Source organism: Paraburkholderia sp. FW306-2-2C-D06C (assembly GCF_058781505.1).
Genome location: NZ_JBYSWU010000005.1, coordinates 1 through 57671 on the forward strand (window position 1 = coordinate 1; position 57671 = coordinate 57671).

At 64.3% G+C, this 57671-nt stretch carries 46 protein-coding genes, 1 tRNA gene and 2 pseudogenes; 24 read left to right on the plus strand and 25 right to left on the minus strand.

Annotated features, from left to right (window positions below; all coding sequences use genetic code 11):
• Nucleotides 1-183 precede the first annotated feature (183 nt).
• From AC3WLT_RS05090 to AC3WLT_RS05105, 4 genes are all read left to right on the plus strand, one after another.
• The gene (locus AC3WLT_RS05090; RefSeq protein WP_492590827.1) at nucleotides 184-909 is read left to right on the plus strand and encodes a TetR/AcrR family transcriptional regulator; all 726 of its coding nucleotides are present in this window, start codon (nucleotides 184-186) and stop codon (nucleotides 907-909) included.
• 2 nt (nucleotides 910-911) lie between these two features.
• Nucleotides 912-1496, plus strand: coding sequence for an LOG family protein (locus AC3WLT_RS05095; protein WP_492590828.1), 585 nt, complete (start codon nucleotides 912-914; stop codon nucleotides 1494-1496).
• 75 nt (nucleotides 1497-1571) lie between these two features.
• The gene (locus tag AC3WLT_RS05100) at nucleotides 1572-2318 is read left to right on the plus strand and encodes an SDR family oxidoreductase (protein ID WP_492590829.1); all 747 of its coding nucleotides are present in this window, start codon (nucleotides 1572-1574) and stop codon (nucleotides 2316-2318) included.
• Between the two features lie 271 nt (nucleotides 2319-2589).
• Nucleotides 2590-4596 (plus strand): ArnT family glycosyltransferase, encoded by a 2007-nt coding sequence (locus tag AC3WLT_RS05105; protein WP_492590830.1) that lies wholly within the window; start codon nucleotides 2590-2592, stop codon nucleotides 4594-4596.
• Nucleotides 4597-4614: 18 nt separating this feature from the next.
• On the opposite strand, the gene AC3WLT_RS05110 is transcribed toward AC3WLT_RS05105, so the two are convergent.
• Both AC3WLT_RS05110 and AC3WLT_RS05115 read right to left on the minus strand, forming a co-directional pair.
• On the minus strand, nucleotides 4615-5235 hold the full coding sequence (locus tag AC3WLT_RS05110; RefSeq protein ID WP_492590831.1) for a DUF924 family protein: 621 nt from the start codon (nucleotides 5233-5235) through the stop codon (nucleotides 4615-4617).
• A gap of 18 nt (nucleotides 5236-5253) precedes the next feature.
• On the minus strand, nucleotides 5254-6930 hold the full coding sequence (locus tag AC3WLT_RS05115) for a methyl-accepting chemotaxis protein (RefSeq protein ID WP_492590832.1): 1677 nt from the start codon (nucleotides 6928-6930) through the stop codon (nucleotides 5254-5256).
• A 491-nt stretch (nucleotides 6931-7421) separates the two neighbouring features.
• On the opposite strand from AC3WLT_RS05115, the gene AC3WLT_RS05120 reads away from it, so the two are divergent.
• Both AC3WLT_RS05120 and AC3WLT_RS05125 read left to right on the plus strand, forming a co-directional pair.
• A complete protein-coding gene (locus AC3WLT_RS05120) occupies nucleotides 7422-8690 on the plus strand; it encodes an MFS transporter (protein WP_492590833.1) in 1269 nt (422 codons plus the stop codon).
• A gap of 89 nt (nucleotides 8691-8779) precedes the next feature.
• Nucleotides 8780-8869: pseudogene (locus AC3WLT_RS05125) on the plus strand (acetyl-coenzyme A synthetase N-terminal domain-containing protein); the annotation flags it as partial.
• 60 nt (nucleotides 8870-8929) lie between these two features.
• On the opposite strand, the gene AC3WLT_RS05130 reads toward AC3WLT_RS05125, so the two are convergent.
• Together AC3WLT_RS05130 and AC3WLT_RS05135 are read right to left on the minus strand one after the other, a co-directional pair.
• A complete protein-coding gene (locus tag AC3WLT_RS05130; protein WP_492590834.1) occupies nucleotides 8930-9760 on the minus strand; it encodes a 5'-methylthioadenosine/adenosylhomocysteine nucleosidase in 831 nt (276 codons plus the stop codon).
• A complete protein-coding gene (locus AC3WLT_RS05135) occupies nucleotides 9757-12123 on the minus strand; it encodes a UvrD-helicase domain-containing protein (protein ID WP_492590835.1) in 2367 nt (788 codons plus the stop codon). Before AC3WLT_RS05135 ends, AC3WLT_RS05130 begins: the two co-directional genes overlap by 4 nt.
• Before the next feature lie 291 nt (nucleotides 12124-12414).
• On the opposite strand from AC3WLT_RS05135, the gene AC3WLT_RS05140 reads away from it, so the two are divergent.
• Both AC3WLT_RS05140 and galU read left to right on the plus strand, forming a co-directional pair.
• Nucleotides 12415-15294: a valine--tRNA ligase gene (locus AC3WLT_RS05140; RefSeq protein WP_492590836.1), complete on the plus strand. Its 2880-nt coding sequence runs from the start codon at nucleotides 12415-12417 to the stop codon at nucleotides 15292-15294.
• Between the two features lie 73 nt (nucleotides 15295-15367).
• Entirely contained in the window at nucleotides 15368-16249 is an 882-nt protein-coding gene (galU, locus tag AC3WLT_RS05145; RefSeq protein ID WP_492590837.1) for a UTP--glucose-1-phosphate uridylyltransferase GalU, read from the plus strand.
• A 146-nt stretch (nucleotides 16250-16395) separates the two neighbouring features.
• On the opposite strand, the gene AC3WLT_RS05150 is transcribed toward galU, so the two are convergent.
• From AC3WLT_RS05150 to AC3WLT_RS05165, 4 genes are all read right to left on the minus strand, one after another.
• Nucleotides 16396-16623: a sulfurtransferase TusA family protein gene (locus AC3WLT_RS05150; protein WP_115102597.1), complete on the minus strand. Its 228-nt coding sequence runs from the start codon at nucleotides 16621-16623 to the stop codon at nucleotides 16396-16398.
• 151 nt (nucleotides 16624-16774) lie between these two features.
• Nucleotides 16775-17803, minus strand: coding sequence for a Gfo/Idh/MocA family oxidoreductase (locus tag AC3WLT_RS05155; RefSeq protein ID WP_492590838.1), 1029 nt, complete (start codon nucleotides 17801-17803; stop codon nucleotides 16775-16777).
• Complete coding sequence (gene iolG / locus AC3WLT_RS05160; protein ID WP_492590839.1) at nucleotides 17803-18825, minus strand: inositol 2-dehydrogenase; 1023 nt, start codon at nucleotides 18823-18825, stop codon at nucleotides 17803-17805. The genes AC3WLT_RS05155 and iolG overlap by 1 nt, the downstream gene beginning before the upstream one ends.
• A complete protein-coding gene (locus tag AC3WLT_RS05165; protein ID WP_492590840.1) occupies nucleotides 18818-19699 on the minus strand; it encodes a MurR/RpiR family transcriptional regulator in 882 nt (293 codons plus the stop codon). The genes iolG and AC3WLT_RS05165 overlap by 8 nt, the downstream gene beginning before the upstream one ends.
• 273 nt (nucleotides 19700-19972) lie before the next feature.
• Between AC3WLT_RS05165 and AC3WLT_RS05170 the strand changes: the two genes are divergently transcribed.
• From AC3WLT_RS05170 to iolB, 7 genes are all read left to right on the plus strand, one after another.
• Nucleotides 19973-21019: a sugar ABC transporter substrate-binding protein gene (locus AC3WLT_RS05170; protein WP_492590841.1), complete on the plus strand. Its 1047-nt coding sequence runs from the start codon at nucleotides 19973-19975 to the stop codon at nucleotides 21017-21019.
• Nucleotides 21020-21196: 177 nt separating this feature from the next.
• Nucleotides 21197-22366, plus strand: coding sequence for an ABC transporter permease (locus AC3WLT_RS05175; protein WP_492590842.1), 1170 nt, complete (start codon nucleotides 21197-21199; stop codon nucleotides 22364-22366).
• Nucleotides 22367-22379: 13 nt separating this feature from the next.
• Complete coding sequence (locus AC3WLT_RS05180) at nucleotides 22380-23222, plus strand: ATP-binding cassette domain-containing protein (protein WP_492590843.1); 843 nt, start codon at nucleotides 22380-22382, stop codon at nucleotides 23220-23222.
• A gap of 65 nt (nucleotides 23223-23287) precedes the next feature.
• Nucleotides 23288-25327: a bifunctional 5-dehydro-2-deoxygluconokinase/5-dehydro-2-deoxyphosphogluconate aldolase gene (locus AC3WLT_RS05185; RefSeq protein ID WP_492590844.1), complete on the plus strand. Its 2040-nt coding sequence runs from the start codon at nucleotides 23288-23290 to the stop codon at nucleotides 25325-25327.
• Nucleotides 25324-27279, plus strand: a complete 1956-nt coding sequence (gene iolD, locus AC3WLT_RS05190) for a 3D-(3,5/4)-trihydroxycyclohexane-1,2-dione acylhydrolase (decyclizing) (RefSeq protein ID WP_492590845.1) — start codon at nucleotides 25324-25326, stop codon at nucleotides 27277-27279. The genes AC3WLT_RS05185 and iolD overlap by 4 nt, the downstream gene beginning before the upstream one ends.
• Before the next feature lie 10 nt (nucleotides 27280-27289).
• A complete protein-coding gene (gene iolE, locus AC3WLT_RS05195; RefSeq protein ID WP_492590846.1) occupies nucleotides 27290-28228 on the plus strand; it encodes a myo-inosose-2 dehydratase in 939 nt (312 codons plus the stop codon).
• Nucleotides 28225-29025, plus strand: a complete 801-nt coding sequence (gene iolB, locus AC3WLT_RS05200) for a 5-deoxy-glucuronate isomerase (protein WP_492590847.1) — start codon at nucleotides 28225-28227, stop codon at nucleotides 29023-29025. Before iolE ends, iolB begins: the two co-directional genes overlap by 4 nt.
• A gap of 11 nt (nucleotides 29026-29036) precedes the next feature.
• Here the strand turns inward: iolB and AC3WLT_RS05205 are convergent, their stop codons facing one another.
• From AC3WLT_RS05205 to AC3WLT_RS05245, 9 genes and pseudogenes are all read right to left on the minus strand, one after another.
• Nucleotides 29037-29750 (minus strand): ABC transporter ATP-binding protein, encoded by a 714-nt coding sequence (locus AC3WLT_RS05205; RefSeq protein ID WP_492590848.1) that lies wholly within the window; start codon nucleotides 29748-29750, stop codon nucleotides 29037-29039.
• Nucleotides 29747-30499: an ABC transporter ATP-binding protein gene (locus AC3WLT_RS05210; RefSeq protein ID WP_492590849.1), complete on the minus strand. Its 753-nt coding sequence runs from the start codon at nucleotides 30497-30499 to the stop codon at nucleotides 29747-29749. Before AC3WLT_RS05210 ends, AC3WLT_RS05205 begins: the two co-directional genes overlap by 4 nt.
• The gene (locus AC3WLT_RS05215; RefSeq protein WP_492590850.1) at nucleotides 30496-31803 is read right to left on the minus strand and encodes a branched-chain amino acid ABC transporter permease; all 1308 of its coding nucleotides are present in this window, start codon (nucleotides 31801-31803) and stop codon (nucleotides 30496-30498) included. Before AC3WLT_RS05215 ends, AC3WLT_RS05210 begins: the two co-directional genes overlap by 4 nt.
• Complete coding sequence (locus AC3WLT_RS05220) at nucleotides 31796-32734, minus strand: branched-chain amino acid ABC transporter permease (protein WP_492590851.1); 939 nt, start codon at nucleotides 32732-32734, stop codon at nucleotides 31796-31798. The genes AC3WLT_RS05215 and AC3WLT_RS05220 overlap by 8 nt, the downstream gene beginning before the upstream one ends.
• Nucleotides 32735-32738: 4 nt before the next feature.
• On the minus strand, nucleotides 32739-33188 hold the full coding sequence (locus AC3WLT_RS05225) for an acyl-CoA thioesterase (RefSeq protein WP_492590852.1): 450 nt from the start codon (nucleotides 33186-33188) through the stop codon (nucleotides 32739-32741).
• Nucleotides 33189-33263: 75 nt separating this feature from the next.
• Nucleotides 33264-34412 (minus strand): 4-hydroxybutyrate dehydrogenase, encoded by a 1149-nt coding sequence (gbd, locus tag AC3WLT_RS05230; protein WP_492590853.1) that lies wholly within the window; start codon nucleotides 34410-34412, stop codon nucleotides 33264-33266.
• Nucleotides 34413-34442: 30 nt separating this feature from the next.
• Nucleotides 34443-34973: an NUDIX domain-containing protein gene (locus tag AC3WLT_RS05235; protein WP_492590854.1), complete on the minus strand. Its 531-nt coding sequence runs from the start codon at nucleotides 34971-34973 to the stop codon at nucleotides 34443-34445.
• 72 nt (nucleotides 34974-35045) lie between these two features.
• Nucleotides 35046-35375 (minus strand): annotated as a pseudogene (locus AC3WLT_RS05240) (threonine aldolase); the annotation flags it as partial.
• Between the two features lie 614 nt (nucleotides 35376-35989).
• On the minus strand, nucleotides 35990-37264 hold the full coding sequence (locus AC3WLT_RS05245) for a YbfB/YjiJ family MFS transporter (protein ID WP_492590855.1): 1275 nt from the start codon (nucleotides 37262-37264) through the stop codon (nucleotides 35990-35992).
• Nucleotides 37265-37378: 114 nt separating this feature from the next.
• Here AC3WLT_RS05245 and AC3WLT_RS05250 point away from each other — a divergent pair, with 114 nt between their 5' ends.
• Nucleotides 37379-38284, plus strand: coding sequence for a LysR family transcriptional regulator (locus AC3WLT_RS05250; RefSeq protein WP_492590856.1), 906 nt, complete (start codon nucleotides 37379-37381; stop codon nucleotides 38282-38284).
• A 125-nt stretch (nucleotides 38285-38409) separates the two neighbouring features.
• Here the strand turns inward: AC3WLT_RS05250 and alaS are convergent, their stop codons facing one another.
• Nucleotides 38410-41034 carry an alanine--tRNA ligase gene (alaS, locus tag AC3WLT_RS05255; protein ID WP_492590857.1) on the minus strand — a complete coding sequence of 875 codons (2625 nt, stop codon included), beginning with the start codon at nucleotides 41032-41034 and terminating at the stop codon, nucleotides 38410-38412.
• Nucleotides 41035-41319: 285 nt separating this feature from the next.
• Between alaS and AC3WLT_RS05260 the strand changes: the two genes are divergently transcribed.
• Nucleotides 41320-42540: a CaiB/BaiF CoA transferase family protein gene (locus AC3WLT_RS05260; protein WP_492590858.1), complete on the plus strand. Its 1221-nt coding sequence runs from the start codon at nucleotides 41320-41322 to the stop codon at nucleotides 42538-42540.
• A 61-nt stretch (nucleotides 42541-42601) separates the two neighbouring features.
• Here the strand turns inward: AC3WLT_RS05260 and AC3WLT_RS05265 are convergent, their stop codons facing one another.
• Together AC3WLT_RS05265 and ggt are read right to left on the minus strand one after the other, a co-directional pair.
• A complete protein-coding gene (locus tag AC3WLT_RS05265) occupies nucleotides 42602-43162 on the minus strand; it encodes an RBBP9/YdeN family alpha/beta hydrolase (RefSeq protein ID WP_492591014.1) in 561 nt (186 codons plus the stop codon).
• Nucleotides 43163-43211: 49 nt separating this feature from the next.
• Nucleotides 43212-44966 (minus strand): gamma-glutamyltransferase, encoded by a 1755-nt coding sequence (gene ggt, locus AC3WLT_RS05270; RefSeq protein WP_492590859.1) that lies wholly within the window; start codon nucleotides 44964-44966, stop codon nucleotides 43212-43214.
• A 376-nt stretch (nucleotides 44967-45342) separates the two neighbouring features.
• Here ggt and AC3WLT_RS05275 point away from each other — a divergent pair, with 376 nt between their 5' ends.
• Together AC3WLT_RS05275 and AC3WLT_RS05280 are read left to right on the plus strand one after the other, a co-directional pair.
• On the plus strand, nucleotides 45343-47052 hold the full coding sequence (locus tag AC3WLT_RS05275) for a glutamine--tRNA ligase/YqeY domain fusion protein (RefSeq protein ID WP_492590860.1): 1710 nt from the start codon (nucleotides 45343-45345) through the stop codon (nucleotides 47050-47052).
• Nucleotides 47053-47311: 259 nt separating this feature from the next.
• Nucleotides 47312-48178, plus strand: coding sequence for a transporter substrate-binding domain-containing protein (locus AC3WLT_RS05280; protein ID WP_492591015.1), 867 nt, complete (start codon nucleotides 47312-47314; stop codon nucleotides 48176-48178).
• 61 nt (nucleotides 48179-48239) lie between these two features.
• Here the strand turns inward: AC3WLT_RS05280 and AC3WLT_RS05285 are convergent, their stop codons facing one another.
• The 3 genes from AC3WLT_RS05285 to AC3WLT_RS05295 all read right to left on the minus strand — a co-directional run bounded on the left by AC3WLT_RS05285 (nucleotide 48240) and on the right by AC3WLT_RS05295 (nucleotide 50709).
• Nucleotides 48240-48689 (minus strand): NUDIX hydrolase, encoded by a 450-nt coding sequence (locus AC3WLT_RS05285; RefSeq protein WP_492590861.1) that lies wholly within the window; start codon nucleotides 48687-48689, stop codon nucleotides 48240-48242.
• 85 nt (nucleotides 48690-48774) lie between these two features.
• Nucleotides 48775-49164, minus strand: coding sequence for a hypothetical protein (locus AC3WLT_RS05290; protein ID WP_492590862.1), 390 nt, complete (start codon nucleotides 49162-49164; stop codon nucleotides 48775-48777).
• A gap of 132 nt (nucleotides 49165-49296) precedes the next feature.
• On the minus strand, nucleotides 49297-50709 hold the full coding sequence (locus tag AC3WLT_RS05295; RefSeq protein ID WP_492590863.1) for a cytochrome-c peroxidase: 1413 nt from the start codon (nucleotides 50707-50709) through the stop codon (nucleotides 49297-49299).
• Between the two features lie 221 nt (nucleotides 50710-50930).
• Here AC3WLT_RS05295 and AC3WLT_RS05300 point away from each other — a divergent pair, with 221 nt between their 5' ends.
• On the plus strand, nucleotides 50931-52508 hold the full coding sequence (locus AC3WLT_RS05300) for an acid phosphatase (RefSeq protein ID WP_492590864.1): 1578 nt from the start codon (nucleotides 50931-50933) through the stop codon (nucleotides 52506-52508).
• A gap of 209 nt (nucleotides 52509-52717) precedes the next feature.
• Here AC3WLT_RS05300 and AC3WLT_RS05305 read toward each other — a convergent pair.
• Nucleotides 52718-52791: transfer RNA gene (locus tag AC3WLT_RS05305), tRNA-Arg, on the minus strand.
• A 299-nt stretch (nucleotides 52792-53090) separates the two neighbouring features.
• On the minus strand, nucleotides 53091-53921 hold the full coding sequence (locus tag AC3WLT_RS05310; protein WP_492590865.1) for an undecaprenyl-diphosphate phosphatase: 831 nt from the start codon (nucleotides 53919-53921) through the stop codon (nucleotides 53091-53093).
• Between the two features lie 614 nt (nucleotides 53922-54535).
• On the opposite strand from AC3WLT_RS05310, the gene AC3WLT_RS05315 reads away from it, so the two are divergent.
• From AC3WLT_RS05315 to AC3WLT_RS05330, 4 genes are all read left to right on the plus strand, one after another.
• Nucleotides 54536-55444 (plus strand): aldose epimerase family protein, encoded by a 909-nt coding sequence (locus tag AC3WLT_RS05315; RefSeq protein WP_492590866.1) that lies wholly within the window; start codon nucleotides 54536-54538, stop codon nucleotides 55442-55444.
• A 208-nt stretch (nucleotides 55445-55652) separates the two neighbouring features.
• Nucleotides 55653-56372, plus strand: a complete 720-nt coding sequence (locus AC3WLT_RS05320) for a peptidoglycan DD-metalloendopeptidase family protein (RefSeq protein WP_492590867.1) — start codon at nucleotides 55653-55655, stop codon at nucleotides 56370-56372.
• A 199-nt stretch (nucleotides 56373-56571) separates the two neighbouring features.
• Nucleotides 56572-56898 carry a hypothetical protein gene (locus AC3WLT_RS05325; RefSeq protein ID WP_492590868.1) on the plus strand — a complete coding sequence of 109 codons (327 nt, stop codon included), beginning with the start codon at nucleotides 56572-56574 and terminating at the stop codon, nucleotides 56896-56898.
• 424 nt (nucleotides 56899-57322) lie between these two features.
• Nucleotides 57323-57463 carry a hypothetical protein gene (locus tag AC3WLT_RS05330; protein ID WP_492590869.1) on the plus strand — a complete coding sequence of 47 codons (141 nt, stop codon included), beginning with the start codon at nucleotides 57323-57325 and terminating at the stop codon, nucleotides 57461-57463.
• The last annotated feature ends 208 nt before the right edge of the window (nucleotides 57464-57671 follow it).

Consider the following 57671-nt stretch of genomic DNA (forward strand, 5'->3'; position numbering starts at 1 on the left):
CCCGCAGGAAGTCCCCCGCCCCGAAGGAAGTCCCCTTGGCGGATTGTGGGATTGCCCTCTCGGGGGGCCTGTCGCGCAGCGACAGGTTTGGGGGCGCTCAACTATACCAACCGCGTCCGGATGGATCACGCTAGAGCGGCACGCCGCCACGCATCCAGGCCGGCGTAACCAGGGCCGGACGACATGGAAGCCAAACCTCCCCGCCGCACCCGCGAACGGATACTCGAACTGTCGTTGAAACTGTTCAACGAAATCGGCGAGCCGAACGTCACCACGACGACGATCGCCGAGGAAATGGAAATCAGTCCAGGCAACCTGTACTACCACTTCCGCAACAAAGACGACATCATCAACAGCATCTTCAGTCAGTTCGAGCAGGAGATCGAAAAGCGTCTGCGTTTCCCCGACGACCACCGCGCGACCATCGACGAAATGTGGTCGTACCTGCAGTACATGGTCGATTTCACCTGGCGCTATCGCTTCCTGTATCGTGATCTGAACGACCTGCTGGCGCGCAACCGCACGCTCGAAACACACTTCAAGCAGATCATCAGCCACAAGGTGCGCTTTGCGAGCCAGTTCTGCGAGCAGCTCGTGGCCGACGGCGAAATGGTCGCCACACCCGAAGAACTGCACGTGATCGCGACCAACATCGGTGTGATCGCAACTTACTGGCTGTCGTATCAGTTCGTGATGAACCCGCGCAAGTACAACGAGCAGGAAGCGATTCGCGCGGAACTGCATCAGGTGAGCGTGCAGATCGTTTCGCTGATGGCGCCTTATCTGCGCGGCCGCTCGCGGCAGATTTTCGACGACCTCGTGTCGGGCAAGCTGCCCAAGCGCGAGTTCTACGATTACCTGCCGCCCAAGGAAGGCGCCGCGCCCCGTAACGAACCGAAGGACGTTTGAGCATGAAGTCGGTGTGTGTATATTGCGGCTCCTCCGACGGAGTCAAACCGCTGTATGCCGAAGCCGCGCGCGCGTTCGGCCGGGCGCTGGTCGAAGCCGATCTCGCGCTGGTGTACGGCGGCGGCAAGGTGGGCCTGATGGGCGTGATTGCCGATACGGTGATGGCCGAAGGCGGCCGCGCGATCGGCGTGATTCCCGAGCTGCTGGTCAACAAGGAAGTCGGCCATAACGGCCTGACCGAACTGCATGTGGTGCCCGACATGCATCAGCGCAAGAAGATGATGGCCGACCTGTCCGACGCGTTCGTCGCGCTGCCGGGCGGCGCGGGCACGCTCGAAGAGCTGTTCGAGGTCTACACGTGGGCGCAGCTGGGCTATCACCAGAAGCCGGTGGCACTGCTGAATATCGACGGCTTCTACGATCCGCTGATCAATCTGCTCCAGCACACGGTGGACGAAGGCTTCATGCGGCAGACCTACTTCGACATCCTGCAAATCGATGCCGATCATGTCGCGCTGATCGGCAAGCTGCAGCGCTATCAGCCGCCGGCCCGCGACAAATGGGCCATCAAACGCGAAGCGGTTTGATGGCCACGGCCCGCGTTGCGGGCGCCGAATAGTCCGCGCGTTCTGCACGGGCTGCGTTCACACGATGAGGTTGCGATGACGAAAGCCGTTCTGATCACCGGTGGCAGCCGCGGCATTGGCCGCGCAACCGCGCGCTTGCTGGGCGCGCGCGGCTGGTCGGTCGGCGTGAACTATGCGCATAACCTCGCGGCCGCGCAGGAAACCGCCGCGGAAGTGGAGCGCGCAGGCGGCCGCGCACTGCCGATCGCCGGCGACGTCGCCGGCGAAGCCGATGTGATCGCGATGTTCGATGCCGTCGAGCGGACCTTCGGCCGGCTCGATGCGCTCGTCAACAATGCCGGCATCGTCGCGCCGTCGATGCAGCTCGCCGATATGGAGCTGGCGCGTCTGAAGCGCCTGTTCGACGTCAATGTGCTCGGCGCCTATCTGTGCGCGCGCGAAGCCGCGCGCCGGATGTCGAAAGACCGCGGCGGCGCGGGCGGCGTGATCGTGAATATCTCGTCGGCGGCGGCGCGTTTGGGCTCGCCGAACGAATACGTCGATTACGCGGGCTCGAAAGGCGCCGTCGACACGATGACGATCGGCCTCGCCAAAGAACTCGGCCCGCAGGGCGTACGCGTGAATGCCGTGCGTCCCGGCCTGATCGACACCGAAATCCACGCGAGCGGCGGCAAGCCTGATCGCGCCGCCCAACTCGGCGCGCAAACGCCGCTCGGCCGTGCCGGCAGTGCCGATGAAGTCGCCGAGACGATCGTCTGGTTGCTGAGCGATGCCGCCTCGTACGTAACGGGCGCGCTGCTCGACGTCACCGGCGGACGCTGAGCGCCCTCTTCCTCACCACGTCTCCTCTGAGCCACGGGCCCGGGCCATTTCCGCGGCCGCGCCTCCCTTCTCAAGTACGAATTCCCGTCGATCCGACGCGGAATCGGCTCCATTTGTTCGAAAACGCCCCATACCTTCACTTTTTCCGTAATCGACCGTAATAAACTGGGACTACAATCGCGGCGGAACCTATTCCGCCGCATGCGGCGCACCACAGTCAAAGCGTAAGTTCGCGGCCCACGCCGCCGCGTTCGGTGACCAGAGATTCTTCATGCACGAAAACCCATCCGCGCGCTGGCGCACGGGGCACGCCTCAGCCGCGCCGTCGGCGCCGGCAGGGGCTGCCGACACTGCGCCGGAGCGCACGCACGCTGCTTCTGCGTCCATCGCCGACAGCGACGCGGGCTCGTTGGACCGCGCCGCTGCGGCAACGGCGACTGCGACCGCCGCGCCCGCGGCCCCCGCGAGCCCCGCCGAGCGCATCTCGCGCGGCGCCCAGCGCCTGCGCGCGCTCACCGCGACCCGGCCGTTGATGTGGCTCGCCGCGCTCGCGATCCTGTGCGCATGGCTCCTGCCCGGCATCTTGGGCCATGAGCCGTGGAAACAGGACGAGACTTACACGTTCGGGATCATCCAGCACATGCTCGACACCGGCGATCTGATCGTGCCGACCAACGCGGGCCAGCCTTTCGTCGAAAAGCCGCCGATCTACGACTGGGTCGCCGCGGGACTCGCCTGGCTGTTCGGCCGCTACCTGCCGTTGCACGATGCGGCGCGCCTCGCGAGCGCGCTGTTCGCCGGATTGACCGTCTACTACACCGCGCGCGTCGCCCGCCGCGCGGTCGCCGCGTCGCGCTGGCTCGATGTGCGCGTGATCGGCACGCTCGCGTTGTTCGCGAGCACGCTCGTCGTCATCAAACACGTGCATGACATGATGACCGACGTCGCGCTGATGGCCGGCGCCGCGCTCGGGTTCTGCGGCCTGTTCGAGCTGGTGCTGCTGCATCTGCGCGATGAAGCCCGGTTGCTGCCGGTCGACGAACGCCGCCGGCGCCACGCCATGCTGAGTGCCGCAGCGATGTTCGGCGCCGGCGTCGGCGTGTCGCTGCTGGCCAAGGGCTTGTTCGTGCCGCTGGTGTTCGGCGCGACCACCTTTGCGGTGCTGGTGCTCTATCCCGCCTGCCGCAACCGCAGCTTCGCAGGCGCGCTCGGCATAGCCGCCCTCGTCTGCGCGCCGTTCGCGCTGATCTGGCCGATCTGCCTCTATCTGCGCTCCGAAGCGCTCTTCAGGATCTGGCTGTGGGACAACAACATCGGCCGCTTCTTCGGCTTTTCGGTAGCGGAACTCGGCTCTGAAAACGAGAGCCATCTGTTCGTGCTGCGCACTGTGCTGAGCGTCGGCTTTCCAGTCGTGCCGCTTGCATTGACTGCGCTTGCCGGTGGTGCGTGGCGCCGCTGGCGCGATCCGCGCGTCGCGCTGCCCGTGATCTTCGCGGGCACCGGCTTTGCGGTGCTGCAAAATTCGGCGACGATTCGTGAACTGTACATCCTGCCGTTCATCGCGCCGCTTGCGCTGCTGGCGATGCAGGGTATCGAAAAGCTTCCGCAGCGTCTGCACACAGGCTGGGACATGGTAAGCCGCGTGCTGTTCGGCAGTGTGGCGGCGCTTGCGTGGATCGTCTGGTCGATCATGAGCCGCCCTGTCGATGCCCACGGATCGCTGCACCGGCTTGGCCGCTGGTTGCCGCTCGACTGGGTGATGCCGGTCAAACCCGGCCTGATCGCGGCCGGCCTGCTGCTGACCCTCGGTTGGCTGTGGCTGCTGCCGGTGTTCAAGTACACCGGCAAATGGCGCGGCGCGCTGAGCTGGTGCGCGGGCGCGATCGTCGCATGGGGGCTGGTGAGCACGCTGCTGCTGCCGTGGCTCGACTATGGGAAGAGTTATCGTTCGGTGTTCGAAAGCCTTGGCGCCCGCATGAATATCAAATGGAACGACGGCGATTGCATGGCCAGTCACGGCCTGGGCGAATCGGAAGCGCCGATGCTGTACTACTACACCGGCATCGAGCATCTGCCGACGACGAATACCGAAACGACGGCATGCACCTGGCTGATCGAGCAGAGCCGCCGCAACGATGCCCGCACGCCGCCGGGCGATTGGCGCCTGTTCTGGTCAGGCGCGCGTCCGGGCGACAACGACGAACTGCTGCGTGTGTTCGTGCGGACGCCGGCGCCGGTCGCACGGGGCAACTCAGGCGCTTCGCCGGCGCAGCGATAAGCCATGGGCCAAATCGGCTCAGAACGAGGAACCGGGTTCTTGCAGGAAGGCGATTTCTTCGGCGGTCGAAGGCCGTGCAAGTATCGCGTTGCGATGTGGAAAACGTCCGAAGCGTTCGATGACTTGCGCGTGTCTGAGCGCGGATGAGTAGTAGGACTCGCCGCCTGGTTCGGTGGCGAGCTGCTTGAACAGACGCAGCGATTCGTGCTGGCTGGCGAGGGTTTCGTCGTGTTCGAACGGCAGATAGGCGAATGCGCGGTGATGCACGGTCGGCAGTAAGCGGTCGGCGCCGGTTGCGATCATGTGTTGCGCGGCGCGCAGCGCCTTTTGATCGGCGGCGAAAGCGCGAGGCGTGTTGCGGTGGCAGTTGCGGGAGAATTGATCGAGGATGATGATCAGCGCCACTGCACCGAGGGGAGTTTCTTTCCAGCTGTCGAGGACGTCCTGATCGCGGGCTGCGTCGATCAGTTTGCCGAAGCGTTCCAGCAGCACCGCGTCGAACGCTTTATCGCGGGAAAACCACCGCTTGTGCGCCTCGCCGAAGGTAGGCGAGTTCGGCGCGCCGAACCAGCAGTCCAATGCTGCGCGGGCTTGCGGATCGAGCGCGGCGTAGTCCGCCGCGGTTGCGTAGGTTTTCATTTGCAGGGGCCCCGGTTTTTATAACCTGAACTTCCCCACCATCAACTTCAAGCCTCGCGCCTGATCGTCCAGCGACCGGGCAGCCGCAGTAGCCTGCTCCACCAGCGCCGCATTCTGCTGCGTACCAGAATCCATCTGCGTAACCGCAAGGTTGATCTCTTCGATCCCGGCGCTCTGCTCGGCAGAAGCGGCCGAAATCTCCCCCATGATATCGGTGACGCGCTTCACGGCTTTGACGACTTCGTCCATCGTCTGCCCGGCGTCCTGGGCCAAAGTCGATCCGTTACTCACCCGCTCGACCGAGGTATTGATCAGCCCCTTGATCTCCTTGGCAGCCGCCGCGCTGCGCTGCGCCAGATTCCGCACTTCGGCGGCGACCACGGAAAACCCGCGTCCCTCTTCACCCGCCCGCGCAGCCTCGACCGCCGCGTTCAACGCCAGAATATTGGTCTGAAACGCAATCCCCTCGATCACGCCAATGATGTCGCCAATACTCCGCGCGCTATCGTTGATCTCATTCATCGTGACGACCACGCGGCTCACCACCGCGCCGCCCTTCTCCGCAATCTCGGAAGCGTTATCGGCGAGCGTGCTCGCCTGCTTCGCATTGTCGGCGTTCTGCCGCACCGTCGACGTCAACTGCTCCATGCTGCTCGCGGTCCGTTCGAGCGCCATCGCCTGTTGCTCGGTGCGCTGCGACAAGTCGAGGTTGCCCATCGAAATCTCACCCGACGCAGTCGCAATCGCATCGGCGCTCGCGGCAATATCGGAGACGGTGGTCGAGAGGCCGCTCTGCATGTCGTGCAGCGCATACAGCATGCTCGACTTGTCCTTGCGGCCCAGCACGATCTGATTTGACAGATCGCCCGCCGCGATCCGGCTGGCAATCTCCTTCGCGTATCCGGGCTCGCCGCCGAGCTGCGCGCCAAGGCGCCGCACCACCCATTCGCTGATGCCGAACGCCAGCACGATCAGCGCAATCGTCATGACCGCGATCATCACGAACGACGAGTGGTAGATAAAGCCGGACGCCTCGATGGTGGCCTTCGCCGCCGTGCCGCGCTGCGCGACGAGTTCGTCGACGAGTTTTTCGAGCTTGCCGGTTTCGACCAGCAACGACACGTCCTGCGTGCCGACCTGCCAGTTCATCTGCGACAGATCGAGCGGCTGCGCTTTCACCAGCGTCACGAAATCGCGCAGATGGGCGCTCCACGTCGCGACGGCCGCGGCGAATTTCTTCTGCTGATCGACGGCCGCGGCGTCGGAAGCTTCGACGTACTGCTGCAGCGTGCCGAGTTGCGCGGCAAGACCGCTCAGGCCCTTGTCGATGTCGGCGCCGAGTTCGTCGCGCTCTTTCGCGGTGGTCGCGGTCAGCAGCATTTTTTGCGCGCGGCTCGCGCGCAGCATGTAGCCGCGCGCCTCTTCGGCGGCGCGGCTGGCGACGTGCCCCTGCTCGTAGATCGACTGCGCGGAACCGTTCAGCCGGCTGATCTGGGCCAGCGAGAACACGCCGATCGCGAGCGTGCCGATCAGCAACACGGCAAACGCGAGGCGCAACGTCGCCTTCACCGACAGGCCCTTGAGCCGTACGGCACGCGCCCGGCCACCCTGCCCACGCGATTGCGGCTTGCCCGCCGCTTCTCCCTCCGGTACGAACCCCGCGCCCGTCTGGCCACTCAGCGAAACTGCTTTCATATTCCTCGTCCCCACGTGTCGAACTGCCGGAAAGGTCGGTTCCGGCATTGCTTCTTATCTCTCCGGGTCTACGGCATGAACGTCTGCGATCTTTAGCGCCGCTCGCCTTCATGCCAACTGCGTGTCACCCGGTCCTCGACGCGCCGCCTCGTAAGCCACGCGCCCGCGACCGTTTTATACATGGCCAAAAATACCCAGGCCGTATTTTCAGGACGACTTGCCAGCCGCGCCGACGCGTGGCAGGACAGTCGCCCACAAGCACCGCTGTGGTGCCGCTCACTCCCAATTCCGGCGAATTGACGACACCCAAAGTGTCTGATTCACGACAAAACTTGTCCTTACAATTCGCGCGAGCCACATTAAACTTGGACGAATAGCTGTTTACGCCGGACGCCGCGTCGAAATGCCGCGGCCTCAAAACCAGCAATGACGACGCACCGGCAGCCTTGATTCGCTACCCGCCATCCCTTTTCATCTCTCTCATCTAGCGCATGGAAACAAGCCTCGAAAAAAGAAGCGCCCTCGCCGGCGCGTCAGCCGGCGCCGCCAGTTCCGGCCACACCGCCGCCGCGCAGCCAGCCGCCAAGGTCCAGCGCACGGTCTATTCCGTGCTCGGTGCGATCAGCTTTTCGCACCTGCTCAACGACATGATCCAGTCGCTGATTCTGGCCATCTACCCGATGCTGAAAGACAACTTTGCTTTGTCCTTCGGCCAGATCGGCCTGATTACGCTGACTTACCAGATCACCGCGTCTTTGCTGCAACCGCTCGTCGGCATCTATACCGACAAGCATCCGAAGCCGTATTCGCTGCCGGTCGGCATGGGTTTCACGCTCGCCGGCCTGCTGCTGATGTCGGTCGCGCCGAACTTCGGCGTGCTGCTGGTCGCGGCGGCGCTGGTGGGCTGCGGCTCGTCGGTGTTCCATCCGGAGTCGTCGCGGGTGGCGCGGATGGCCTCGGGCGGCCGTCACGGTCTCGCGCAATCCCTGTTCCAGGTGGGCGGCAATGCGGGCTCGTCGCTCGGGCCGCTACTCGCCGCATTGATCGTGATTCCGCACGGCCAGCGCAGCATTGCGTGGTTTTCGGTGGCGGCGCTGGTCGCGATCGTCGTGCTCACGCAGATCGGCCGTTGGTACAAGCAGCATCCGTCGGTCAGGAAGGCGCGCAGCCAGGCCGGCCACGCGACGCTGTCGCGCAACAAGGTCATGTTCGCGATGGGCATTCTGATCCTGCTGGTGTTCTCGAAGTACTTCTACCTCGCCAGCATTAACAGCTACTTCACCTTCTATCTGATCGACAGGTTCCATCTGCCGGTGCAGGCCGCGCAGGTCCATCTGTTCGTATTCCTCGCGGCGGTGGCGGCGGGCACGGTGATCGGCGGTCCGGTCGGCGACAAGATCGGCCGCAAGTATGTGATCTGGGTGTCGATTCTCGGCATCGCGCCGTTCACGCTGCTGCTGCCGTACGCCAACCTGTTCTGGACCGGCGTGCTGACCGTGATCATCGGCGTGGTGCTGGCCTCGGCGTTCTCGGCAATTCTGGTCTACGCGCAGGAACTGATCCCCGGCAAGGTGGGGATGGTGGCGGGCCTGTTCTTCGGTTTCGCGTTCGGCCTGGGCGGAATCGGCGCAGCCGTGCTCGGCCAGTTGGCCGACGTCACCAGCATCGCTTATGTGTACAAGGTCTGTTCGTTCCTGCCGCTGATCGGCGTGTTGACGGTGTTTCTGCCGGATCTCGAAGGCAAGCGCGCGAAAGCATGACGGCCGCTTCATCTGCGCCGCATCACCCGGGCGTATGACCCGCCCGCCGCTCTCCGCTGTCCGCTCTCGCAGCGGAAGGATCGCCGCCGATGCCAAGCTACCGCGACTTCCAGCGCCGTACGATCGAGAACCCCGAAGACTTCTGGCGCGACCAGGCGCAGCGGATTCATTGGGAGACGCGCGCGCCGGCATCGTGCCGCGTGATGCCGCATGATGGCGCGAAAGGCGCACGCCGACGCTCAATCCGCGCGACGCGCCTCCAGAAAGCGCCGCAGGATCGCATTCGAATACGTCCCGGCGATCTCCGTCAGAAACGACACGAACGACTGCGGCGCATGATCGTCCGCGGTATCGGAAATGGTCCGCACGATCGCGCACGGCACGCCGTATTCGTGGCAGACCTGCGCGATCGCCGCGCCTTCCATCTCAACGGCCAGCGCATCGGGCAACGCATCGCGCAAGGCCTTGAGGGCCACCGCGCTGGCGACGAACTGATCGCCGCTGATGATCAGCCCGCGATGCACCCGCGGTTCGCGCGTGCCAAAGCGCGCCGCCGACGCCGCGCCTTCTTCGGCGACAAAGCGCTCGCACGCGGCAGCGAGTTGCGCGGCGAGCGCCGCATCGGCGGCAAAACGGGACATGCCGAGCAGAGGCACTTCAAAGCGCGGAAACAGCGGTGTTGCGTCGAGATCGTGCTGCAGCAGCGCATTCGCGACGACGATATCGCCGATCCGCACTTCGGTCCCTACGCCGCCTGCGACGCCCGTGAACACGACCGCCTCGACATCGAACTCATGTATCAGCGCGCTGACGGTTGCCGCCGCCGCAACCTTGCCGACCCGCGCGAGCGTCACGACGCACGGCGCGCCGTGCACGGTGCCGAGGTGATAGTCGCGCTGGCCGTGCGTGATGGTGCGCACCCCGGATTCGCCGCGCATCGCTTCGATCAGATCGCCCAACTCCTGCGGCAGAGCCGCGAGAATGCCGAGCGGACGGTGCGTAACAGGAGCGCCGCTATGGGCGGTATTGACGTCGGTATTGACGTCGGTATTCACACCAGCTGAACTCATTCCACCGCCTGCAGTTTGGCGACCGCGAGCGCCAGCCACTTCTCGCCGTGCCGCTTGAATTTGACTTGCGCCTTGGCGTCGGTGCCGCCGCCTTCGAGCGCGGTGATCGTGCCTTCGCCGAACTTCGTGTGAAACACCTGCTGGCCGACGCGGAAACCGGTTTCCGCGGCGCGCTGTTCGTTGGCAAAGGCCGGCAGCGGCGCCGAGGTCGACGTCGACGACCCGCCCGTATAGCCCTGCTGACGATCCGGCCGCGCGAACCAGTCGCGCCCATAACCGGCGTTATCCGACCGGCCGCCCCAACGCGCGCCCGCCTCGACCTTCGGCGTGAGCCACTTGAGGGTTTCCTGCGGCAGTTCGTCGAAGAAGCGCGAGCGGATGTTGTAGCGCGTCTGGCCGTGCAGCATCCGGCTCTGCGCGAACGACAGATACAAACGCTCCTTGGCCCGCGTGATCGCCACGTACATCAGACGGCGCTCTTCCTCCAGACCGTCCGATTCCATCGCGCTGTTCTCGTGCGGGAACAGCCCCTCTTCGAGACCGGTGATGAACACCGCGGTGAATTCCAGGCCCTTGGCCGCGTGCACCGTCATCAGCTGCACGGCTTCCTGACCGGCTTGCGCCTGGTTGTCGCCCGCTTCGAGCGAGGCGTGCGACAAAAATCCGGCGAGCGGCGTCATCGTGTCCGGGTTTTGCGCCGGATCGGCCATGCCGGGCGCATCCAGCACGACGGTATTCGGATCGTCGGTGGCGACCGCCAGTTCCGGCGCCGCGGTGGCGCCCGGGCGCAACGGGATCGAACGCGCCGGCGTATCGATGCCGTAGCCTTCTTCGCTGACGAACGCAGCGGCCGCGTTGACCAGTTCCTGCAAGTTCTCCAGCCGGTCCTGGCCTTCGCGCTCGTTCTGATAGAACTCCGCGAGCCCGCTCGTGCGGACCACGTATTCGACCGTTTCCGGCAGGCTCATCTGCTGCGTTTCCGCGCGCATCTTGCCGATCAGGTTCGCGAAACCGGCGAGGCTCGAACCCGCCTTGCCCGCGACATACGGGATCGCCGCGGCCATCGAGCAGTTGTAGGGACGCGCCGCGTCCGCGAGTTGCTCGATCGACCGCGCGCCAATGCCGCGCGTGGGGAAATTGACGACGCGCGCGAACGCGGTGTCGTCGTTCGGATTGTCGATCAGGCGCAGATACGCGAGCGCGTGCTTGACTTCCTGACGCTCGAAAAAGCGCAGACCGCCGTACACGCGATACGCGATGCCCGCATTCACCAGCGTGTGTTCGATCGTGCGCGACTGCGCGTTGCTGCGGTACAGAATCGCGATTTCGCTGCGCGACGTGCCCGTGCTGATCAGCGCCTTGATTTCCTCGACGATCCAGCCGGCTTCCTGCGAATCGGTGGCGGATTCATAGACGCGCACCGGTTCGCCGTGACCGGCATCGGTACGCAGATTCTTGCCCAGACGGCGCGAGTTGTTGGCGATCAGCTGATTGGCCGCATCGAGAATATGGCCATGCGAGCGGTAGTTCTGCTCGAGCTTGATCAGATGCCGGACCTTGAACTCGTGTTCGAAGTCGCGCATGTTGCCGACGTTCGCGCCGCGGAATGCGTAGATCGACTGATCGTCGTCGCCGACCGCGAAGATCGAATTCGTCTGCCCCGCAAGCAGCTTGAGCCACGCGTATTGCAGCTTGTTGGTGTCCTGGAACTCGTCGACCAGAATGTGGCGGAAGCGCGCCTGATAGTGGGCGCGCAGCGGCGGGTTGTGCGCGAGCAGCTCATAGCAGCGCAGCAGCAGCTCCGGAAAATCGACGACGCCTTCGCGCTGGCATTGCTGGTCGTAGGCTTCGTAGAGTTCGACGAATTTGCGGTTGAAGTTGTCGGTGGCGTCGACGTCTTTCGGACGCAGGCCTTGTTCCTTGGCGTTGTTGATGAAGTACTGGAGATTTTTCGCCGGGTACTTTTCATCGTCGATGTTGAGGCCTTTCATCAAACGCTTGATCGCGGAGAGCTGGTCCGCGGTATCGAGAATCTGGAAGGTGGCCGGCAAGCCGGCGTCGCGATGATGTGCGCGCAGCATGCGGTTGCACAGACCGTGGAAGGTGCCGATCCACATGCCTCGTGTGTCGATCGGCAGGAGCGCCGAGAGGCGCGACATCATTTCGCGGGCGGCTTTGTTCGTGAAAGTCACCGCCAGGATGGTCGCGGGCGATGCCAGCCCATGCTGGATGAGCCACGCGATGCGCGTGATCAGGACACGGGTTTTGCCGCTGCCCGCGCCGGCGAGGATGAGCGCCGGCTCGTTTGGGAGCGTGACCGCGGCGTGTTGTTCGGGGTTTAGATTGGCTAGCAGATCGGGCATTTTTCTGGAGGGACGGCAAGTGCGTTCGACATTATATGCCCCTGGGCGGCTGGGGTTTTTTTGGTTCTTCTGCCGGTTCTTCCGCCTTGCGCGGCGGCATGGCGGTTCGCTCGCGAAGCCGGGTTTTTTGCTCATTTTCCTTGCGCGGCGGCCTTCTTCCCGTGCGCCGCAGGCAAAACCGCATTGCCGCCGCCCAACGCAAAAAATCCAGCCAAAACCCGGCGCCGCGGTCGCCTGCCTACCCCGCCGCTTATAATCGAGCATTCTTTGCATCTTTCAGCAGATCGACAAATGAGCGAGACCCCGAGCGACACCACCTCCATGCTTGCCAAAAGCTTCGAGCCCCACACCATCGAAGCCCACTGGGGCCCCGAATGGGAAAAGCGCGCCTACGCGGCGCCCTCCTTCAACGAGAACAAGAAAAACTTCTCGATTCAACTACCGCCGCCGAACGTCACGGGCACCCTTCACATGGGCCATGCGTTCAATCAGACGATCATGGACGGCCTCACCCGCTATCACCGCATGCTCGGCGAAAACACCCTGTGGGTGCCGGGCACGGACCACGCGGGCATCGCCACGCAAATCGTGGTCGAGCGCCAACTTGACGCCCTGGGCATTTCGCGCCACGACCTCGGCCGCGAAAAATTCACCGAACGCGTCTGGGACTGGAAGCAGCAATCCGGCTCGACCATCACGAATCAGGTGCGCCGCCTCGGTGCGTCGATCGACTGGTCGCGCGAATACTTCACGATGGACGACAAAATGTCGGCCGCCGTGCGCGACGTCTTCGTACGGCTGTATGAGCAGGGTCTGATCTATCGCGGCAAACGCCTCGTGAACTGGGACCCGGTGCTGCTCACCGCCGTCTCGGACCTCGAAGTGGTCAGCGAAGAAGAAAACGGCCACCTCTGGCATATCCACTACCCGCTCGCGGACGGCTCCGGCCATCTGACGGTCGCCACCACGCGGCCGGAAACCATGCTCGGCGACACCGCCGCCATGGTCCATCCGGAAGACGAACGCTACGCGCACCTGATCGGCAAAACGATCAGGCTGCCGCTCACCGGCCGCGAAATCCCGATCATCGCCGACGACTACGTCGACCGCGAATTCGGCACCGGCGTCGTGAAAGTCACGCCCGCGCACGACTTCAACGACTATCAGGTCGGCCTGCGCCACAAGCTGCCGCAAATCGAAATCCTCACGCTCGACGCGAAGATCAACGACAACGCGCCGGAAAAATACCGCGGTCTGGACCGTTTCGAAGCGCGCAAGCAAGTCGTGGCCGACCTCGAAGCGCTCGGCCTGCTCGAGTCGGTCAAGCCGCACAAGCTGATGGTGCCGCGCGGCGACCGCACCAGCGTCGTGATCGAGCCGATGCTCACGGACCAATGGTTCGTCGCGATGAGCAAGCCGGCGCCGGAACGCACCTTCAATCCGGGCAAGTCGATCGCGGAAACGGCATTGGACGTGGTCCGCAGCGGCGAAATCAAATTCGTGCCGGAAAACTGGACCACGACCTACTATCAATGGCTCGAAAACATCCAGGACTGGTGCATCTCGCGCCAGCTCTGGTGGGGCCATCAGATCCCGGCGTGGTACGGCGAAAACGGTGAAATCTTCGTTGCCAAAACGGCAGAGGAAGTCCGCGCCAAGGCCGCCGCGGCCGGCTACACGGGCGCCTTGAAGCGCGACGAAGACGTGCTCGACACGTGGTTCTCCTCGGCGCTGGTGCCGTTCTCGTCGCTCGGCTGGCCGAACGAGACGAAGGAGCTGAAGCACTTCCTGCCGTCGTCGGTGCTGGTCACGGGCTTCGACATCATCTTTTTCTGGGTCGCGCGCATGGTCATGATGACCACGCACTTCACCGGCAAGGTGCCGTTCGACACGGTCTACGTGCACGGCCTCGTGCGCGACGCCGAAGGCCAGAAGATGTCGAAGAGCAAGGGCAATACGCTCGACCCGATCGATATCGTCGACGGCATCGATCTCGACTCGCTGGTCGCCAAGCGCACCACCGGTCTGATGAATCCGAAGCAGGCCGCGTCGATCGAAAAGAAAACCCGCAAGGAATTCCCGGACGGCATTCCGGCCTTCGGCACCGACGCGCTGCGCTTCACGATGGCGTCGATGGCCACGCTCGGCCGCAACGTCAACTTCGATCTGGCGCGCTGCGAAGGCTATCGCAACTTTTGCAACAAGCTGTGGAATGCCACGCGCTTCGTGCTGATGAACTGCGAAGGCCACGACTGCGGTTTCGGCAAGCCGGAGCAATGCGGCGAATGCGGCCCGGACGGCCACCTGAATTTCTCGTCGGCCGACCGCTGGATCGTCTCGCACCTGCAACGCGTGGAAGCGGAAGTCGCCAAGGGTTTCGCCGACTATCGCTTCGACAATGTGGCCAACGCCCTATACAAGTTCGTGTGGGACGAATACTGTGACTGGTACCTCGAACTCGCCAAGGTGCAGATCCAGACGGGTCAGCCGAACCAGCAGCGCGCCACGCGCCGCACGCTGCTGCGCGTGCTCGAAGCCGTATTGCGCCTCGCGCATCCGGTGATTCCGTTCATCACCGAGGCGTTGTGGCAAAAAGTAGCGCCGCTGGCCGATCGTTATCCGCAGGGCAAGGCGGAGGGCGAAGCGTCCATCATGGTTCAGCCCTACCCCGTTGCGGAGCCGTCGAAGCTCGACGAGAACGCGGAGCAATGGGTGGCGGACCTGAAGGCAGTCATCGATGCGTGCCGGAATCTGCGCGGCGAGATGAATCTGTCGCCGGCGACCAAGGTGCCGCTGCTCGCGACCGGCAACGCCGAGCGCTTGCGCACCTTCGCGCCGTACGCTCAGGCGCTGGCCCGTTTGTCGGAAGTGCAGATCATTGCCGACGAGGCGACGCTGGATGCGCAGGCGGATGGCGCGCCAATTGCTATCGTAGGGAGCGACAAGCTGGTGTTGAAGGTGGAGATCGACGTGGCCGTCGAGCGCGAGCGTCTGTCGAAGGAGATCGCGCGGCTTGCCACGGAAGTCACCAAATGCAATGCCAAATTGCAAAATGAAAGCTTTGTAGCAAAGGCGCCGCCCGCAGTCGTTGAGCAGGAGCAGAAAAGGCTGGCAGAATATGCAACCACTATCGGCAAGCTGAAAGCTCAACTGGCGCGCCTGCCGGCTTGATCGAAGGCTTCGTGTCCGCCCCTCGCGGGTGGGCGCGAACCCGAAGCTAAACCAGAGGACTCAGGGTACTCACATGCTAAAAGTTACAAAGGCGGTATTTCCGGTAGCAGGTCTCGGCACCCGGTTTCTCCCTGCCACGAAGGCAAGCCCGAAGGAGATGCTGCCGATCGTCGACAAGCCGCTGATCCAGTATGCAGTGGAAGAGGCGATGGCAGCCGGCATTACCGAAATGATCTTCGTCACGGGCCGCAGCAAGCGCGCGATCGAAGACCACTTCGATAAGTCATACGAAATCGAGGCGGAACTGGAAGCGCGCGGCAAGGACAAGCTGCTGGAACTGGTGCGCAGCATCAAGCCGAGCCATGTGGATTGCTTCTACGTGCGCCAGCCGGAAGCGCTCGGCCTCGGCCATGCGGTGATGTGCGCCGAAAAACTGGTGGGCGACAACCCGTTCGCCGTGATCCTCGCGGACGACCTGCTGTACGGCACGCCGCCCGTGATGACGCAGATGATCGAGGTGTTCGACCACTATCACAGCTCGGTGATCGGTGTCGAAGAGATCCCGGCCGCGGAAACGAAGTCGTACGGCATCGTCGACGGCAAGGAGTGGGAAGACTCGATCATCAAGATGTCAGGCATCGTCGAAAAGCCGGAGCCGGAGGTGGCGCCGTCGAATCTCGGCGTGGTGGGCCGCTATGTGCTGAAGCCGCGGATCTTCGAACATCTGCGCGCGTTGAAGCCGGGCGCGGGCGGCGAATTGCAGCTGACGGACGCGATCCAGTCGCTGCTCGCCGACGAACAGGTGCTCGCGTACAAGTACCACGGCACGCGTTTCGACTGCGGCAGCAAGCTCGGTTACCTGAAGGCGACGGTGGAATTCGCGCTGCGCCACCCGGAAGTGGCAGCGGATTTCGAAGAGTATCTGCGTACGCGTTCGCCGGTGCTGGAAGGCTGAACGGCGACTCGCCGGGATGCGTGTCTGACCCCGGCACGAAGTAAAAAAGGCGCTGTGCCTCGCATTCGCGGGCACAGCGCCTTTTGATTTGGGCGCCAGACGGTTTGGGTTTTGCGCAACTCAGTGCTGTTGAGTCAGCGGCCGCATTAACGCCGGCGCATCAAGAACGTAAAAATCTTGTCTTGCGCCGAGCTTTCGACGATTTCATTGCCGGTTTGCTTCGCGAACGCGGCGAAATCGCGTTGCGAGCCTGGATCGGTGGCCAGCACCTTGAGAATCTGGCCGCTTTCCATGTCGGCGAGCGCCTTCTTGGCGCGCAAAATGGGCAGCGGGCACATCAGCCCGCGCGCATCGACTTCCTTGTGAATCTGAATTTGCATCGACGATGACCCTCGGGATGAGGCGTCGCGCACGACGCCGGACAGAGGGTCAAATTCTACCGCAGGGATTGGTTGGCCGCTGGGCGTGACAGCAGGATGACGGTTTTCGTTTTTGTGGTGCCGCGGTGGTGCCACGCGGCAAACATCACAGCACCACCGCCTCACCGCTTTGCAGCGACGCCCGCAGCGCCATCCCGATCCGCGTAGCCTCGAGCGCATCGGCGAGCGTCGCGCCGCTCTGTCCTCCGCCCTGCACCGCCGCGACGAACGCACGCGCCTCATGCAGAAACGCATCCTCGAATCGATCGAAGAAACTCGGCGTGCACTCGTTGCGAATCCCGCTCGCGTCATAAATCTCGATGCGATTTGCACGCGGGTTGTGCCCGATCGCCAACGCACCGGCCGTGCCGATCACTTCGCTATGCGTATCGTTGCCGTGCGCTTGCGTGCGCGACGCGTAGAACATCGCGAGCTTGCCGTCCTCGAACTCGCAGATCGCCACGCCGTTATCCACGTCGCCGAATTCGCGCAAGCCTTCGTGCAACGCGACCGTGCCCGTCGCGAACACGCGTTTGGCGCGCGGTTTGCCGAGCAGCCAGCGGGCCACGTCGATATCGTGCACGGTGCAGTCGAGAAAGATGCCGCCGGAGGTCGCCGCGAAACGCACGAAGAAACCATCGGTGTCGTTCTTGTCGGTGGTCTGCGAGCGGACCAGGAAAGGCCGGCCAATCGCCCCCGCCTCGATCTTGTCGAACGCGTCCCTGTAGCTCGGATCGAAACGGCGCATGAAGCCGATGGTCGCCTGCAGATGCGGATAGCGCGCGGCTTCGGCCAGCACGCATTCGCACTCGGCAAGATCCAGCGACAACGGTTTCTCGCAGAACACGTGTTTGCCGGCGCGCAGCGCATCGACGATCTGTTGCGCGTGCAACGACGAAGGCGTGACGAGCCACACCGCATCCACCTCGCGATCGGCGAGCAGGTCCGCGTAATCGGCGTAGAGACGCGGCTCGGGCAACGTTTCGCGCGCCCAGGCCCGTTCCTCTTCAACCGGACTGCACGCGGCCACGAGCGCCGCGCCCGGTACGCGATACGCCAGATTCTCCGCGTGGCGCTTGCCCAGACGCCCCAAACCGACCACGCCCAACCGAAGCCGTCCGCTAGCCGCCGTCATCACGACACCTCGCCGAGTTTCACCGCACGTCCTTCGCGCCACGAGCGCGTGGCGGCGTCGGCAAGTTCGAGCGCTTTCAGGCCGTCGGCGACGGTCGTGCGAACCGGCTTGCCGTGCGTAATCGCATCGAAGAAATGGGCGATTTCCAGTGCATACGCCGCGCGATAGCGTTCGAGGAAAAATGCTTCGGGCACGTCGCTCGACACCTCGGTTTTCGAATACGCGACGACTTCGGTGGGCCGCACATTGCCTGCCTGCAACATGCCCGCGCTGCCGAGCACTTCGAAGCGCTGATCGTAACCATACGCCGCGCGGCGCGCCGTATTGATCTGGCACAGGCGGCCACGCTTCGTGCGGATCGTCACCGCGGTCGAATCGATATCGCCCGCCCCGGCAATCGCCGGGTCGCTCAAACAACTGCCGGTGGCGTGCAGCGTGTCGGCTTCGTCGTCGAGAATCCAGCGGAAGATGTCGAAGTCGTGAATCAGCATGTCCTTGAAGATGCCGCCCGAATGCCTGATGTATTCGACCGGCGGCGCGCCCGGATCGCGGCTCGTCACCACCAGCATTTCCGGCGTGCCGATCTCGCCTGCGTCGACGCGCGCTTTCAATGCGGAGAACGTCGGATCGAAACGGCGCTGGAAACCGATCATGCACGCCACGCCCGCGCGCTCGACTGCTTCGGCGCACGCACGCGCGCGCTCCAACGTCAGGTCCACCGGTTTCTCGCAGAACACATGCTTCTTCTGCGCGGCGGATTGCATGATCAGATCCGCGTGCGTGTCCGTGCTCGAACAGATCACCGTTGCACCGATCGACGCATCGCCCATCGCGCCGTCGATATCCGCAACCTGCGCGCCATGTTCGGCGGCGAGCGCCGCAGCCGCCTCCCGATTCACGTCGACCACATACTTGAGCCGCACGCCCGGTTGCCGCGCAAGATTCGCCGCGTGAATCCTGCCGATGCGCCCCGCGCCGAACACCGCCACATCGATCGTCTTGCCGCCTGCCGTTTCAGTCATCGTATCCTCCAGTGTCTTTGGATTCTTCTACGTTCAATTCGAGCTTGTACGCGAGCGCAATGAACAACGCCTGGCACAAACAGATCGTGCTGGTCAGCGAGCGGAACGCAAACGCGCTGCCCTCTTTCACATACAGTTGGGTGGTTGCATAGCGCGCGAGCGGCGACAGCTGGCTATCGGTAATCACCAGCGTCTTCGCCTGATGATGGTGCGCCACGCGCAAGCAGTACTGTGTTTCCTTGCCATAAGGCGCGAAGCTGATCGCGATCACCACGTCGCCCTTCTTGACGCTGCGGATCTGCTCGCGATACATGCCGCCGAAACCCGACACCAGATGCACGCGCTTGGGCGTGTGCTGCAACGCGTAGACGATGTAGCTCGCCACCGGAAAAGAGCGCCGCACGCCGATCACGTAGATGTTCTCGGCCTGTTGCAGCATCTTCACCGCGGCGTCGAACTGCGTGTCGTCGAGACCGGCCTCGAGTTCTTCGAGACCGCCACGCGAAGCCGCGATGAATTCGCGCGCCACCGAGCCGCCGGACAACGCGCCGGGCTTCTCGTCGATCAGCTTGCGAATTCTCTGCTGATAACTCGGCGACGACGTGCCCTGCCCCGTATACGCCTGACGAAACACCGCCTGCAAATCGGAGAACCCGGAGAAACCGAAGCGTTGCGCGAAGCGCACCACCGCCGAAGGATGCACGCCGCAGCTCGCGGCGATATCGCTGGTGCGATCCACCATCACGCTCGCGCGATGCTGCTCGATATACGTTGCGACGCTCTTCAACTGACGCGGCAACGCTTGGTAGTTTTCCGCGATGCGCTGCATCAATTCCTCGACGCTCGGCAATTCTTCGGTGCTCTCTTGCGCCATGGCTCTCTCTTCGTGGCTCTATTGCGGTGCCGCAGAGCCGTTGCAGGCCCGCCGCACGGCGTGTTGACGCTGCCGATTATAGGCAGGCGCCGCATCAAATGGAATGTATTTTCCATTTTTATTTGTCATGAAATTTTCATTGCAACACCTCGAAAGATGACCTAATCTTGGTCGTGAGCGATGGTGCTTCGGCGAACATGTGCCGGTACATGTGCAGATGGAAAGCCCGCCAGACGCTCCTTCAATAACGACAGACCGAGAAAGGTGGAGACAATGAGACTTTGCAATGGCAAGGCTACGCTCAGGATTCTGGTAACGGCATTGACGTTGGCGGCGGGATTCGGTGCGGCGTCGGCCGCCCGCGCGGCTGACGGCCACTTCGTGCTGGTCAGCCACGCGCCGGATTCGGATTCGTGGTGGAACACCATCAAGAACGCCATCAAACAGGCCGACGAAGACTTCAACGTCGAGACCGACTACCGCAATCCGCCGAACGGCGACATCGCCGACATGGCGCGCCTCGTCGAACAGGCCGCCGCGCGCAACTACGACGGCGTGGTCGTCTCGATCGCCGACTACGACGTGCTCAAGAGCTCGATCGCCAAGGTCACTCAGAAACACATCCCGGTCGTCACGATCAACTCCGGCACGGAAGAGCAAAGCGCGCAGCTCGGCGCGATCATGCACGTCGGCCAGCCTGAATACGCCGCGGGCAAAGCCGCCGGCGAAAAGGCGAAGGCCGCGGGCATCAAGTCGTTCCTGTGCGTCAACCATTACGCGACCAACCCGGCTTCGTTCGAACGCTGCCGCGGCTTTGCCGAAGCGATCGGCGTCGACTTCAAGGCCTCCACGCTTGACGCCGGCCAGGATCCGACCGGCGTGCAATCCAAGGTGAGCGCGTACCTGCGCAATCACCCGAACACCCAGGCGGTACTCACCCTCGGCCCGCTGTCGGCGGCACCGACGATCAAGGCGCTGCAGCAGATGGGCCTCGCCGGCAAGGTCTGGTTCGCGACTTTCGACTTCGACAATGACATCGCCAAGGGCATCCAGGACGGCACGATCCAGTTCGCAATCGACCAGCAACCCTACCTGCAAGGCTATATCCCGGTCGCCGTGCTCGCCGTCGTGAAGAAGGAACACACCACGGATCCAGCGAAGATCCGCCAGATCCTGCAGGCGAATCCGAAGTTCCAGCAACGTCTTGCCACTTACGGCCTGGCGCCCGCTTATGGGCCGCGCAATATCGGCTCCGGCCCGGGCTTCATCACCAAGGCCAACATCGACAAGGTCGTGAAATACGCCGGGCAGTACCGCTGACGTATTGCGCAGGGAGGACGGACACGGGAGAACCGTTCCGGCAAGTATGAAGAAAGTGGATGCGGCCGGCCGCGCCGCTCCACGCCTGCATTCGCCATGTTTTACGTGCTTTTATAGGCATCAAGCGCCACGGTCCGTCATAGACAGCCACTCACCGGCGCATCAAGGAGAGCTTCAATGGGCGTAGCCAACCCCTTCCACATCCATTCGCGCAAGCAGCCCCCTTCCGAAACAGCTTCGACGTCGAGCGGTGCAGCCGCGGCGCCCGACGAGCGTGTCCGTGAGGAATCCTGGTTCAGGCATCTGCTGAACCGCCCGGAATTCGCAGCGCTCGCGGGGACGGTGATGGTGTTCCTCGTGTTCGGGTTTGCGGCCGGCAACTCCGGCATGTTCAACCTCGACGGCGTGATGAACTGGTCACAGGTGGCCGCGTATCTCGGCCTGATTTCGGTGGGCGCGTGCCTGCTGATGATCGCCGGCGAATTCGATCTGTCGATCGGCTCGATGATCGGCTTTGCGGGCATGATGGTTGCGCTGCCCACGATGTACTTCCATTGGCCGATCGCGTTGTCGATCGTCTTTGCGTTCGCAGGTTCGATGCTGCTCGGCGCGCTCAACGGCTACCTCGTAATGCGCACGCGGCTGCCGTCGTTCATCGTCACGCTGGCGTTTCTGTTCATTTTGCGCGGGCTCACGCTGGCGCTCTCGGTGATGTTCGCCGACCGCACGATCATCTCCGGCGTGGGCGACGTTGCCGCTCACGACTGGTTCGCTCATACGCTCTTCCAGGGCGTCGCGTTCAAGGGCCTGTTCGTCTGGCTCGGCCACATCGGTATCGTCAAGCTGCTCGACAACGGCAACCCGCTCGTGCCGGGCATTCCGAAAGTCCTGCTCTGGTGGTTCGCGCTGGCCGCGGTCTGCGCGTTCACGCTCGCCAAAACCCGCTTCGGCAACTGGATTTTCGCGGTCGGCGGCGACGCCAATGCGGCGAAGAACGTCGGCGTGCCGGTGCGGCGCGTGAAGATCTCGCTGTTCGTGCTGACCGCGTTCTGCGCGTGCCTGTTCGCCGTGCTGCAAGTGTGCGATATCGGCTCGGCCGCGGCCGACCGGGGGCTGCAAGCCGAATTCGAGGCCATCATTGCGGCGGTGATCGGCGGCACGCTGCTGACCGGCGGCTACGGCTCGGTGATCGGCGCCTGCTTCGGCGCGCTGATCTTCGGCGTCGTACAGATCGGCATTACCTACACGAACGTCGACTCCGACTGGTTCCGCGTGTTCCTCGGCGTGATGCTCCTGATCGCCGTGCTGTTCAATCACTATGTGCGCCGCCGCGTCGCGCAATCGTAACGAGGAGACGAACATGTCCGATACGAATACCGTGAGCACGGCGAGCACCGTGAACACCGCTAGCGCGCCGCAGGAGGACGTGATCCTCGCGCTCGAAAACGTCAGCAAGTACTTCGGCAAGGTGATCGCCCTGAGCGGCGTGACCTTGCGCCTGAAACGCGGCGAAGTGCATTGCCTGCTCGGCGACAACGGCGCAGGTAAATCGACGCTGATCAAGACGCTCGCCGGCGTGCATCAGCCCTCTTCCGGTCAATATCTGGTCGACGGCAAGCCCGTGTCGTTCGAGTCGCCGAAAGACGCGCTCGATCTCGGCATCGCCACCGTCTACCAGGATCTTGCGCTGGTGCCGTTGCTATCCGTGGCGCGCAATTTCTTCATGGGACGCGAGCCGCAGAAAAAGCTGTTCGGTTTCCTGAGCGTGATGGACCTCGAAACCAGCGCCACCACCGCACGCGACAAGCTCGCCGAAATGGGCATCAACGTGCGCGACCCGCATCAGCCGATCGGCACGATGTCCGGCGGCGAGAAACAATGTCTCGCGATCGCGCGGGCGATTCACTTCGGCGCGCGCGTGCTGATTCTCGACGAGCCGACCGCCGCGCTCGGCGTCAAGCAGAGCTTCAACGTGCTGAAGCTGATCCATACGGCGCGTGCGAAAGGCATCTCGGTGATTTTCATCACGCACAACGTGCACCACGCGTATCCGATCGGCGATTCGTTCACGCTGCTCAATCGCGGCAAATCGCTCGGCACCTTCACGAAGGACACCATCAGCAAGGACGAAGTGCTCGACATGATGGCCGGCGGCGCCGAGATGCAGAAGATGATCGGCGAACTCGACGGCGCAACGATCTGATTCATTTGCGCGTGTTGCGGGCGCTTGCCGCGCCTGCTGCCGCGCCCAGCTATTCAGGAACATTCATGGCTCATTCCAGCACCTCCAGCACGGCCGGTTCAGGCGCGGCCGGCGCCAGCCGCTTCGCGCCGGGCCGCAGCCGCGACATCGTCTGCCTCGGCCGGCTCGCCGTCGATCTGTACGCGCAGCAAGTGGGCGCACGTCTCGAAGACGTGTCGAGCTTCGCGAAGTACCTCGGCGGTTCGTCGGCGAATATCGCGTTCGGCTGCGCGCGGCTCGGCCTCGCGTCGGCGATGCTGACGCGCGTCGGCAACGATCACATGGGCCGCTTTCTCACCGAGACGCTCACCAGGGAAGGTTGCGACGTCAGTCACGTGCGCATCGATCAGGAGCGTCTGACCGCTTTGGTGCTGCTCGGCCTGAAAGACCGCGATACGTTCCCGCTGATTTTCTATCGCGAGAACTGTGCGGACATGGCCGTCGATGAAGCGGATTTCGACGAGACGTTCATCGCGTCGTCGAAAGCGCTGTTGATCACCGGCACGCATTTCTCCACTGAACGGGTGAACCGCACGAGTCGTCGCGCGCTGGACTACGCGCGACGCAACCAGGTGCGCACCGTGCTCGATATCGATTACCGTCCGGTGTTGTGGGGCCTCACGGGCAAAGCGGACGGCGAAACCCGCTTTGTCGCCGACGAAGGCGTGACCGCGCATTTGCAGCGCATTCTGCCGCTCTTCGATCTGGTGATCGGCACCGAGGAGGAATTCCGCATCGCCGGCGGCAAGACCGAGCTGATCGAAGCGCTCGCGATGGTGCGCGCCGTGACGCCGGCCACGCTGGTCGTGAAGCGCGGACCGTTGGGCTGCCAGATCATCGACGGCAGCGTGCCCGCAACGCTCGACGACGCGCCGATTCACGGCGGCGTGGAAGTGGAAGTGCTGAACGTGCTCGGAGCCGGCGATGCGTTTGCGTCAGGCTTTCTCTCCGGATGGTTGCGCGATCAACCGCTCGACGCATGCGCGCGTGCAGCGAACGCGAGCGGCGCGCTGGTCGTGTCGCGTCACGGCTGCGCCCCGGCGATGCCGACGCCCGCCGAGCTCGATTACTTCCTGCGCGAAGCGAAAGCCGATCCGCAGCGCATGCGCCGTCCGGATCGCGACGCGACGCTCGCGCGCCTGCATCGCGTCTCCCCTGCCCGCAAGCAATGGGACGAAGTGCTCGGCTTCGCGTTCGATCACCGCAACCAGTTCTTCGAACTCGCGCAGCAGACCGGCGCTGACGAAGCGCGTATCGCGCAACTGAAGGGACTGTTCGTCGAAGCCGTCGCGCAAACCGAAAGCGCACTAGGTTTGCAAGGCCGCATCGGCGTGTTGATCGATGACCGCTACGGCCAGGATGCCTTGAACGCTGCGACAGGCCGCGGCTGGTGGATCGGCCGCCCGGTCGAATTGCCCGGCTCCGTGCCGCTGGTGTTCGATCACGGCCGCTCGATCGGCACCTCGTTGATCGCCTGGCCGCAAGAGCACATCGCCAAGTGCCTCGTGCAATACCATCCGGACGAACCCGTCGAACAGCGTCTCGAGCAGGAAGCGCAACTGCGCGCACTCTACGACGCCACGCAAGCGAGCGGCCATGAATTGCTGCTCGAAGTGATTCCGCCGAAGCACGCGCATCTGCCGCAAACGCCGGACATCGTCTATCGCGCGTTGAAGCGGCTCTACAACATCGGGATCTATCCGGAGTGGTGGAAGCTCGAACCGATGGACGCCGTGCAATGGCAAGCTGTCGATGCGCTGATCGCCGAACGCGATCCGTATTGCCGGGGCGTGGTGCTGCTTGGTCTGTCGGCGGCCGTCGAGCAGCTGAACGAGGGCTTCCGCGCGGCAGCGCAATCGGCGACGTGCCGCGGCTTTACGGTCGGCCGCACGATCTTCCACGAACCGAGCCATGCGTGGCTGGCCGGCGAGATCGGCGACGACGAATTGATCGCGCGCGTGCGCCGCACGTTCGAAACGCTGATCGCGTCGTGGCGCGCGACCCGCGGCACGGCGGCCACACCGCATAGCGCATCGAGCCACCTTCATCAGGAGCAGGCGGCATGAACCAACGCGTGTTGCATCACGATGCGGCGTCCGCCAACGACGCCGTCCAGACGCGCACGCCGTTGGGCGGGACGGTCCGTCTGACGACCGCGCAGGCGCTCGTTCGCTATCTCGCCGCGCTTCGCGTCGCGACCGAAGACGGCAGCGGCACCGAGCCGCTCTTTGGCGGCGTATTCGCGATCTTCGGCCACGGCAATGTAGCCGGTATCGGCGAAGCCTTGTATCAGCATCGCGACGAACTGCCCACGCTGCGCGCCCACAACGAACAGGCGATGGCGCATAGCGCGATCGCCTATGCGAAAGCGCATTTCAGGCGCCGCATGATGGCGGTCACGACGTCGATCGGACCGGGCGCGACGAATCTGGTGACGGCAGCGGCGCTCGCGCATGTGAATCGTCTGCCCGTATTGCTGTTGCCCGGCGACGTGTTCATTTCGCGCGCACCCGATCCGGTGTTGCAGCAAGTCGAGGATTTCCACGACGGCGGCATCTCCGCCAACGATGCGTTCAAACCGGTGTCGCGCTACTTCGACCGCATCGTGCATCCCGCGCAGTTGCTCAACGCGTTACCGCGCGCCGTGCGTGTATTGACCGACGCCGCGTTATGCGGCCCCGTCACACTCGCGTTGCCGCAAGACGTGCAGGCGCAGGCATGGGACTTCCCGGCGGATTTCTTTGCGCCGCGCGTCGTCACGTTTCATGCCCCCGCGCCGCGCGCCGAAGCTATCGAAGCGGCTCTCACGCGTCTGCAGCGCGCCAGGCGGCCGTTGATCGTCGCGGGCGGCGGCGTTCTGTATGGCCACGCGACCGATGCGCTGCACCGCTTCGCCGGCGCGCACGGCATTCCGGTAGCGGAGACGCAGGCCGGCAAAGGCTCGCTCGCGTGGAACGATCCGCTGAACGCCGGCGCGTTGGGCGTGACCGGCTCGCCCGCCGCGAACGCGCTCGCGCACGACGCCGATTGTGTGCTCGCGATCGGCACACGTTTGCAGGACTTCACCACCGGCTCGAACACGCTGTTCACGCAGGCCGACGTGATCGGCATCAACGCCAATCCGTTCGACGGCCTCAAGCATCGCGCGCTGGCGGTCGAAGCCGACGCGCGTCTCGCGCTGGATGCGCTCGCCGCGCATCTGCAAGGCTGGCACGCGGATCGCGCATGGACCGCGCGCGCGCACAAACTCGCGGCCGGCTGGCGCGACACGGTGAGCACGCTCACGCATGCGCCGCAACGCGACACCGTGCTGCCCTACGAAGGCGATGTAATCGGCGCGGTGCAGCGTTCGAGCGCGCAGTCCGCCGTCAACGACATCGTCGTGTGCGCCGCGGGAACCTTGCCCGCCGAGTTGCACAAGCTGTGGCGGGCCGGCAAGCCCGGCGCGTATCACGTCGAGTATGGCTACTCGTGCATGGGCTACGAGATCGCCGGCGGCCTCGGCGTGAAGCTCGCCCGGCCCGCGCGTGAAGTGATCGTGATGCTCGGCGACGGCAGCTATCTGATGATGAACAGCGAGATCGCGACCTCGGTGATGCTCGGCGCGAAGCTGATCGTCGTGGTGCTCGACAATCGCGGCTACGGCTGTATCAACCGCTTGCAGCAGGCGTGCGGCGGTGCGCCGTTCAACAACCTGCTCGACGATTGCATGCAAGGCCCGCTTGGCGCACCCAGCATCGACTTCGCCGCACATGCGCGTTCGCTCGGTGCGCACGCCGAGCACGTCGCGAATGTCGCCGAACTCGAAAGCGCGCTGCAACGCGCGCGCGCCGCTGATCGCACGTACGTCATCAGCATCGACACCGACCCCGCCCGGACCACCGACGACGGCGGCTGGTGGTGGGAAGTCGCCGTACCCGAAGTGTCGCCGCGCGACGCCGTGCGCGCCGCGCGTGCGAAATACGACGCGCAACTCGCCGCGCGCGCCGAGCCGGCCGGCTCCGCCGACCACGAATGAGGACGCCCGCATGACTGCTTTCGACGTACGTATCGGCATCAACCCGCTGTCGTGGATGAACGACGATCTGCCGTCGCTCGGCGGAGAAACGCCGCTCGAAGTCGCGCTCACCGAAGGACGCACGATCGGCTATCAGGGCTTCGAACTCGGCAACAAGTTTCCGCGTGAACCGCGGGCATTGAAGATGCTGCTTGCGCAATACGACCTGGCTCTGGTGTCCGGGTGGTACTCGGGACGACTCGCGGGACGGCTCGCGCGACGCAGCGTCGCAGAGGAAATCGCCGCGGTCGGCCCGCATCTCGAACTGCTCGCGCAGAATGGCGCGACGGTGATGGTATACGGCGAAGTCGCCGATTCGATCCAGGGCGCGCCGCAACCGCTGTATCAACGGCCGCGTTTTTTCAGCGACGCACAGTGGGACGCCTACGCCGCCCGCGTCGATGAATTCGCGCGCTATACGCTGAGCCGCGGCGTGCGGCTCGCCTATCATCATCACATGGGCGCGTACGTCGAGACGCCGGCCGACGTCGATCAACTGATGTCGCGCACGAGCGACGCAGTCGGCCTGCTGTTCGACGCCGGGCACATCACGTTTGCCGGAGGCGATCCGTTGACGGTACTCGACAAGCACATCGCGCGCGTGTGTCACGTGCACTGCAAGGACGTGCGTCCGGCGGTGATGAAGCTGGCGCGCAATCGCAACTGGAGCTTTCTCGATGCGGTGATCAACGGTGCGTTCACCGTCCCGGGCGATGGCGCAGTGAATTTTCCGGCGATCATCGACCGGTTGAAGCGGCATGGTTACCGTGGCTGGCTGGTGGTCGAGGCCGAACAGGATCCGGTGGTCGCGCCGTCGTTTGACTATGCGCAGAAGGGATATCGGACCTTGCGAGCGTTGCTCGATGCACCGCTCGACACCGGTGGCGCGACTGAGCAGGAGGCAGCATGAGTTTATTGGTGAAGGCGCAGCGCGAGGGCCAGACGATCGCGCGGGTGACACCCGAGTCGGCGTGTTGGCGGTACGTGGGGTTTGCCGCGTATCGACTGGGTACGAATGAGGTGGTGCACGTGCTCGAGCCGTCGCGGGAGGTTTGTATCGTGGTGCTGACGGGCGCCGTGGATGTCGAGACCGCTGACGCCACCTGGAGTTCGCTGGGCTCACGCGACAGCGTATTCGAGGATGCCGCGCCATATGCCTTGTATTTGCCGCCGGGCGTGCGGGCGACGGTGCGGGCTTGCCGCGATGCCGAGATTGGCGTGGCCAGCGCGCCGGCTAAAGGCGTCTATCCGGCGAGGCTGATTGAGCCTGCTTCGATGAAGCGCTCGACACGCGGGAAGGGATTCAATACGCGATACGTATGCGATATTCTTCCGCAGACCGAGCCTGCGGAGTCTTTGCTGGTTGTCGAGGTTCGGACGCCTGGCGGGCATGCTTCGAGCTATCCGCCGCATAAGCACGATACCGATAATGTGCCGCATGAGAGTTCGCTCGAGGAGACTTATTATCATCGGCTCGATCCGCCGCAAGGATTTGCCTTTCAGCGTGTTTATACCGATTTGAGGGACATCGACGAGTCCATGGCTGTTGAGGATCACGACGTCGTGATGGTGCCGCGTGGATATCATCCGGTGGTTGTACCGTACGGGTATGAATCTTATTACTTGAACGTCATGGCCGGCGGGCAGAGGGTTTGGCATTTCCGGAACGATCCGGCGCATGAGTGGATTATCAATAAGGATAGTTGACCGTTCAGCGGTCAACCCACGCCGAGCCATTCCTGCATCACATCGGGCCGCTTCAGAAACGACGCGAGCGCGCCGTCGAAGACGATCTCGCCATGCCCCATCACCGCGACCCGGCTTGCGATGTCTTGCGCGATCACAAGGCGCTGTTCGATCAGCAGCATCGCCACGCCACGATCGCGCAGCATCCGCAGACATTGCGCGACCTGCCCCATCACCAGGCTCGCGAGGCCCTCGCCGGGTTCGTCGATCACCAGCAGATCGGGGTCTCCGAGCAGCGCGCGGGCGAGCGTCAGCATCTGCTGCTCGCCGCCCGACAACGTGCCGGCCCGCGTGCGTTTTCGTTCGCGCAGGACGGGGAATAGCTCGTACGCGTCGTCGAAGGCGAAACGCGGCGTGCGGCCCCGGTCACGCGGCGCGACACCGAGTTGCAGATTCTCGTGGACGTTCAGCGCCGGAAACACATCGCGATGCTCGGGGACATAGCCGAGCCCCAGACGGGCGATTTCGAACGTGCGCAGCCCGCCGAGCGAATGGCCGGCAAAGCGCAACTCGCCCTCGCTGCGCACGAGGCCCATGATGGCGCGCGCCAGCGTCGAACGGCCGGAGCCGTTGCGCCCGACCAGCGCGAGCACTTCGCCCGCGTCGAGCCGCAGCGTGACGCCATGCAACGCCTGGCTCGCGCCGTACCAGGCATTCAGTCCCGCTATGTCGAGCAAGGCCGTCATGCGCTGAAACCGTCGCCGAGGTAAGCAGCCCGCACCGCCGCATCCGCGCGAATCGCCGCCGGCGTGCCGGTCGCGATCACGCGGCCCCGCACCAGCACGGAGATGCGATCGGCGAGACCGAACACGGCGTCCATATCGTGCTCGACCATCAGCAGCGTCCGGCCGGCGGTCGTCTCGCGAATCAGTTCGATCGCGCGCGCCGCTTCGGCGCGGTTCATGCCGGCGGTCGGTTCGTCGAGCAGCAAGGTGTGCGCGCCGCCCGCGAGCGCAAGGCCTAAGTCGAGCGCGCGTTGCTCCGCATAGCTGAGCGTGCCGGCTTGCATGTGCCGGCGCCCGCTCAGCCCTACCGACTCGAGCACCTGTTCGGCGCGCGCGTCGACCGTGCGCGAACCGCTGACGCGCTGCCACCAGCGCGTGCGATCGCGCTCGGCAAGCTGCGCGGCACAGCGCAAATTGTCGAACACGCTCAGCCGCGCGAACACACTGCTGGTCTGGAAGCTGCGCGCGAGGCCACGGCGCGTGATCGCGGCCGGCGCGAGCCGCGTGATCTCCGCGCCGAACAGATCGATGCGCCCGGCGTTCGGCCGCGCGCCGCCGGCAATCAGGTTGAAGAGGGTCGACTTGCCGGCGCCGTTCGGGCCGATCAACGCGTGACGCTCGCCGGGTTCGATGAAGAGATCGACGCCGCGCAGAATCTGCGTTGCGCCGAAGCGTTTTTCGATGCCGTAGAGCGCGAGGGCCGGGATCATCGCGCGCCTCCGCTTGCCGGCGTACGACGCAAGATAACGGCAAGGCGTGCTCGCGCGCGAGCCGCGTAATGCGCCGCAAGCGCGCCGAACGCGGTCAGCATGCAAACCGCTGCCCCCAGCCACAGATGCGATGAAGCCGTTAGTATCGGCATACCGATAACGTTGAACGACGCGCCGTCGTCCGCGCCGAATTGAGCGGCGTAGGCCCACTGCACCGCGAGTACGACGGCCAGCGTCCACAGCAGCGCGGCGGCGGTGCCCAATAGATAAGCCTTGCTGCACACGCGCCAGCCGTATTCCGCGACGCGGGCCGTGTGCCGCTGCACAAAACCCGCGAGACCAGCGGGCGCGGCCACCACGACCACGATGAAGAACAGCCCCAGATAGAACAGCCACGCCCGCGTGACGCTCGCCACCGCGACGCTGAAAAAGGTCAGCACGACAGCGCCCGCTACCGGTCCGAAAAACGCCGCCGTGCCGCCGATCACCGTTGCGATCAGCACCGCGCCCGAGCGCATCATGCCGACGCTTTCGGTCGACACCAGTTCGACGTTGATCAACCCCAAGGTCCCCGCCATGCCGGCAAAAAACGCCGACGCCACCACCACGCCATAGCGGATGCGGCGCGGATAACAGCCGATCGCCGCGGCGCGCGCCGGGTTGTCGCGCACGGCGTTGGCGAGGCGCATGAAAGGCGTGCGCGACAGCGCAAACATTGCAGCGGTCGCCAGCACACACCACAGCGCGATCAGCGCATAGGCCTGCGATGCCGGGCCGAAGCTCCAGCTGCCGAGCAGCGGCCCGCTCGCGCGATCGATCGGCACGCCGGCCACGCCGCCGAACCAGTCGGGCAAGGTCCACGCGGCCGCCGCGACGAGTTCGCCGATGCCGAGCGTAATCATCGCGAACGCGGTGCCGGCGCGCCGCGTCGACACGAAACCGAGCAGCGCTCCGCACAGCGCGCCGCCGATGCCGCCTATCAACGGCAACAGCACCAGCGGCACGCCGATGCCGTTGAACACCTGCGCGGCAATCAACGCGCCCAATCCGGCATAGGCGGCATGCCCGAACGACAGCAGTCCCGTTTCGCCGAGCAGCAAGTTGTACGACAGCGCGAAGACGATCATCGTCGCGGTCTGCGCGAGATAGGCGAGCAGCCAGCTTTGCGGCCATATGCATGGCGGCACCGCGAGGAACGCGCCGAGCGCGAGCCACGGCGCGAACAGGCGCCACCTCGAACGCGGCCGGGCCACGGGCGATTCAGCCGGATCATGCAGTTCAGGCGGTTCGTGTAGTTCACGCATGGTCGTCACGCCGGCCGAAGAGTCCGCGCGGGCGCAGCGCCAGCATCGCGATGAGCAGCAGATAGGGAATCAGCGGCGCGAGTTGCGCGAGCGTCAGCGCGTCCCATTCGGACGGCAGCGATTCCCCGAACACGGACACGACGTCGCCCAGCGAGACGTCGCTCGCCACCGCGAGGGTCTGCACGCAGCCGACCATCAACGAGGCCGCCAGCGCCCCGCTCAACGAGCCGAGCCCGCCGATCACGACCACCACGAAGACGATCGACCCGACCGACTCCGCCATCGCCGGTTCGATCACGAAGAGCGGCGCGCCGATCACGCCGGCCAACGCGGCGAGCGCCGTGCCCGCCGCGAACACGCCGGTGAATACGCGCGGCACGTTGTGGCCGAGCGCTTCGACGGCGCTCGCGTGCGTGAGCGCCGCGCGCACGATCAAACCGGCTTTCGACACGCGCAGCACCGCGTACAGCACCGCGAGCATCGCCAGCGACACCGCCATCATGAACGCCCGATAGCGCGCGAAGGCCGCGCCGTAGACGGTGAACAACGGACCTTCGAGCGCGGCCGGGACCGTCGCGCTCAGGGCGCTCAAGCCCCAGCCGAGCTTGACCGCTTCGCCGAGCAGATAGGCCGCGCCGAACGTGAGCAGCAACTCGGCAAGATGACCGTGCGGACGCACGCGGCGCAGCAATCCGCGCTCCAGCGCCGCGCCGATCGCCCCGACGATCAGCGGCGCGATCACCAGCGCCGCCCAGAATCCCGCATGCGCCGCCACCGAAAACCCGACGTACGCCCCGAGCATATAGAAGCTCGCGTGCGCGAAGTTCAGCACGCCGAGCATGCTGAAAATCAGCGTCAGGCCCGCCGACAGCATGAACAGCAGCAGCCCGTAACTGACGCCGTTCAGCAGATTGATAACGAACGACTGCACGCGCCTATTCCGCTTGCGCCGCAACCGTCAGCGGTTCGAGCGCGGCGCGCAACGGCGCCGGCAGCGTCACCGGACGACGCGTCACGCGATCCACGTAGACGTGCACGAAATGACCTTGTGCGGCGGGCTGATCGTCGTCTTCCCTGAAAAGCCCCACTTCGTAACGCACGCTCGAGGTGCCGAGCCGCGCCATCCGCAAGCCCGCGTCGACCCGGTCGGGAAACACCAGCGGCGCGAAGTAGTTGCAATGCGTCTCGACCACCAGGCCGATCGTCGCGCCGTGCTCGAAGTCGAGCACGCCCGCGCGGATCAGATACTCGTTCACCACCGTATCGAAGTAGCTGTAGTAGACGACGTTGTTCACGTGGCCGTAGACGTCGTTGTCCATCCAGCGCGTCGTGATCGGCAGAAAGTGCGGGTACGCCGCGCGCGCGGCCGGTGCGGGTTTATTCATCGTGACGGTTCTTGGTCGCTGTGTTGGGCGCTGTGTTGAGCGTTATCTCATCGGCGGTTGTTCTGCCTGGCCGGTTCAAAGCGACTCGGTCAGCATGCGGCGGTAGTCGTCTGCGGTCGCTTCGCGCGGATTCGTGCGGTGGCAGTGATCGGCAAGCGCGCCCTTGATGACCTTGTCGAACATGCTTTCCTCGACGCCCATCTGCTTCAGGCCGGTCGGCAAACCGAGCCGTGCGGTCATGTCGAACAGCGCCTGCGCGAGATCCGCGTTCTCCGGCAAACCCATCACGCGACGCATCCGTGCATAGCGCTTATCGGTGACCACGGTGTCGGCGGTTTCGTTGAAACGCAGCACCGCCGGCAGCACGACGGCGTTCAGCGTGCCGTGATGCAGCGACGTGCGCCCGTTCACCTCCAGGCCGCCCAACGGATGGGACAGCGAATGCACGCAGCCGAGGCCTTTCTGAAACGCCATTGCGCCTTGCATCGATGCGCTCATCATATTCAGGCGTGCTGCGCGATCTCTACCGTCCGCCGTCGCGCGTTCGATGTTGGCCCACGCGCGCTCGAGGCCATCCAGCGCGATGCCGTCGGCGGGCGGATTGAAGGCCGGCGCGAGGAAGGTTTCGATGCAGTGCGCGATCGCGTCCATGCCGGTCGCGGCAGTCAAACCGGGCGGCAAGCCAAGGGTGAGCGCCGGGTCGCACAACGCCGATTTCGGCAGCAGATGCCACGAGTGAAAACCGAGCTTGCGGCCATCGTTCAGAATCACGATCGCGCCGCGCGCGACTTCGCTGCCGGTGCCCGCGGTGGTAGGCACGGCGATCAGCGGCGCAGCGGCGGCGGTGATTTTCGGGCTGCCGCCTTCGATGGTCGCGTACTGGGTCAGCGCGCCTGGATGCGTGGCCGCGATCGCCACACCTTTGGCCAGATCGATCGACGATCCGCCGCCCACTGCGATCAGCCCATCGCAGCCTTCGTCGCGATACCGCCCGGCGGCGGCCAGCACCATCGCTTCCGTCGGATTCGACGGCGTGTCGTCGAATACCGGCACGTCGCCGAACTTCAACACGTCGAGCGCGCGCTGCACGATGCCGGCTGCGGCCACGCCCTTGTCGGTAATCAGAAGCGGCCGCTTGATACCGATCCGCGCGCACTCCGACGCCAGTTGCGACAGCGCGTCGTAGCCAAGATGGATATGGGTCAGATAGTAGATATAGGCCATGCCGACCTCCCTCCTTTATTTCGCGCCCGCCTATTGTCCGGGCTTCTCCACGAACTCGAACGGCAGGTCGCGCCGGCGCATCCATTCGCCGAGCGCCTGACCGGTGCCCGCGCGCCACGGCCGCAGCCTGGCGGGTTCGACTAACCGGTATTCGAGCAATTCCGGCGACAGCGCGATCGTCCCGTAAGCCTTCACGTGATACGCGATGATCAGCTCGTTCTTGCGGATGAATTCGTACACGCCGACCAGCTCGACTGTCTCGGCGCGCAGCGAGGTTTCTTCGAGCACTTCGCGGGCGATGCCCTCTTCCGGCGTCTCGCCGTTCTCCAGAAAGCCGGTGATCAGCGCGAACGTGCCTTCCGGCCACGCGGCGTTGCGCGCGAGCAGAATCTTGCCCTCGTACTCGACGATCGCGGCCACCACCGGCAGCGGATTGTTCCAGTGGACGTAGCCGCATTCCGGATCGGGACAGGCCTGGCGCACGCGGCCGCCTTCGTGCTCGGCGTCGACGCGCTCGGCCAGCGGTGTGGCGCAGCGCGGACAGAATTGGTATTGAGTCATGGCGAGAGGGAGGTGTCTTATGTCTTGTGTCTGATTATGTCTTGCGTGCCGCGCGGTATGGCGAGCGCGGTTTCAGGCCGCGCACAGTTCGCGCACTTCGGCGGCAAAACGCTCGACGGTTTCCGCTTGCGTGTCCCATGCGCACATCAAGCGGCAACCACCCGCGCCGATGAATTCATAGAACTTCCAGCCCCGCGCGCGCATCACCTTGGCGGCCTGCGCCGGCAACTGCGCAAACACCGCATTCGATTCGCTGGGAAACATGATGCTCAGCCCGGGAATTTCCTGCAACCGCGATTGCAGCAATTGCGCCATTGCATTCGCGTTGCGCAGCCATACGTCGTTGTCGAGCAGACCGAGCCAGGGCGCCGGGATGAACCGCATCTTCGAGGCCAGTTGGCTGGACGCGTCGTCGCCATAGGCCGGTTCGTGGCCGCTATGGTTGGCGGCGAGCGCCTCGGGACAGATGCCGGCGTAGTTGTCGGACGCGAAATGTTGCATGGTTGGCGGCGCGCCCGGCGACAGGCGCTGAGATGGCGGGAAAGCGGTCATTTTAGTGCGCCAATGGGTTATTTGTTTTCGATTGATCAGATTTGGCGGGCGCCGCCTCGACACACGCATGTTTCGCCGAAGCACGGCCAGAGGAACTTGCCGTGCGCACAGTTGCGGACCCGGTTGACGCGAAGATTTGAAGGACGGCCGGCTCAACGCTTGCTTCTTTTCGCGGACGCGCGCGTTTCACTGAAGCGCGAGCCGACGAATCGACGTGCGCGTACTGGCGGAATGGGTTTAGCGCAGGAATTTTTGCAGAGCGGCTGAGAGAGGGCGTCCCGAATACGTGCCTCGCATCGCTGTTTGGCGTGCCGTCGTTTGGCTCGACGTCGTTTGGCTCGACGTCGTTTGGCTCGACGTCGTTTGGCTCGACGTCGTTTGGCTCGACGTCGTTTGGCTCGTCGCTGTGTGGCACGTCGCTGTATGGCACGTCGCCGTTTGGTGCGTCGCTGTTTGACGTGCAGTCAGGAGCAGCCGCAATCGGGCATGCGGCCACGGCCGCGCGGCATGCGCGCCACGATGATCAGGCCGGCCGCGCCCAGCAGCAACGCGCCCGCCGCCAGCCACAACGCCGGCGAAAACGATCCGCTGTGTTCGGCGATCGGCGCCGCCACCAGCGGGCCGACGATCTGACCGATGCCGTACGCCGCGGTCGCATAGCCCATCAGACCGGCCGCATCGTCGCCGCGCAAACGGCGCGCCTCGCGCATCGCGAACAGGGTGATCGCGGTGAACGGCAGGCCGATCAGCATGGTGCCGAGCGAGAAGCCGCCCGCTGTCGGCCAGACGATGCCGAGCGCGATGCCGCAGGCTTGCAGCACGTAGCATCCCGCGAGCAGCGTGCGGTTGTCCCAATGCACCGGCAGCCGCGCCGCCAGCAATGCGCCGGCGATCAGCGCCGCGCCGAACATCGGCCAGAACAGATCGGGCCATGCCGAGCCCGGCAGCGCGTGGCGTGCGATCACCGGCAGGAAGGTCGCGGTAATGATGTAGCCGAAGCCGGGCACGCCGTAGAGCAGGACCAGCCAGAAGACGTCGGCGCGGCGTGCGGTGCGGCTCGGGGCATGCTGGCGCGCATGGGCGCTGGCGGTTGATCCGGCCGTACCGGGGCCGGTGCTTCTCGCAGTGGACCCGTGCGCAGCGCCGAATATCGGCCACACCCCGATCGACAGCACGACCGCGATGAGCCCGAAACCGATCCAACCCGCCGTCGCGCCATAGCCGCCCGCAACGCTGACCAGCAATCCCGTGCCGACGATCCCGACGCCGGGGCCCGTGTAAATCACCCCGCCCCACCCGTGCGCACCGAGTTCGGCCAGCCGCCGCAGGCCCCACTGCGATGCGAATACGAAGGTCCAGGCACTGACCGCGCCGGCGACGAAGCGCACGACGGCCCAAATCCAGAACTGACTCGTGCCCCCCATCGCCAGTGTCAGCAAGACCGTGACGACGAGGCCGGCGCGGACCATCCGCGCCGGCTCGACCCGCAGCGCCGCGCACATGACAGCGCCGATGAAATAGCCCGCGTAATTGAACGATGCGAGCCAGCCGCCGTGCTGGATGTCGATTTGCGGCTGTCCGAAGACGCTGCCGTGAAGCATCAGCGGCAACAGCGGCGTGAACGCGAAGCGTCCGATGCCAAGCGCCACCGCCAGCGTGACCATGCAGGCAAGCGCCGCGCGGCGGGCAGCGTGGCGTTCGGCGGATGTTTCTTGCACGTTCGAGGCGAGATCGTTCATGGGCGGAAGATGTAAGCGGCGCCGGCGGTCGCCTGCGCATTGATCCATATTAGCTTGACCTTTCGATCACGAAAAATGAATAATTTGGATGCAACCTATCGCCTGGAGAGAATCATGGATCTGGCCGCCTTGACCATTTTCCGCGCAGTCGTGCGGGAAAACGGCGTGACGCGCGCCGCTGCCAAGCTCAATCGCGTGCAATCGAACGTGACGACGCGCATCAAGCAGCTTGAACAACAACTGGGCACCGATCTGTTCATCCGCGACGGCCGGCGCCTCGTTTTGACGCCGGCCGGCGAGACGCTATTGCCCTACGCGGAGCGGCTGCTCGCGCTCGCCGACGAAGCGCGCCATGCCGTGCGCGAGGATCGTCCGAGTGGTCGATTGCGGCTGGGCACGATGGAGAGCGTGGCGGCAACGCGCCTGCCTGGACTGCTCGCGCAATATCACCAGAATTGGCCCGACGTCGCGCTCGAACTCGAAACCGGCACCACGGGCAAGCTGATCGAGCGGGTACGTGAATTCGAAGTGGACGCCGCCCTGGTGGCGACGCCGCCAGACCCTGCCGTGCTTGGCGAGTTGTTCGAAACAGTACCGGTGTTCCGCGAAGAACTGGTGATGCTGACGCCGCGGGGGCATCGGCCGATTCGCGAAGTGCGGGATATTGCTTTATCGACGTTGATCGCGTTTGAACGCGGCTGTGCTTATCGGGCTTATATCGAGAAGTGGTATCTGGAGCATGGGGTGAGGCCGGCTCGAGTGCTGGAGCTTGGCTCTTATCATGCGATTGTGGCTTGCGTCGCCGCTGGGGCCGGGGTGGCTGTGGCGCCGCGCTCGGTGCTGGATCTGAAAGCCGATACCAGCAATGTGGCCGTGCATGAGCTTGCTGATATTGGGGTGATCGATACGCTGCTCGTCTGGCGACGGGGGCATTTTTCTTCTGCTTTGAATGCACTGAAGCAGACGCTTATGGCGCATGAAGATGCGGCTGGGGCACCTGCGGTGGCGGCTCGTTCCTGATTTGTCTTTCTTGCGCAGCAGTTTTTACGAATGAGCGCCGCCAGGCCAAAAAACCACTGCTGCGCGAGCGAATTGCAACGACAACAACCACATCCCCCAGCTCGCGCAGCAGAACACCTGCGGCCTTAAAGCTGCCCTTCGACCCAACTCCGCACACCGGCAAGCGCCGCAGGCAAATTCGCCGGCTCGGTACCACCGGCCTGTGCCATATCGGGGCGTCCACCACCCTTCCCACCAACTTGCTGCGCTACGAAATTGACCAGCTCGCCGGCCTTGACCTTCTTGCTGGCATCCGCCGTCACGCCGGCAATCAGACTAACCTTGCCGCCCTCGACCGAAGCCAGCACGATCGCCGCGCTCTTCAACCTGTCCTTCAGCTTGTCGACCGTTTCACGCAGCGTCTTCACGTCCGCGCCCTCGAGCGTGGCAGCCAACACATGCACGCCGGCAACTTCGATCGCCTGTCCGGCAAGCTCATCACCCTGGCTCGCCGCGAGCTTCGACTTCAACGCGCCAAGCTCTTTCTCCAGCGACTTCACCTGATCCTGCACCTGCACGATCCGCTGCGCCAGCTCCGACGGCGGCGCCTTCAAAACAGCCGCCGCCGCATTGATCCGCGCATCGAGGTCCTGCACGAAACGCACCGCGTTGTCGCCAGTAATCGCCTCCACGCGACGAATGCCGGCGGCAACGCCGCCTTCCATCACGATCTTGAACATGCCGATGTCGCCCGTGCGGTGCACGTGCGTACCGCCGCACAACTCACGCGAGAAACCGAGGTCGAGCACGCGCACTTCGTCGCCGTACTTTTCGCCGAACAGCGCCATCGCGCCGCCCTTCACCGCTTCGTCGAACGGCATGACCCGCACGATGCCCGGCGCGTTCGCCAGCACTTCGGCGTTGACGATCTGTTCGACGCGACGGATCTGCTCGTCGGTCATCGGCGCGTTGTGCGCGAAGTCGAAACGGGTCTTGTCCGGATCGACGAGCGAGCCCTTCTGCTGCACGTGCGAGCCGAGCACTTCGCGCAGCGCCTTGTGCATCAAATGGGTAGCCGAGTGATTGCGGGCCGTGCGCGCGCGGCGCACCGCGTCGATTTCCGCCTTCACGACGTCGCCGACCTTAAGCGTGCCCTGCTCCAGCGTGCCGTGATGGCCGACCACGTCAGCCTGCACCTTCAGCGTGTCGGCAACCGCAAAGCGCACGCTCGCGTTAGCCAGCACGCCCTGGTCGCCGATCTGGCCGCCCGACTCCGCATAGAACGGCGTGTGGTCGAGCACGACGACGGCCTGCTGGCCGTGGGCCACCTGCTTCACCGAAGCGCCGTCCACATACAGCGCGATCACCCTGGCATCGTCGAAGACGATTTCTTCGTAGCCGTGGAACGTGGTCTTCGCGCCCGAGTATTCGAGGCCCTGCGCCATCTTGAACTTGCCGGCCGCACGAGCCTGTTCGCGCTGACGCGCCATGGCTTCGTCGAAGGCGGCTTCGTCGACCGTCACTTCGCGCTCGCGGCACACGTCCGCCGTCAGATCGAGCGGGAAACCGTAGGTGTCGTGCAGCTTGAATGCGAGTTCGCCGTCGAGCGTCTTGCCGCCCTTGGCCTCGAGATCGGCCAGCGCGCTTTCGAGGATCGACATGCCGTGCTCGATGGTTTCGAAGAAGCGCTCCTCTTCCTGACGCAGCACGTCGGTCACGCGTTGTTCGGCATCCTTCAGTTCCGGATAGGCGCCGCCCATTTGCGCGACGAGGTCCGCGACCATGCGATGGAAGAACGACCCCTTCTTGCCCAGTTTGTAGCCGTGGCGAATCGCGCGGCGCACGATCCGGCGCAGCACGTAGCCGCGGCCTTCGTTGCCCGGAATCACGCCGTCGACGATCAGGAACGAGCAGGCGCGGATGTGATCGGCAATCACCTTCAGTGAGTTGTTCGTCAGATCGGCCACGCCGGTTTCGCGGCCGGCCGCCTTGATGAGCGCCTGGAACAGGTCGATCTCATAGTTGCTGTGCACGTGCTGAAGCACCGCTGCAATCCGCTCCAGACCCATGCCGGTGTCCACGCACTGCTTGGGCAGCGGCGTCATGTTGCCCTGCGCGTCGCGGTTGAACTGCATGAACACGAGATTCCAGATCTCGATGTAACGGTCGCCGTCTTCTTCAGGCGATCCCGGCGGGCCGCCCCACACGTCCGGGCCGTGGTCGTAGAAGATTTCCGAGCACGGCCCGCACGGACCGGTGTCGGCCATCTGCCAGAAGTTGTCCGATGCGTAGCGCGCGCCCTTGTTGTCGCCGATGCGGATGATCCGCTCGACCGGCACGCCCACTTCTTTCGCCCAGATGTCGTGCGCTTCGTCGTCTTCCTGATAGACGGTGACCCACAGCTTGTCTTTCGGCAGCTTGTAGACCCCGGTCAGCAGCTCCCACGCGTAGTGGATCGCGTCGCGCTTGAAATAGTCGCCGAACGAGAAGTTGCCCAGCATTTCGAAGAACGTGTGGTGACGCGCGGTGTAGCCGACGTTTTCCAGATCGTTGTGCTTGCCGCCGGCGCGCACGCTGCGCTGCGCGGTCGTGGCGCGCGAGTACGGACGCGATTCCGCGCCGAGGAACACATCTTTGAACTGCACCATTCCCGAATTGGTGAAGAGCAGTGTCGGGTCGTTGCCGGGCACAAGGCTCGACGAGCGAACGATCGTATGGCCCTTCGATTCGAAGAACTTGAGGAATTTCTCGCGGATTTCGGCGGCTTTCATAGCGTGCGGGGGACGGTCCTGGCTGTTACCGGCTGCATCGTGGGATGCGCCAACTGATTGTTTCTTAAACGACTGATTATACGGGATCGGCGCCGGTGCGCGGCGGCGCGCGCGGCACCGTTAGCCGTTCGGCCAGGTTTCGCCGGGTAGCGTGAGACACGGCGGCGCACGCCACGCGTCCTATGCCGTCCGGCTGACTGCGCCGCCGCGCGGGAATCGCTTAAGATTGCCCCCATCCGCGGCGCCATGCGCGCCTCTTGGGCTACATAGGAGACATCGAAGAATATGGGCGCTCTCAGTCATATCCGCGTGCTGGATCTCACACGCGTGCTCGCCGGGCCCTGGTGCTCGCAAACGCTTGCCGATTTCGGCGCCGACGTCATCAAGATCGAACGCCCCGAGGTCGGCGACGACACCCGTCACTGGGGGCCGCCGTACCTGAAAACGCCACAAGGCGCCGATACGCGCGAGGCCGCCTACTATCTCGCGGCCAACCGCAACAAGCGCTCGGTCACCGTGGATATCGCGTCGCCCGAAGGCCAGCGGATCGTCCGCGAACTGGCCGCGCAAAGCGACGTCGTGCTGGAGAACTACAAGGTCGGCCAGTTGAAGAAGTACGGGCTCGATTACGCGTCGCTGAAAGAAGTGAAGCCCGATCTGATCTACTGCTCGGTAACCGGCTTCGGGCAGACCGGGCCGTATGCGCAGCGGGCGGGCTACGACTTCATCGTGCAAGGCATCGGCGGCTTCATGAGCATTACCGGCGAGCGCGACGGCCAGCCGGGCGGCGGCCCGCAGAAAGCGGGCGTCGCAATCGCCGACCTGATGACCGGCATGTATTCGACTATCGCCGTGCTGACCGCGCTCACGCATCGCGACCGCACGGGCGAAGGCCAGTACATCGACATGGCGCTGCTCGACGTGCAGGTGGCGATGCTCGCCAACATGAATTCAAACTACCTGGCGAGCGGTCAGCCGCCGGTGCGCTGGGGCAATGCGCATCCGAACATCGTGCCCTACCAGACCTTCCAGACCAGCGACGGCTGGATCATCGTCGCGGTCGGCAATGACGGTCAGTTCCGCAAATTCGTCGAAGCGGGCGGCCGTCCGGAATTGGCCGACGACGAACGCTTCTCCGCCAACCCGGCGCGTGTGCGCCACCGCGACATTCTCGTGCCGATCCTCGCCGACATGGTCCGTCTGCAGGGCAAGCAGCAATGGATCGCCGCGCTGGAAGCCGCCGGCGTGCCGTGCGGGCCGATCAACGATCTCGCCGAAGTGTTCGAGAACGAGCAGGTGGTGGCGCGCGGAATGCAGGTCGACCTGCCGCATCCGTCGGGCGGCACGGTCAAGCTGGTGCGCAATCCGATCAATATGAGCGGCACGCCGCCCGAGGCGCTTGCTCATCCGCCCACGCTCGGCGAGCACACCGACAGCGTCCTGCGCGACGTGCTCGGTTACGACGAGACGCGGATCGCGGCGTTGCGGGAGCAGTCGGTGATTTGAGCGTGGCCTGGGAGGCTCGTGCGCGGAGGCCACGCGTGGGAAGTTCACGCCAAGGGAAGGCTCACGCCGGCTTGCCGAACGAAGCCAGCCAGCGCCGCCCTTCGTCCCAATCGCCGAGTCCGCTGTCGGCGTTGATATGGCCGCGCGAGCCGATGCCGATCCAGCGGCTGCCCCACGCGTTCGCACAGGTCCGCGAGAACGGCACGCCGCCGTACGGATCGTCGCTGCTGGCCGCGACAATGCTCGCAAACGGCAAGCGCGTGAGCGGCACGGGTCCAAAACCGCTGGCGTCCTGCGGGAAATGCGCCTCAACCGGATCGGGCACGGCCACCAGCAACGCCCCCGCTACCTTCGCAAGCTGGGCGGCGCTGGCGTACTGTGCCGCCCAGAAAACCGTGGTGAGGCAGCCGAGGCTATGCGCGGCGAACACCACCTGGGTGTCGGCGGCGGCCACTTCGGCGTCGAGCGTCCGGCACCATGCATCGCGCCCGGGACGATCCCAGTCCGGCATCCGCACGCGCACGAACGCCGGGTCGAGCGCCTCCCAGCGCGTCTGCCAATGGCCTTCGCCGGAGTTCTGGTAGCCAGGCAGCACGAGTACTCGTGGTTTTTGCGTGCTCATCGCGTTTTCTTTTTCCATCGCTGTTCGTTTTTCGGTCGGCTCGAGCGGTTCAATGAATCACCCGCCCCACGCCCACGCCGCGCGGGTCGGCGGCCGGCTCCGGATGCGTGCCGTCGACGCGAATCAGTTGCACGTCGCCGTTGAACTGCTGTCCCTGCAACGTATAGCCCCTGGCTTGCAGCTGCTCGGCCAACTCGCCCGTGATCGGCTGGTACGGTTCCCAGTAGATCGTCTTCTGCGGCAGCAACTGGTGATGAAAACGCATCGCGGCCAGTGCGTCGGCGGGCGCCATATTGAAGTCATACAGGTTCGTGATCACCTGGAAGATCGAGGTGAAAATGCGCGAACCGCCCGGCGTGCCGATCACGAGCGAGACCTTGTCGTCCTTCAACAGAATGGTCGGCGCCATCGACGACAGCGGCCGGCGTCCCGGCGCCACCGTGTTGACTTCGTTGCCGGTCACGCCGGACTGATTCGGCTCGCCCGGTTTGGTGACGAAATCGTCCATTTCGTCGTTCAGCAGGAAGCCGCCGCCGTCCACCACCACGCCCGCGCCGAACGGCCCGTTCAGCGTGTAGGTGTTGGACACGGCGTTGCCCCACCTGTCGACCACCGAGAAATGCGTGGTTTGCGCTTTTTCCGGCATCGCGTCGCCAAGGCCCGGCTTGACCGGCGTCGCGCCTGGCACTTCGTCGGGTTTGACCTCGTCGGCGCGTTGCGCGAGGTAGGTGTCGTCGATCAGTTTGCCGACCGGCACCTTGTACGAATCCGGGTCGCCCATGTACTGCTGGCGATCGGCGAACACGCGGTCTTCGATCTGCGCAATCAGATGGATATACGGCACCGAATTCAGCTCGAGGCCGTCGAAGGCCGGCTTCAGATCGGCCTTCATTTTCAGCATCTGGATCAGTCCGACGCCGCCCGAACTCGGCGGCGGCGCGGAGACGATCCGATAGCCGTTCCACTCGGCGGTGACCGGTTGGCGCCAGACCGCTTTGTATTGAATCAGGTCCTGTCTGGTCACGAGCCCGTGGCCGTACATCTGCCGGGCAATCAGATCGGCGGTGCGGCCCTCGTAGAATTCACGCCCGCCGTCGCTCGCGATGCGCGAAAGGGTTTGCGCGAGTTCGGGCTGACGGAACGTGGCGCCCGCCTTCAGATTCGAGAAGTAGACATCGAAATTGGTCTTGCCGGCGAAGCTCTTCGCGGCGTCGTCGTGGCGTTTCTGCAGCCACGGCTCCACCTGGAAACCATCGGTGGCGTAACGGATCGCGGGCGCCAGCACCTGTTTCCACTTCAGCTTGCCGAAGCGCTGCTGCGCCTGCCACATGCCGTCGACCGTGCCCGGCACGCCCACGGCGCGATGGCCGACGAGGCTCATGCCCGGCACGAGGCTGCCTTTGTCGTCGAGGTACATGTCGCGGGTCGCCTGTTGCGGCGCGCGTTCGCGGTAATCGAGAAAGTACGGCTTGCCGTCCATGAAGACCGTCATGAAACCGCCGCCGCCGATGTTGCCTGCGTCCGGATAAGTCACGGCCAGCGTGAAGGCGATCGCCACTGCGGCGTCCACCGCGTTGCCGCCGGCCGCGAAGATCTGTTGCGCGGTGTCGGCGCTGTAGCGATCCGGCACGGCCACCGCCGATGCGTCGAGCACCGCCTTGGGCGTGGCGGTTTTCGCCAGCGCGGGTGCCGGAGCGACGAAACTGCCGCTCAATGCAGCGAACACCGCCGCTGCCGTCAGCATGCGAGCGAGGGAAAAAGAGGCGAAAGGCGCGCGAGGCGCGTCGTGCGTCGGGACGGACATCCGAGAAACTCCGGGAACCAAGGGCGTCATGTTGCACGAACGGCAGGCGTTCGTGCAAGGCGACGAAGGACGGCGCGGCCTGTGAGGGCGGCTACCACGTGCACGGGACGACACGGCACGGGCGCAGGCCGCGTCGCCCTGCACAGGTCGCGCGTCGCGCGGGCAGAACCGCGCCGCCCGCATCCTAAGTCGGCGGCGGCCGCGTCAAAAAACGTTTTACCTCCTGTTACAGCGCCGCTGCGGACCCCAAATTCCCGTCGAAGCCTCCCGAACGTTGGCGGCACGCCGCACTCGCCTGCCGCGGCGGGGCTCGTCAGGTAGAATTGACAGATTAGCGAGCGCATTGCGCGCCCGCGACAGACCTTGACCTTCTCGCATGAATACCGAACGCAACGACGCGCCAGCGGCATCCAATTTCATCCGCAACATCATTGACGAAGACAACCGCACCGGCAAGTGGGGTCAGCGCGTCGAGACGCGCTTTCCGCCTGAGCCGAACGGCTATCTGCATATCGGTCACGCGAAGAGCATCTGCCTGAATTTCGGTGTGGCGCGCAGCTACGGCGGCGTGTGCCATTTGCGTTTCGACGACACGAATCCGGAAAAGGAAAGCGTCGAATACGTCGAGTCGATCATCGATTCCGTGCGCTGGCTCGGTTTCGAGTGGGAAAAAGACGGCAAGGAACAGCTCTACTTCGCCAGCGACTACTACGACAAACTGTACGAATTCGCCGAACTGCTGATCGAGCGCGGCAAGGCGTACGTGGATAGCCAGTCGGCCGAGGAAATGCGCGCGAACCGCGGCTCGGCGACCGAAGTCGGCACGCCGTCGCGCTTTCGCGATCGCTCCGTGCAGGAAAACCTCGACCTGTTCCGCCGCATGAAAGCCGGCGAGTTCAAGGAAGGCGAACACGTGCTGCGCGCGAAGATCGACATGTCGTCGCCGAACTTCAACATGCGCGATCCGGTCATCTACCGGATCCGCTTCGCGCATCACTACCGCACCGGCGACACATGGTGCGTGTACCCGATGTACGACTACACGCACTGCATCTCGGACGCGCTGGAAAACATCACGCATTCGCTGTGCACGCTCGAATTCGAAGACCATCGTCCGCTGTACGACTGGATCCTGAACGAGCTCGCCGAAGCCGGCATTTTCACGCGCCCGCTGCCGCAACAAATCGAGTTTTCGCGCCTGAACCTGACCTATGCGATCACCAGCAAGCGAAAGCTGCTGCAACTGGTGACCGAAGGCCACGTCGACGGTTGGGACGACCCGCGTATGCCGACCATCGTCGGCCTGCGCCGGCGCGGTTTCACGCCTGAGGGCATCCAGCTGTTCTGCGAGCGCATCGGCGTCACCAAGGTCGATTCGTGGATCGACATGAGCGTGTTCGAAGGCGCGCTGCGCGACGACCTGGATGAGAAGGCGCCGCGCACGGCGGCCGTGCTCGATCCGCTCAAGCTGATCATCGACAACTTCCCCGAAGGCGTCACCGAGCCGTGCAGCGCACCGGTGCATCCGCATCATCCGGAACAGGGCGTACGCGAGTTCCCGATCTCGCGCGAGCTGTGGATCGAGCGCGAGGACTACAACGAAACGCCGCCGAAGGGCTACTTCCGCCTGTTCCCGGGCAACAAGGTGCGCTTGCGCTACGGCTACGTGATCGAATGCACGGGCGCGGACAAGGACGAAAACGGCAACATCGTCGCGGTCCACTGCAACTACTTCCCGGACAGCAAATCGGGCACCGAAGGCGCGAACAGCTACAAGGTCAAGGGCAATATTCACTGGGTCAGCGCCGCGGGCGCGTGTCCGGCGGAAGTGCGCATTTACGACCGTCTGTTCAAGGAGCCGCAACCGGACGCGGGCGGACGCGACTTCCTCGAAGCGCTGAATCCGGATTCGAAGCGCGTGGTCAACGCCTACCTGGAACCGGGCGCGCGTCACGCACTGCCGGAACAGCGCTATCAGTTCGAGCGCCACGGCTACTTTGTCGCCGACCGCGTCGATTCGCAACCGGGTAAGCCCGTATTCAATCGCATCGTCAGCCTGCGCGACAGTTGGGGCAAGCCGGCGTAAGCTGGAGCGGCTTCTCGCTCGAAGATCCAGAGTCGAACACGGCGTGCATCTTGCGAGCGAGGTGCACGCCGTTTCGTAGCGTCACGTTCCATCGACAGAGACAGCGCGGCATACGTGCAAGCGCAGTCCGGGAGGTCCGATGAAAGTTGCAGCCCGCCGCGGGGCGAGCGCATGGGGCACACGCCACGCGCGTACCGTTTCCGCCGCACATTTCGCATGCATGGCACGTGGAGCACATGGCGTCCTCGTCGCGCTGCTCATGTGCAGCGCGGCCTCGTTCTCATGCACGGCGCGCGCGGAAGAGCTGACCGGCACGCTGAAGAAAATCCACGACGACGGCGTGGTCGTGCTCGGCGTGCGCGAAGCGTCGATCCCCTTCTCGTACTTCGACGGCAAGCACACGGTCGGCTACTCGCAGACCATCGCGCTGCAGATCGTCGATGAAATCAAGAAAACGCTCGGCATGCCGCAGCTGAAGGTGCACGAAATCACCGTGACCTCGTCGAACCGCACGTCGATGCTGCTGAACAGTCAGATCGATCTGGAGTGCGGCTCGACCACGCACACAGTCGAGCGCGAAAATGTGGCCGCTTTCTCGAACAGCTTCTTCCAGTACGCGGTGCGCATGATCGCGCGCAAGAGCAGCGGCATCACGGATTTTCAGGATCTGGCCGGCAAGATGGTCGTGACGACCGCGGGCACCTCCGACGAACGCCTGCTGCGCCGCCTGAACACCGACAAACATCTGAACATGCGCATCACCAGCGCACGCGATCATCAGGAAGCCTTCGCAGCAGTCAAGGACGACCGGGCGGTGGCCTTCGTGATGGACGAGCCGATCGTCTACGGTTTCAAATCGACCGACCCGCGCCCCGAGGACTTCGTGGTGACCGGCACGCCGCTCGGCTACGAAGTCTATGCCTGCATGTTCCGCAAGGGCGACGAGCCGTTCCGCAATCTTGTCAACGGGGTGATCGCACGCGGCCAGACATCCGGCGAAGCGGAACGTCTGTACAAGCTTTGGTTCACGCAGCCGATTCCGCCGCACGGCATCAATCTGAATTTTCCGCTGTCGGATCAGAACCGCTCGCTGTTCGCGCATCCAAACGACCACGCGCTCGACTGAGGCGCCGGCACGCCGAGGCGTCGAGGCATCAGGCCGCCCGCGCCGCTGCTCGCGGCTGCTATTACAGCGAGCGATGCAGTTCCGCGAGTGAAAGCGTGGTCTGAAAGAGCCGCGTGAGACTGCGGCTCGCATACCGGTCGACTTCGTCCGGTGTGGTCCAGCGGTAGGCATCCATTTCGGGAATCAGCGTGCCGTCGGAGCGGCGCGGAAACAGCGACGTGCAAGTGCACGAAGACAGATCCAGTTCGCCAGCGACGGCGCGCGCGGCGAACAGATGCAGATCCTTGTCGCGCCGGTAAACGAACAGCCCGAGGTCTTTCAGGCGCTCGGCCGCAATCGCGATACCGGTCTCCTCGACCATCTCGCGCAGCGCGGTGACGTGCGGCGCCTCACCCTCTTCCCCGTGCCCCTTCGGAATATCCCAGTGCGAAGTTTCGGTGGCGTGTGCGAGCAGCACCCGCCCGTGCGGATCGAGCAGCACGATGCCGCACGACACCACCCGCGCGCTCATCGCCGCACCGCGCCGCCGGGCGGATGCGCGGCGTCGAACGACGCCGGCCGCAGCGCTGCGCGCTTCGTCATACCGTGCTGCACGCTCAGTGCTCTTTCTGCAACTGCCAGTTGCCGCTGCCCTGCTTGCAGAACTGCGGACGCAGAGTCATCGACTGCCCCTTCGCGTTCAGCACGACGCCCATGTCGCGGCAGGTGCGATCGCCGTCTTTCTCAGTGCTCGCTGCGGTGATCACCGCGTCCATCTTCACGCTATTACCGGTGCCTTCGTTGACCCAGTTCGCGCTTTCGCCGTCCTGCTTGCTGTTCAGCGCGGCGGTCACGGCCGCCTTGATCGAGTCGACGTCGCGCTGTTTCATCCAGCTGACCGGGGTGTCGTTCAGAAAACCGAGGTTCGCCGCTTGTGCGCCAATTGCGCCACCCAGCAGCAGGCCGCCGACAGTCAGGTGGAAGAGAGCACGGGTTCGCATCGACATAAAGGGTTCTCCTCGAAGAGTGATTCAGGCGGTCACGAGCGCGCCAGCCGCCGCTCGTGATCTGGACCCAAAAGCATAGCATGGCGCTCGTGCCGGTCAGCCTGGCTCGCGGCCCAAGCCCCTCGGATTCACTCACTGCGCGGCCGGCTTGTATCCATCGGTCAGCGTATTCAAAAACGCCACCACGTCCTTGATCTCGGCCTCGTCGAGCGCCGGCTTGTCGCCCGGCTTGCGATCGAACGGCGGCTCCGTATTCAGATTGGCCCAGTAACGCTGCGGCAAATCGTCGAACTTCTGCACTTTCCCCTTCGAGACCGGATAGAACTTCTCCGGATTCGTATCGCGCTGGGCATAAAAACGCAGCACTTCGTCCAGCGAATGATAAATCCCGTTGTGGAAGAAGCTCTTCTTCAACGCGACGTTGCGCAGTGTCGGCGTGCGGAAGATGCCGCAAAATTCGGCGCGCCCCTTCAGATCGGTACGCTCCGGCCCGCAGGCGCCGAGATCGTAGAAATGCGGATCGCGGTTCACCGGCAGCACCCGGTTGCGCGGCACGCCGATCGCGATCAAACCGAAATCGCTGAACTGCGGCGGCGCGCCGTCCCTGCTCCGCTGGCTGATATGGCAGCTCGCGCAATTGCCTTTCTTTTCGTCGTTGAAGACCTGCAGGCCGCGCAGTTCGGCCTGCGTCAGTTGCGCCTTGCCTGCCAGATATGCGTCGTATTTGCTGGTGTACGGATAGAAAAGTTCGGGCGTTTGCTCGAAGGTTTCCAGCGCTTGCAACACGGCTTTGAAGGTGGCGTCGTCGTTGTCGAAAATGTGCTCGCCGAATGCCGCGCGGAACGCGTCGGCGTACGGCGCGGCCTTCACGGCGGCCGTGACTTTCTGCGGCGAGCTGCCCATTTCGAACGACGACAATAGCGGAATCCGCGCCTGGTCCGAGCCGCGGTCGACCCGGCCATCCCACGTCAAGCCGCCGGTCGGCCCGGCATCGACGCTCTCGTCGCCTTCGTCATCCGACTCGTGATAATGCTCGGCGAACGCCGGCACCGATTGCAGGTACTTGAGCGTGGGCGCAGCGCGCATGCCGGAACGGTGCATGTCGCTGCCGCCGAGTTGCACAGACCGCGAATTGGCCGGCGAAAACGCGTGATCGGGGCGATGGCACGACGCGCACGCCAGTTTGCCCGAGCCGGATAGCGACGCGTCGAAGAACAGCTGCTTGCCGAGCGCCGTCATCTGGCGCACTGATTCGTAGACTTGCGCGCGGGTCTGGCCAGCGTCATGCGCGGCCGCTTGCACCATCGAGGCCGCTGCCGGCACGGCCGCAAGCGCGGATACCGAGGCGAGCGGCGTGCTTGAGGCCACGCTTGAAGCCACCTTCGAGGCCGCATCCGTACCCGCCGCCCCGCCGGCCGTTGGCGCCCGTGAATCGCAGGCGGCCAATGCCGTAGTCATCGCCAACGCCACGCCAACCGGCCACACGAGCCGCCGCGCCGCCAGCCGAAACGCCCTTCCACGAATCCCCGTCAGACCAAGCCGCATAAGAATGATGTGAATGCTTGCGATGTTGAAGAGCGCGAGCGTATTTCATCGACATGTCGTTTAAATGACATATAGCCGACTAAAGACCGCCGAACGAATGCATTCGTAATTAATTACATCTCTCTGTCAAATTCCCTTGCGAAACTTTCGCGGCCGCGGCCCTCCGTGCAAGCAGGGCCGCGGCCGGTCCCCAACGCGAGAGAAAGAGAGAAAAACACGACATGAACAAGAAACTGATCTGCGCGACGCCCATCGCGATCGCAGCAGCGCTGAGCCTGTATGCATGCGGCGGCAGCGAAGTCACGCAGCCGGACATTACGTCGATCAAGACGGTCGTGGTGATCTACGCGGAAAACCGCAGCTTCGACAATCTGTACGGCAATTTCCCGGGCGCCAATGGCTTGCAGAACGTGACCGCGGCGAGCGCAACTCAGGTCGACCGGAACGGCGCGCCGCTCGCGACGCTGCCGCAGGTGTGGAACGGTCTGACGCAAACCGGCGTGACGCCGGTCGTGACGCAGGCAATGACCGCCAACCTGCCGAACAGCCCGTTCGCGATCGACGACCCGAATGGTTTCAACACGCCGATCACCGCCACGACCCGTGACCTGTACCACCGGTTTTACGAGAACCAGATGCAGATCGACGGCGGCAAGAACGACAAGTTCGCCGCATGGGCGGACTCCGGCGGCCTCGTGATGGGCCACTACACGCAGAACGCGGACAAGCTGCCGCTGTGGAAGATCGCCCAGCAATACACGCTGGCCGACAACTTCTTCATGGGCGCGTTCGGCGGCTCGTTCCTGAACCACCAGTGGCTGGTTTGCGCGTGCACGCCGACCTATCCGAACGCGGACAAGAGCCCGGCGGCGGGCTTGGTGTCGGCAGTGGAAGCCGACGGCGTGACGCTGAAAGTCGCGTCCAATTCGCCGGCATCGGCGCTGAGCGGCCCGCCGAAATATGTGCTCTCGGGCAACCTGACGCCTGACTTCTACGCGATCAACACGATGCAGCCGCCGTATCAGCCGAGCGGCAACAAACCGGCTTCGGGCGGCGACGCCACGCTGGCCGACCCGAGCGTCGCCACCACGTTGCCAGCGCAGACGCAGCAGAACATCGGCGACCTGCTCAACAACGCGAACGTGTCGTGGGCATGGTACGGCGGCGCGTGGGGCGCGGCAGTCTCGGCGGTGCAAACCAGCACGTCGAATGTGATCTACGGCCCGAATCTGACGGCGCCGAACTTCCAGCCGCACCACCAGCCGCTCAACTACTTCGCCGATCTCGCACCGGGCACCTCGAACCGCGCGCAGCACCTGCTCGACGGCGGCCTCGGCGGCTCGGAGTTCATCAAGGCCATCGATGCCGGCACGCTGCCGCAAGTATCGTTCTACAAGCCGCAGGGCAACCTGAACGAGCACCCGGGTTACACCGACGTCGCGTCGGGCGACCAGCATATCGCCGACGTGATCTCGCATCTGCAGAAGAGTCCGCAGTGGAACAACATGCTGGTGGTCGTCACGTACGACGAAAACGGCGGCTTCTGGGATCACGTCGCGCCGCCGAAGGGCGATCGCTGGGGCCCGGGTACGCGGATTCCGGCGCTGATCATTTCGCCGTACGCGAAGAAGGGTTTCGTCGATCACACGCAGTACGACACGACGTCGATCCTGCGCTTCATCACGCACCGCTTCTCGCTGCCGACGCTGCCGGGCATCTCGGCTCGCGACGCCGCGCTGGTCAGCAACGGCGGCAAGCCGATGGGCGACCTGACGGCCGCGCTGAACGTCAAGCAATAATCGCCAGGCAACTGTCCGCCTGATGGCGCGGCTTTGACAGGGCAGCTTCGGCTGCCCTTTTTTGTTTTCGTCGTCGCGCGGAGTGCGTCGATTCCATCGACGCGCAGTCGGCAGCGTAAAGCCGTCGGCATGAAGCCGCTCGCGGGAACACGCACGCTCAGGAGAAGAAGGCTCTGAAGCGCCGCAAGCCGCGGCGCGAGCATTTGAAGTACGGCAGGAGGGACTCGAACCCCCCACCCTCGGCTTAGAAGGCCGATGCTCTATCCAGCTGAGCTACTGCCGTAATGAAGAGAGGCGATGCTAAACGTACAACGAGCATCACCCGCAATTGAGAACCCGCTCTCGGGCGTCGGAAACCTGTGCCCTACGCGATAGAGCGCGCCACAGGGTTCGTAGTTCGTGGTTTATGCGATACCGAAATTGTATCTGACCGGGCCGGGACTTGAAATCTCGACCCTGTCCGGCAGCCATCGACACGCCGCCAAAGCAAACGGGCCCGGCAGGTTGAGCCGGGCCCGGATTATAACCGATCGATTCCCGCCCGCCAGCGTCGAATGGGTGCAGGCGGCAAATCGAACGCAATCAGACCGGCTGCGGATGCAACATGAACCAGCCGAAGAACACGATCCCCGCGATCACGCAGTACAGGCCGAACGAGGCCAGACGTCCGCGGCCTTCGAAATAGCGCATCAGGAAGCGCACGCTGAGATAAGCGGCGATCGCGGTCAGCACGCCGCCCAGCAGCGCATCGGCGAGTTGGCCCGGCGCATGGAACAGCTTCGGCAATTCGAGGACGCCGGCCGCGAAGATGATCGGCGTGCCGAGCAAAAACGAAAACTCAGCAGCCTTCTCCGCCGTCAGGCCGGCCGCGTTGCCGGCGATCATCGTCAGACCGCTGCGCGAAAAGCCGGGGATCAGCGCGCCGATCTGCGCCAGCCCGACCAGAAACGCCTGGCGGAACGTCATCTTCTCCGGCGGCTGATGCGCGCGCGAGCGTTGCAGACGGTCGCCGAACCACAGCAGCACACCGTTGATGATCAGCGCGATCGCGACGATGCGCAGATCGTGGAAAAGCCGCTCGAGCCGCTTTTCCAGCAGCAGTCCGACCAGACCGGCCGGAATCGTGCCGATGATGAGCGCCCACATTATGTGCGCATCGTCGTTGCGGCGGCCGCCGAACGACGCGAAGAGACCGCGCACCAGCGCGTACCAGCGCTTGCGGAAGTACCACAGCAACGCGAGGGCCGTGCCGAGGTGCAACGCGACGAGGAACGGCAGCAATTGCGGCGCGTGCTTGTCTATGTGCATACCGAACAGCGCCGGCACGAGCAGGGTGTGGCCGAGGCTGCTAACCGGAAAGAGCTCCGTGACGCCTTGCAACACGCTTAGGAAAATCAAAAACGACAGGTTCACGCGGCGATCCTCTCTGTAAGGAAAATGTCGGGGAACAGCGCGCCGCAAAGGGAAAGCGTCGACGCGTCAAAGCGCACCGATTATGCCTGGGTGAAATGTCAGCGCCAAGCTTTTGAGCCGCGGTTGGGAAAATTTTGATGCGCCGCGTCACAATTCGAAACCATTGTTACGCGACAGACAAAGAAACAGAGCCGTCGTGGCGGCGGCCCTGCGATCATGCGGAATTCAGTGCGCTCAGGCGCCCGGCTCGCAATGAACGAACCGGCGGCCGGCGAAGCGGGACAACGGGATCAGCGTTCGAGCTTGTAGAAAAAATAGACCGTGCTGGCCGCGAACATGCCGAACAAAGTCACAGCCATTGCCATTGCGAGATCCATAACGCCTCCTGAGCCGGTCTGGCCCGGCAGTCGACGACACCGGGCGGTCAGACGGATTATCGGCAAGGATGGCGCTTCTCCGACACCCGCAATTTCCCGAGAAGGGTTTCCCCGTAGCGCAAAGCAGCGCAGAATCTTCCTCTCGCGCGCGACGCCGCGCGGCGCTTGCCAGCGGCGGCCGCCAGCCACTTTGACCAACCCGTTTTGACCAACCGTAACCCATCAGGCCCATCGACCATGCCCCTCTCCCCGCAACAGGACATTCTCGAGATCGCCCTGGACGCCTCCGTGCTCCGCTTCTCGCCGCAGGCCGGCGGCCGGCTGCTGTCGTGGATCGTCGACGGCGAACCGGTGATCCATTGGCCCGAGCACGCCGACTGGAGCCAGCCCGCCAGGATCCGCGGCGGCAATCCGCTGCTGTTTCCATTTCTCGGACGGCATCGCGTCGACGGCAAGATCGGCTATTGGCGTGACGCCGAAGGCACGGTGCGCGCGTTGCCGATGCACGGCTTTGCACGCGACCTGCCCTTCGAGGCGCACGCGGACGTGCACGGCGCCGGTCTGCGCATGATCCTGACCGACAGCGACGCGACCCGTGGCGGCTATCCGTTCGGCTTCCGTTTCGAAGCGGCGTACTGCCTCGTCGATGCGCACACACTCGAGGTCACGCTGAGCACCGCCAACACCGGCGACGCGCCGCTGCCCTACTACGCCGGCCACCACTTCTACTTCACGCTGCCGCACACGCAGCGCGGCGAGACGTCGGTGGAGCTGCCCCGCACCGAACGGCGCTACCAGCAGGACGACGGCTCGATCAGCGCAGCCGAGCCGGGCGAGCCGCGCTATACGCTCGACGAGGCGCGCATTCTCGACCGCTTCCATTGCCTCGACGGCGTGCCGGAGCGGCCCGTGCGCATCGTCGCGCCGGGCCTGAACCGGGTCGTCACAATCGACCTGCAACGTCCGGACTCGGCGCCCTGGTACGCCGTGACGACATGGACCGAAGCCCCCGGGTCGGATTTCTACTGCGTCGAGCCATGGCTGGGTCTGCCGGATGCGATTCACAACGGCATGGGATTGCGCTGGCTCGAACCGGGTCAAAGCGAGACGGCCGCGCTGCGCATCAACGTCAGCGCACTGCGCTGATTGCGGAGTTTTGCCGCTTTCCCCCTTTCGCGCAGCGCCTTCCGCCGACACGGCGAGCGCTCGCTTCCGCACCGCCCTTACCGGCGGTTGCTCGCCTCGCCGAAACCCGTTTTCGAGTGCTGCAGCGCAAAACCGTTAGAATCGGACGCTTTTGCATCTATCTGCCGCGTGATCGGGATCGGCGCGTGGCAGTGCTTTGCGAGGTCCAATGTTTGACACAACAAGAATGATGAAGCGGCTGGCCTGCGCGTCGTTATTAGCGGTGCTCGCCGCGTGCGGGTCCGCACCGGCGGGTCCGGGGTTCTACCGCGTCGAACGCGGCGATACGCTTTCGAAGATCGCGCGCAGCAACCGGCAGTCGGTGCAAAACATCGTGCGCTGGAACAATCTGACGAACCCGGACAGCATCGAGGTCGATCAGGTGTTGCGCGTGGCGCCTCCGGGCAACGCGGCGTCGACGAGCGGCGCCGTGCGCAGCAACGGCGGCGGGAGCACAACGGCCACGCCGCCGTTGTCGCGCCCGGCGCCCGCCGACAGTGCGCCGCCGTCCGCGCCGGCTTCGTCGATCCCGCTGGCATGGCCGGCCGACGGCACGGTGATCCGGCGCTTCGATGGCGCCAATTCGAAGGGCATCGATATCTCGGCGGCGCCCGGCACCCCCGTGGTGGCCGCGGCGGCCGGCACGGTGGTCTATGCCGGCAACGGCCTGCGCGGCTACGGCAACCTGCTGATCATCAAGCACAACGCCGAGTATCTGACGGCCTACGCGCACAACCGCGCGCTGCTGGTGAAGGAAGGTCAGACGGTCGCACGCGGCGAAAAGATCGCCGAGATGGGCGATACCGACACCGACCGGGTGATGCTGCACTTCGAATTGCGCTATCAGGGCCGCTCGATCGACCCGTCGCGGGCATTACCCGCACGTTAGCCGCCCGTTAGCCGCCCGTTAGCCGCCCGTTAGCCGCCCGTTAGCCGCACGCTAGCCGCACGCTCGCGGATCACCAGGCCGCGCCGCCCACGCGGGCTGCAACCGCCGCTCAGGGAACCCGGCGTGCTATAAAACGCTCAATCCGACACGCGACGCGGCCCACCGCCACGTCGCCCCTGTCATCTGTAAGGAATTTGCAATGAAGAGCGCATTCGCGTCAGTGGCAATGGCCGCGGCGGTTGGCCTCGGCGTACTGACGCTCGGCAGCCTCGGCGGCTGTTCCAGCACTACCACGATGACCTACCTGCCGAGCGGCGACACTGGCTTCGCGATCAACTGCAGCGGCAGCGACGCCAGCTCGAGCTGGGCCGAGTGCTACAAGCACGCCGGCGAAGTCTGCGGCAACTACGGCTATGACGTCGTTTCGAAGGATGTCGACAACGGCGCCACCTCGGGCGGCTCGATCGGCGGGATCTTCGGTGCGAACGTGAAGAACCGGTCGATGGTGATTCGCTGCAAACAGTGACGGCGCCGGGACGCGCCGCGTGGCGCGACGCGAGCTAACGGCGGCGCCAGCGTCCGGAGCGCGGATCGATGCGCGCGGCCAAGGCGATCAGCACACCGGGCATGAGCGGCCGGATGCCGGGAAAAATGATCAGCCAGGTCATAACCCCGGGTCTCCGGTCTGCACATCGATGTGAAGAAAAAGTAATCTTCGATGATCAACACCGGGTGTGAATCGAAAGTGATGCGCGGATAAAAAAAGCCCGGCACGAGGCCGGGCTAACGGGGGTTTGGCGCATATCGGCAAAGGACCGGTTCACCATGCGCCAGAAGTAAATCTAACGATTCGCTTATACACGCGCAATCTATTAATTTCGCAGGTAATGTGATGCGGCGCACGGAGTCCGCATTATGTTAATCTGAAATCACAAAAGTACGCAGAATAAATGGGTGAAAATCCCGCGATGCAACGCGCCATTAAATCACCGGCAAAAATCCGCAGTCGGCTGGAAAAGCCTTGTACAGCAAGCATCCGTCGAGATTTCCCAAATAAATCCGACGAAAGGCGTTTGGCCGATTTCCGCTAAACCGCCCGCGATGATGCGGGCGCCCTGCATGCAGCGTGCCTTTTGTGCGCCAACGCACCATACCGAACCATTAATCGATAGCCGAGCAGAGATAATCAGCCGCCGCCTTCATCATAACAAATTCGAGAATAGCGAAGATATTTGAACATTTCAAATCCGCCGACAAATCCCGCACCATCGAATCAACTGATTTTATTCATTCGATGAA

Coding starts and splice junctions, on each gene's coding strand:
- AC3WLT_RS05245 (WP_492590855.1), bottom strand. CDS start 37,264: ATGAACGATCTCGCCTCGAACGTGCAAGAAACATCCGCCGAACGCCAC.
- alaS (WP_492590857.1), bottom strand. CDS start 41,034: ATGAAAGCCGCCGAAATCCGCGAGAAATTCCTCAAGTTCTTCGAATCG.
- AC3WLT_RS05135 (WP_492590835.1), bottom strand. CDS start 12,123: ATGCCCGATCTGCTAGCCAATCTAAACCCCGAACAACACGCCGCGGTC.
- AC3WLT_RS05225 (WP_492590852.1), bottom strand. CDS start 33,188: ATGAATAAACCCGCACCGGCCGCGCGCGCGGCGTACCCGCACTTTCTG.
- AC3WLT_RS05295 (WP_492590863.1), bottom strand. CDS start 50,709: ATGCGGCTTGGTCTGACGGGGATTCGTGGAAGGGCGTTTCGGCTGGCG.
- AC3WLT_RS05250 (WP_492590856.1), top strand. CDS start 37,379: ATGGATCTGGCCGCCTTGACCATTTTCCGCGCAGTCGTGCGGGAAAAC.
- AC3WLT_RS05285 (WP_492590861.1), bottom strand. CDS start 48,689: ATGAGCGCGCGGGTGGTGTCGTGCGGCATCGTGCTGCTCGATCCGCAC.
- iolG (WP_492590839.1), bottom strand. CDS start 18,825: ATGACTGAAACGGCAGGCGGCAAGACGATCGATGTGGCGGTGTTCGGC.
- iolD (WP_492590845.1), top strand. CDS start 25,324: ATGAACCAACGCGTGTTGCATCACGATGCGGCGTCCGCCAACGACGCC.
- AC3WLT_RS05180 (WP_492590843.1), top strand. CDS start 22,380: ATGTCCGATACGAATACCGTGAGCACGGCGAGCACCGTGAACACCGCT.
- gbd (WP_492590853.1), bottom strand. CDS start 34,412: ATGGCCTATATCTACTATCTGACCCATATCCATCTTGGCTACGACGCG.
- ggt (WP_492590859.1), bottom strand. CDS start 44,966: ATGTCCGTCCCGACGCACGACGCGCCTCGCGCGCCTTTCGCCTCTTTT.
- galU (WP_492590837.1), top strand. CDS start 15,368: ATGCTAAAAGTTACAAAGGCGGTATTTCCGGTAGCAGGTCTCGGCACC.
- AC3WLT_RS05100 (WP_492590829.1), top strand. CDS start 1,572: ATGACGAAAGCCGTTCTGATCACCGGTGGCAGCCGCGGCATTGGCCGC.
- AC3WLT_RS05205 (WP_492590848.1), bottom strand. CDS start 29,750: ATGACGGCCTTGCTCGACATAGCGGGACTGAATGCCTGGTACGGCGCG.
- AC3WLT_RS05330 (WP_492590869.1), top strand. CDS start 57,323: ATGGGTGAAAATCCCGCGATGCAACGCGCCATTAAATCACCGGCAAAA.
- AC3WLT_RS05260 (WP_492590858.1), top strand. CDS start 41,320: ATGGGCGCTCTCAGTCATATCCGCGTGCTGGATCTCACACGCGTGCTC.
- AC3WLT_RS05175 (WP_492590842.1), top strand. CDS start 21,197: ATGGGCGTAGCCAACCCCTTCCACATCCATTCGCGCAAGCAGCCCCCT.
- AC3WLT_RS05170 (WP_492590841.1), top strand. CDS start 19,973: ATGAGACTTTGCAATGGCAAGGCTACGCTCAGGATTCTGGTAACGGCA.
- AC3WLT_RS05140 (WP_492590836.1), top strand. CDS start 12,415: ATGAGCGAGACCCCGAGCGACACCACCTCCATGCTTGCCAAAAGCTTC.
- AC3WLT_RS05185 (WP_492590844.1), top strand. CDS start 23,288: ATGGCTCATTCCAGCACCTCCAGCACGGCCGGTTCAGGCGCGGCCGGC.
- AC3WLT_RS05090 (WP_492590827.1), top strand. CDS start 184: ATGGAAGCCAAACCTCCCCGCCGCACCCGCGAACGGATACTCGAACTG.
- AC3WLT_RS05320 (WP_492590867.1), top strand. CDS start 55,653: ATGTTTGACACAACAAGAATGATGAAGCGGCTGGCCTGCGCGTCGTTA.
- AC3WLT_RS05280 (WP_492591015.1), top strand. CDS start 47,312: ATGTGCAGCGCGGCCTCGTTCTCATGCACGGCGCGCGCGGAAGAGCTG.
- AC3WLT_RS05325 (WP_492590868.1), top strand. CDS start 56,572: ATGAAGAGCGCATTCGCGTCAGTGGCAATGGCCGCGGCGGTTGGCCTC.
- AC3WLT_RS05155 (WP_492590838.1), bottom strand. CDS start 17,803: ATGACGGCGGCTAGCGGACGGCTTCGGTTGGGCGTGGTCGGTTTGGGG.
- AC3WLT_RS05275 (WP_492590860.1), top strand. CDS start 45,343: ATGAATACCGAACGCAACGACGCGCCAGCGGCATCCAATTTCATCCGC.
- AC3WLT_RS05120 (WP_492590833.1), top strand. CDS start 7,422: ATGGAAACAAGCCTCGAAAAAAGAAGCGCCCTCGCCGGCGCGTCAGCC.
- iolE (WP_492590846.1), top strand. CDS start 27,290: ATGACTGCTTTCGACGTACGTATCGGCATCAACCCGCTGTCGTGGATG.
- AC3WLT_RS05115 (WP_492590832.1), bottom strand. CDS start 6,930: ATGAAAGCAGTTTCGCTGAGTGGCCAGACGGGCGCGGGGTTCGTACCG.
- AC3WLT_RS05095 (WP_492590828.1), top strand. CDS start 912: ATGAAGTCGGTGTGTGTATATTGCGGCTCCTCCGACGGAGTCAAACCG.
- AC3WLT_RS05265 (WP_492591014.1), bottom strand. CDS start 43,162: ATGAGCACGCAAAAACCACGAGTACTCGTGCTGCCTGGCTACCAGAAC.
- AC3WLT_RS05210 (WP_492590849.1), bottom strand. CDS start 30,499: ATGATCCCGGCCCTCGCGCTCTACGGCATCGAAAAACGCTTCGGCGCA.
- AC3WLT_RS05235 (WP_492590854.1), bottom strand. CDS start 34,973: ATGACTCAATACCAATTCTGTCCGCGCTGCGCCACACCGCTGGCCGAG.
- AC3WLT_RS05300 (WP_492590864.1), top strand. CDS start 50,931: ATGAACAAGAAACTGATCTGCGCGACGCCCATCGCGATCGCAGCAGCG.
- iolB (WP_492590847.1), top strand. CDS start 28,225: ATGAGTTTATTGGTGAAGGCGCAGCGCGAGGGCCAGACGATCGCGCGG.
- AC3WLT_RS05105 (WP_492590830.1), top strand. CDS start 2,590: ATGCACGAAAACCCATCCGCGCGCTGGCGCACGGGGCACGCCTCAGCC.
- AC3WLT_RS05110 (WP_492590831.1), bottom strand. CDS start 5,235: ATGAAAACCTACGCAACCGCGGCGGACTACGCCGCGCTCGATCCGCAA.
- AC3WLT_RS05315 (WP_492590866.1), top strand. CDS start 54,536: ATGCCCCTCTCCCCGCAACAGGACATTCTCGAGATCGCCCTGGACGCC.
- AC3WLT_RS05215 (WP_492590850.1), bottom strand. CDS start 31,803: ATGCGTGAACTACACGAACCGCCTGAACTGCATGATCCGGCTGAATCG.
- AC3WLT_RS05165 (WP_492590840.1), bottom strand. CDS start 19,699: ATGGCGCAAGAGAGCACCGAAGAATTGCCGAGCGTCGAGGAATTGATG.
- AC3WLT_RS05130 (WP_492590834.1), bottom strand. CDS start 9,760: ATGAGTTCAGCTGGTGTGAATACCGACGTCAATACCGACGTCAATACC.
- AC3WLT_RS05290 (WP_492590862.1), bottom strand. CDS start 49,164: ATGTCGATGCGAACCCGTGCTCTCTTCCACCTGACTGTCGGCGGCCTG.